Annotated in this window: 27 protein-coding genes; 11 read left to right on the top strand and 16 right to left on the bottom strand. The window is 73.2% G+C overall.

Translation table 11 applies throughout. From position 1 onward, the window contains the following. Positions 1-418 precede the first annotated feature (418 nt). Complete coding sequence (locus H300_RS0123560) at positions 419-2,074, top strand: glycine/sarcosine N-methyltransferase (protein ID WP_028429350.1); 1,656 nt, start codon at positions 419-421, stop codon at positions 2,072-2,074. Positions 2,075-2,156: 82 nt separating this feature from the next. Here H300_RS0123560 and H300_RS0123555 read toward each other — a convergent pair whose 3' ends face one another. Further along, positions 2,157-2,885 carry a ribonuclease H family protein gene (locus tag H300_RS0123555; RefSeq protein WP_028429349.1) on the bottom strand — a complete coding sequence of 243 codons (729 nt, stop codon included), beginning with the start codon at positions 2,883-2,885 and terminating at the stop codon, positions 2,157-2,159. A 388-nt stretch (positions 2,886-3,273) separates the two neighbouring features. On the opposite strand from H300_RS0123555, the gene H300_RS0123550 reads away from it, so the two are divergent. Both H300_RS0123550 and H300_RS0123545 read left to right on the top strand, forming a co-directional pair. Continuing rightward, positions 3,274-4,887 (top strand): sigma-70 family RNA polymerase sigma factor, encoded by a 1,614-nt coding sequence (locus tag H300_RS0123550; RefSeq protein WP_028429348.1) that lies wholly within the window; start codon positions 3,274-3,276, stop codon positions 4,885-4,887. Positions 4,888-5,056: 169 nt separating this feature from the next. After that, entirely contained in the window at positions 5,057-5,452 is a 396-nt protein-coding gene (locus tag H300_RS0123545) for a hypothetical protein (RefSeq protein WP_028429347.1), read from the top strand. Between the two features lie 114 nt (positions 5,453-5,566). Here H300_RS0123545 and H300_RS0123540 read toward each other — a convergent pair whose 3' ends face one another. From H300_RS0123540 to eccD, 14 genes are all read right to left on the bottom strand, one after another. Further along, positions 5,567-6,277: a YqjF family protein gene (locus H300_RS0123540; RefSeq protein ID WP_051270310.1), complete on the bottom strand. Its 711-nt coding sequence runs from the start codon at positions 6,275-6,277 to the stop codon at positions 5,567-5,569. Positions 6,278-6,530: 253 nt separating this feature from the next. After that, positions 6,531-7,619: an RICIN domain-containing protein gene (locus H300_RS0123535; RefSeq protein ID WP_028429345.1), complete on the bottom strand. Its 1,089-nt coding sequence runs from the start codon at positions 7,617-7,619 to the stop codon at positions 6,531-6,533. Positions 7,620-7,828: 209 nt separating this feature from the next. Next, positions 7,829-11,131, bottom strand: a complete 3,303-nt coding sequence (locus H300_RS0123530) for a hypothetical protein (protein WP_028429344.1) — start codon at positions 11,129-11,131, stop codon at positions 7,829-7,831. Then, positions 11,128-11,919, bottom strand: coding sequence for a type VII secretion system-associated protein (locus H300_RS28910; protein WP_078516246.1), 792 nt, complete (start codon positions 11,917-11,919; stop codon positions 11,128-11,130). Before H300_RS28910 ends, H300_RS0123530 begins: the two co-directional genes overlap by 4 nt. 580 nt (positions 11,920-12,499) lie before the next feature. Beyond that, positions 12,500-13,294 (bottom strand): type VII secretion system-associated protein, encoded by a 795-nt coding sequence (locus H300_RS28905; RefSeq protein ID WP_106966907.1) that lies wholly within the window; start codon positions 13,292-13,294, stop codon positions 12,500-12,502. A gap of 86 nt (positions 13,295-13,380) precedes the next feature. Beyond that, positions 13,381-32,931 carry a lonely Cys domain-containing protein gene (locus tag H300_RS0123515; RefSeq protein ID WP_158678437.1) on the bottom strand — a complete coding sequence of 6,517 codons (19,551 nt, stop codon included), beginning with the start codon at positions 32,929-32,931 and terminating at the stop codon, positions 13,381-13,383. 11 nt (positions 32,932-32,942) lie between these two features. Continuing rightward, positions 32,943-33,287, bottom strand: coding sequence for a hypothetical protein (locus tag H300_RS0123510; protein ID WP_028429342.1), 345 nt, complete (start codon positions 33,285-33,287; stop codon positions 32,943-32,945). Further along, positions 33,280-33,780 carry a YbaB/EbfC family nucleoid-associated protein gene (locus H300_RS28900; RefSeq protein WP_486584021.1) on the bottom strand — a complete coding sequence of 167 codons (501 nt, stop codon included), beginning with the start codon at positions 33,778-33,780 and terminating at the stop codon, positions 33,280-33,282. The genes H300_RS0123510 and H300_RS28900 overlap by 8 nt, the downstream gene beginning before the upstream one ends. Positions 33,781-33,859: 79 nt before the next feature. Next, complete coding sequence (locus H300_RS29600; protein ID WP_028429341.1) at positions 33,860-37,120, bottom strand: AAWKG family protein; 3,261 nt, start codon at positions 37,118-37,120, stop codon at positions 33,860-33,862. 86 nt (positions 37,121-37,206) lie between these two features. Continuing rightward, positions 37,207-37,650 (bottom strand): type VII secretion system-associated protein, encoded by a 444-nt coding sequence (locus tag H300_RS0123495; protein ID WP_158678436.1) that lies wholly within the window; start codon positions 37,648-37,650, stop codon positions 37,207-37,209. Between the two features lie 186 nt (positions 37,651-37,836). Further along, entirely contained in the window at positions 37,837-38,157 is a 321-nt protein-coding gene (locus H300_RS0123490; RefSeq protein ID WP_028429339.1) for a WXG100 family type VII secretion target, read from the bottom strand. Positions 38,158-38,349: 192 nt separating this feature from the next. Next, complete coding sequence (locus H300_RS0123485) at positions 38,350-38,700, bottom strand: hypothetical protein (RefSeq protein WP_028429338.1); 351 nt, start codon at positions 38,698-38,700, stop codon at positions 38,350-38,352. Positions 38,701-39,093: 393 nt separating this feature from the next. After that, entirely contained in the window at positions 39,094-40,614 is a 1,521-nt protein-coding gene (gene eccB, locus H300_RS0123480; RefSeq protein ID WP_028429337.1) for a type VII secretion protein EccB, read from the bottom strand. A gap of 16 nt (positions 40,615-40,630) precedes the next feature. Further along, complete coding sequence (gene eccD, locus H300_RS0123475; RefSeq protein WP_028429336.1) at positions 40,631-42,028, bottom strand: type VII secretion integral membrane protein EccD; 1,398 nt, start codon at positions 42,026-42,028, stop codon at positions 40,631-40,633. Positions 42,029-42,441: 413 nt separating this feature from the next. Between eccD and H300_RS0123470 the strand changes: the two genes are divergently transcribed. Next, positions 42,442-46,419, top strand: a complete 3,978-nt coding sequence (locus tag H300_RS0123470) for a type VII secretion protein EccC (RefSeq protein WP_028429335.1) — start codon at positions 42,442-42,444, stop codon at positions 46,417-46,419. 116 nt (positions 46,420-46,535) lie between these two features. Here the strand turns inward: H300_RS0123470 and H300_RS28890 are convergent, their stop codons facing one another. Next, a complete protein-coding gene (locus H300_RS28890) occupies positions 46,536-47,795 on the bottom strand; it encodes a S8 family serine peptidase (RefSeq protein ID WP_486584020.1) in 1,260 nt (419 codons plus the stop codon). A 281-nt stretch (positions 47,796-48,076) separates the two neighbouring features. Between H300_RS28890 and H300_RS0123460 the strand changes: the two genes are divergently transcribed. The 7 genes from H300_RS0123460 (at position 48,077) to H300_RS0123430 (ending at position 57,471) form a co-directional block, all read left to right on the top strand. After that, positions 48,077-51,406, top strand: a complete 3,330-nt coding sequence (locus H300_RS0123460; RefSeq protein ID WP_028429334.1) for a right-handed parallel beta-helix repeat-containing protein — start codon at positions 48,077-48,079, stop codon at positions 51,404-51,406. A 126-nt stretch (positions 51,407-51,532) separates the two neighbouring features. Next, positions 51,533-52,180 carry a hypothetical protein gene (locus tag H300_RS28885; protein ID WP_051270309.1) on the top strand — a complete coding sequence of 216 codons (648 nt, stop codon included), beginning with the start codon at positions 51,533-51,535 and terminating at the stop codon, positions 52,178-52,180. Positions 52,181-52,245: 65 nt separating this feature from the next. Further along, positions 52,246-52,746 (top strand): hypothetical protein, encoded by a 501-nt coding sequence (locus H300_RS0123450; protein ID WP_486584019.1) that lies wholly within the window; start codon positions 52,246-52,248, stop codon positions 52,744-52,746. Between the two features lie 58 nt (positions 52,747-52,804). Beyond that, the gene (locus H300_RS28880) at positions 52,805-53,950 is read left to right on the top strand and encodes a sugar-binding transcriptional regulator (protein WP_486584018.1); all 1,146 of its coding nucleotides are present in this window, start codon (positions 52,805-52,807) and stop codon (positions 53,948-53,950) included. A 343-nt stretch (positions 53,951-54,293) separates the two neighbouring features. Further along, entirely contained in the window at positions 54,294-55,763 is a 1,470-nt protein-coding gene (locus H300_RS0123440; protein WP_028429332.1) for an aldehyde dehydrogenase family protein, read from the top strand. A 184-nt stretch (positions 55,764-55,947) separates the two neighbouring features. After that, positions 55,948-56,772, top strand: a complete 825-nt coding sequence (locus H300_RS0123435; protein WP_028429331.1) for an aldo/keto reductase — start codon at positions 55,948-55,950, stop codon at positions 56,770-56,772. 108 nt (positions 56,773-56,880) lie between these two features. Further along, a complete protein-coding gene (locus H300_RS0123430; RefSeq protein ID WP_028429330.1) occupies positions 56,881-57,471 on the top strand; it encodes a helix-turn-helix domain-containing protein in 591 nt (196 codons plus the stop codon). The last annotated feature ends 200 nt before the right edge of the window (positions 57,472-57,671 follow it).

The raw sequence follows: 57,671 nt of genomic DNA, 5'->3' as shown, positions 1-57,671 counted from the left end.
CCGCAGCAGTCCCGGAGAGTACCGCGGAAGCGAATTTCCCCACTCGCCGGAGAGGCAGCCGAACCGGTGCCGCAGGCGCCGCGGGGAGCGCCGCACAGCGGCACCGGGAGGGCGTTCCGCACCGGGCGGCGGCGGGATCGTCGCGGCGTACGGCGCGGGGGTGGCCCACCCGGGGCACGTGGGCCGGATGTCCGGCACGCCCGGCGTCAGTGCCCCTTACCCCGCTCGGGAATCTCAGATCGAGACGTCACTGGCCAGACCGCTGTTTCGGGTCAAAATCGCCTGTGCGCAGGGAAGTTGCAGGCATAGATCTTTCGAACATGGATAGCGATGTGCTCAGACCGTGCAGCTCCCGAAGCCTGGGGCCTGAGCCGCGGGCAGGGCGTGATCCTCCACAACTGAAGGGTTTCCCATCATCGTGCAACCGGCGCAAGAGTTCGGCGAGAATCCCGTCGAAGTACGAGAGACCGGGCACTACACCGAGGAGTACGTTCCGAGTTTCGTCGAGAAATGGGACTCACTCATAGACTGGGAGAAGAGAGCAGAGAGCGAGGGCGATTTCTTCATCGACCTGCTGCGCAAGTGGGGTGTACGGAGCGTCCTCGACGTCGCCACCGGCACCGGCTTCCACTCCGTGCAGTTGCTGGCGGCGGGGTTCGACACCGTCAGCGCGGACGGCAGCGCGGAGATGCTGTCCCGGGCCTTCGGGAACGGTGTCAAGGACGGCGGGCACATACTCCGGGTCGTTCAGGCCGACTGGCGCTGGCTGAACCGCGACGTGCACGGGGAGTACGACGCGATCGTGTGCCTCGGCAACTCGTTCACCCACCTCTTCTCGGAACGGGACCGGCGCAAGGCGCTGGCCGAGTTCTACGCGATGCTGAAGCACGACGGCATCCTCATCCTGGATCAGCGCAACTACGACTCGATCCTGGACGACGGGTACACCAGCAAGCACACGTACTACTACTGCGGCGAGGACATCACCGTGGAGCCGGAGTACGTCGACGAGGGCCTGTGCCGCATGCGGTACGCCTTCCCCGACGAGTCCGTCTACCACCTCAACATGTTCCCGCTGCGCAAGAACTACACCCGGCGCCTCATGTCGGACGTGGGGTTCCAGCGGGTGGAGACCTACGGCGACTTCCAGCACACCTACCGGGGTGACGAGCCGGACTTCTTCGTGCACGTGGCGGAAAAGGAGTACCGGATGGAGGACGAGCCGGAGCAGCGCTACCAGGGCGCCGTGAGCACCGCCCGCAGGTACTACAACTCGTCCGACGCGGACAACTTCTACGCCACCGTGTGGGGCGGCGAGGACATCCACATCGGCATGTACGAGCAGCAGGGCGAGCCGATCGCCGCGGCCAGCAGGCGCACGGTCGAGCGAATGGCCGAGAGGCTGGAGTTGACGTCCCGGTCCGTGGTGCTCGACCTGGGGGCGGGCTACGGCGGTTCGGCACGGTACCTCGCCGACACGTACGGGTGCCGGGTCGTGGCACTCAACCTCAGCGAGGTCGAGAACCGGCGCCACAAGGAGATGAACGCCGCCCGCGGGCTGGCCGGCAGGATCGAGGTCGTCGACGGTTCCTTCGAGGACGTCCCCTTCCCCGACAACGAGGTCGACGTCGTCTGGTCGCAGGACGCCTTCCTGCACAGCGGCAACCGCGTCCAGGTCATGGAGGAGGTCTCCCGGGTCCTGAGACCGGGCGGCAGCCTGATCTTCACCGATCCGATGGCGACGGACGGCTGTCCCAACGCGGTGCTCCGGCCCATTCTCGACCGCATCCACCTCGATCACATGGGCTCGCCCGCGTTCTACTCCCGGGAACTCTCCAGGCTGGGCTTCCTGCCGGTGGGAGAGGGGTTCGAGGAGCACCGCGCGCATCTGATGACCCACTACGCGCGGGTGCTGGAGGAGACCCGGCGGCAGGAGGCGGAGGGCCTGGTGGGGTCCGTCGGCCAGGAGTACCTGGAGCAGATGAAGAAGGGCCTTCAGCACTGGGTCGACGGCGGCCGCGAGGGCAACCTCACCTGGGGCGTCTTCCACTACACGCTCGCCGACGGCGGCTGAGCAGTCGGATGGGGGCGGGACGGGCTTCCCGCCGGGAAACGGGCCCGCCCACCGCGCGGTGGGCAGCGGCGACCGAGCCGGCTCAGGCCTCCTGGGTCGCGGAGGTGCGGCAGCCCGGGTGTCCCCACCCGTCCGGATTCTTCGCGATGGGCTCCCCCGCCGCGTAGGGGGAGCCGCAGCGGCAGCGTCCGGGGAACTTGGCCTTCAGGGTGCGGGCGGATGCCGTGGCGGAACGTCGCGCGGACGAGGTGCCGCCCGCCGCCGGGGCGGTGCGTCGCCGGGCCCCGCCGGGCTGGACGGCGGGGGTCGGGGAGGGCGGCGGCTCGGGGGAATCCAGCGCGCTGCCCGCCTCCTGCTGGCTCAGCGCGGCCTGGCTGGCGGCCCGGTCGGCGAAGTCGTTGAGCGGGTCGCCGTCGACCTGGTGGGCGGGCACGTAGCGGAACTCCACCGTGCGGCCGGTCAGCAACTCGTCGATCCGCATGACGAGTTCCTGGTTGGCGACGGGTTTGCCCGCAGCGGTCCGCCAGCCCTTGCGCTTCCATCCGGGCAGCCAGGTGGTGACCGCCTTCATCGCGTACTGCGAGTCCATCCGGATCTCCAGCGGGGTGCCGAGATCGGTCGCCGCCAGCAGCCGCTCCAGCGCCGTCAGTTCGGCGACGTTGTTGGTCGCGGTGCCCAGCGGCCCGGCCTCCCAGCGGGCAGGGGCCTCCGACGCGTCCCCGACGACCCACGCCCAGCCCGCGGGGCCGGGATTACCCTTCGACGCCCCGTCGCAGGCGGCGCTCACACGTTCAGCCATGCCCTCGATCATGCCAGGGCGGGGCAGCGCCAGGCCCGTCGGGGCGCGCGGTCTTCCGGGGCGGCGAGAGGCGGGGAGCGGTGCGCGGTCCGGTGGCGCTGAACGGCGGGGGCCGTCCGTACGTATCCGCAGGAGGGGGGCGATCGCCCGAACGCGTGATCATCCGAGCGTGCGCTCCCGGCGGGCCGGGTCCCGTGGGAAACCGCTCCAGGGGCGGCGCGGAGCGGTCCGGCAGGGGGAGCGGGCGTTGTCGCATGACGCAGATCTCGTTGCCGCCGGGAGCGGAACGGGTTCAGGATTTCCGTTATCCGGGCCCACGGCCCCAGGTCTCCCCGGCGTTCGGGGCGTACCGGTGCCCGGAACGGACCAGCGTGGAACCGGCGAAGGAAGTGGACTGGGTGTGAACAGCGAACACGAGACCTCGATGATCGCGGCGGCACAGGCGGGCGACCGGCGGGCGAGGGAGCAACTCGTCGGCGCCTACCTGCCGCTGGTCTACAACATCGCCGGCAGGGCGCTGCACGGCCATGCGGATGTGGACGACGTGGTGCAGGAGACGATGCTCCGTGCGCTGAACGGGCTCGGTGCGCTGCGCGATCCCGGAAGCTTCCGCTCCTGGCTCGTCGCCGTGACCATGAACCAGATACGCACGCACTGGCAGTGGCGCTCCTCCCGGCCCGAGAGCGGCCTCCAGGAGGCCGACGACCCACGAGAGCCCGGTGGGGACTTCGTCGAGCTCACCATCTTGCGACTCGGGTTGAGCGGGCAGCGCCGGGAGGCCGCCGAAGCGACCCGCTGGCTGGACGAGGAGGACCGGGCGCTGCTGTCCCTGTGGTGGCTGGAGGCGGCCGGCGAGTTGAGCCGCAGCGAGGTCGCCCGGGCGATGGAACTCTCGCCGCAGCACACCGCGGTGCGGGTGCAGCGGATGAAGGAGCGGTTGGAGGCCTCCCGCACGGTGGTCCGCGCGCTGGCCGCTGGACGGCGCTGTCCGGCGCTCTCGGCTCAGCTCGCCACCTGGGACGGGCGCCCCACCGCGCTCTGGCGGAAGCGGCTGGCCCGGCACACCCGTGAGTGTGCCGCCTGTGCGCGGCACTCCGACGGACTGATGCCGGCCGAGGGCCTGCTGGCCGGGCTCGCACTCGTTCCGCCCGCGGCCGGTGCGGGTGCGTTCCTGGTCGAGGAGGCCACTCCGGTGGGAGCCGAGGTCGCCGACCTCCCGGGCCCGGAAGCGGCGGCCGGCACGGGACCCCGTGGCCGGCACGGCAGCACCCACCGGCTCCGGCGCCGGCGCCGCACGGTCGTCGCGGTGTCCACGGCGGCGGCACTGGTAGCGGCGGCCGGCACGGGAGCGGTGCTGCTCGACTCGCCGCCCGGGAGCGGCACGGTCGCGCCCGCCGCCGCACCCGCGCCCGAGACACCTGCCACGCAGGAGGCCGAACCGACGGAGTCGGCCGAGGAGTCGGAGTCCCCCTCCCCCAGTCCCAGCGCGTCCGCCTCCGACTCGCCGTCTCCGGAACCGAGCACGAGCAGTTCCTCGGCCGAACCGCCCCCGAGCCCGTCCGAGCCCGCCCCCGCCTCGGCGGCCGAAGAACCGTCCGAGGTGCGCAACGCGGCACCCGACACCGAGGCCGCTGCGGGACCGGCGCAGCAGGTGGTGACCCTCCTCAACCGCGAGCGGGCGGAGAACGGCTGCGGCGCCGTGCGGTCCAACAGCCTCTTGGCCGAGGCCGCGCAGCGCCACTCGGAGGACATGGCAACTCGCGACTACTTCTCGCACACGTCCCCCGACGGCTCCGGACCGGGCGAGCGGATCACCGCAGCCGGGTACCCGTGGAGCACCTACGGCGAGAACATCGCCCGCGGCCAGCAGTCCCCGTCCCAGGTCATGAAGTCCTGGATGGACAGCCCCGGGCACCGCGCCAACATCGTGAACTGCGACTTCGAGGAGGTGGGCATCGGGGTGCGGCAAGGGTCCGGCGGGCCCTGGTGGACGCAGAACTTCGGGGCGCGCTGACCGGCACCGTGCGTGCGTCCGCGCCGGCCCCGGGAGGGGCCGGCCGCAGGCCGACACGGCACCGCCGCACGGGGGGGGGGAAGCGCACACGGGACCGCGTGTGCCCCGCGTGCCACACCTTCCGCCGCCGGTAGGGGTAAGGGCATGCATCCGACACGACGCAACACCCGTGCCCTGGCCACCGCGACCGTACTGGTGGGCGCGCTCGCCGCAGGAATCGCCCCGAGCCGCCGCGGCTCCGTACGACTCCTCCCGCCACATCGCGACCGAACGCGGCTTCGGCGATGTCACGGCCCACTGCCCGGCCGGCCTCCGCGCCACCGGCGGCGGGGTCGACATCGACCACGACGACGAGGTGACGACCTTCCGTTCCCGGCCCACGAGCGACGGCACCGGCGGGGAGGGCGGCGCCTGGGGCGAGGTCGACGCGGAGGCCGAGGCACAGGCGAAGAAGGAGCAGAAGGACGGAGCGAAGCAGGACGGCGAGGAGAAGGGGGAGAAGGAGAAGGAGGACGCCCCGCAGGCCCTGCCGGTCACCGTCTACGCGATCTGCCCGGCCTTCTGAGACCAGCGGTACCGACGAAGGCGGCTCCGGGGCGGCCGGGCGTGGAGGCCCGGCCGCCCCGCGGGCTTCCTCGACGGCGGCCCCGGAAAGCCGGGCGGGACAACGGCCCCGACGTCAGGGCGTCGGGAGACCGCCGGGGCGGGCGGAACGGCCGAAGCGCACCGGCACGCCTGGTGAGTACAGCACGCTCGCCGGTTCACCGTCGGGCGCGGGAAGCCCCGCCGCCCGCACGAGGTTCTCGTCGCAGCGCAACAGTTCGGCCCGGTGCAGCGGCCAGCGCGGGTGGCTGTTGGGCAGGTACATCGACCGGCCGAAGAAGGCGTGGTGCAGGCCCCAGCGCGCGGTCAGGAAGTGCTCCAGCGCGCTCGGTTCGCCGATCCGTTCGCCGATCCGGACGTCGATGGAGCTGTGTGCGCCCCGGGGTCCGGGCATCCGGCGGACGCTGCGGTACGCGACGGTGTCCCCGGCCCGGGTGATCGACATCCTGGCCCACACGTACGGCAGCCGGAAACCGGCGCGGGCCACGAGGGCGGGGATCAGCCGGGAGGCTTCGAGCGAGCGGAAGACCACGCCGCGGCGTCCCTCGGCGTCCACCGAGTACAGCCGGACGTTGGTCTCGGGGAAACTCCCCAGATAGGGGACTCCGGGGAGGCGGAACCACCCGACCCGGTGCATACGGAAGGCGATCAGACCGACGTAGGTGACACCGTCCAGGATGTCGGGGAAGGTGCCGGCGGGCAGCAGCGGAGCGACGTCGGCGGGATCTGCCGCCCAGTGCACGAAGGCCAGGTCGAGCCAGGACTGCGTGAGCAGCGGGGTGGGCATGGCCCACGGCGGGTCGGCCGAGATCGCTTCCGGGTCGGGTGCGGGCGCCACGGTACCGAGTATCGCAGAGGGACGCCCGGACGGGGCGCAGGCCCGCGCGGGGTCGCGCCGGCAGTCGCACGTGCTCGGTGTCCGCCGTGGGCGGGTCCGGAGCACGCGTGCCCGGTGGCAGGTGCCGCCGGGCACGCGCCCCCGGGTGCCGGTCGCCGGGATCAGACACGTCCCCGCGACCGGCGGATCCGGGAAACCCGGATCAGCGGCGGCTCCAGCCCTGGTTGGGCTGTCCGTTGCAGATCCAGGGCGTGACCCTGGTGCCGTTGGTCCTGCCGTGCCAGACGTCGAGGCAGTAGCCCGAGTTCAGGGCGATCAGTTCGTCGTTGGCGTTGAGCCGGAACTTCTGCCCGGCGGTGCCGTTGCAGTGCCAGAGCATGAGGTGGGTCTCAGCCGCGGTCGAACCGTTCAACAGGTCGAGGCACTTGTCCCCGATCCGGACGGAACTGTCGTTGGCGAAGCTCCACTGCTGCTTCTGCGCCCCGTTGCAGTCCCACACCACGACCGGGTCACCGGCCTTGCCCTGCCCCGCGCTGAGGCACTTGCCGGTGTCCGCGCTGCGGACCGTGAAGGTCCGCGTCTCCTTGCGGACGGGCTCGGGCTCCTCCTCCTCCTCCTCCTCGGCAGGATCCTCCTCGACCACCTCGGCCTTCTTCTTCGGCTCCGGCTCCTCGGTCTCGGCAGGCTTCTCCACCACGGGTTCCGGCGGGGGTGCGGCCGGGCGCTCCTCCTCGGGTTCCTCCTTCGGCTCCTCCTTCGGCTCTTCTTCCTCCTCCGGCTCCGCCGGCGCGTAGGGCACCGGTGGCGGCTCCAGGGGGTTCTCGTCGAGCAGCGTGTCCGACTTGGACGTCACCGCCACCGTGTCCGACGTCCGGTCGGAATCGTTGTTGGCCAGGATGAGCAGCGGGACCGCGATGAGCACGACCCCCGCTATCCCTGCTGCGGCCAGCAGCGGCTTCTTGGGGTTCCCGGAAGGCGGGTCCGCGTCCGGGTGGGCGCGGGTGTCCCCGAGGGGACGGCCGGCCGCCGTGGCCGCTGCCGCGGTGGCGGCAGGGGTTGCGGCCTGTGCGGAGCGGTCGGCCCCCGCTGCGGCCTGCTGCTCCTCCGGGGCGGCGGCCGCCTGCCCGGCCGCCCCGGCCGTTGCCGCAGCGGCGGAAGCCGGTGCGGTCCCGGCGCGGGGCGGGACGGCGACGGTGTCCGGCTCGTCGGTGGCATTCGGCTTCCCGGCCGGGGGCGCAGGGGTCGCCGGGGTCAGCGAGGACCCCGGGGCGCTCCCGTTCCCGGCCGGCATCGCCACCGCACGACGGACCGGCGGGCCGCCTGCCGGGGATGCCGAGCCCGTACTGCCTGCGGCTGAACGTGTCCGGGGCGTACCGCCACCGGGTGGTTCGTCACGAGGCACTCTCGTTCTCCTTCGATTGGGTAAGGACTGGTCGGGCGTCCCGACGGACGGGCGCTGCCGCCGCCGGTCGCGTGCGTGGCCCCCTGACGTCACCTCCTCTACTCGGTCGGCCCGACCGGACCGACGCAGCGCTCCGGCCACGACCCGCCGACCTTGGCGGGCAGGCCCGCGCCGAGGAAGGAGTCGAGCCGTTCGAGGGCTGTGCGGTCCAGTCGGCTGAGTTCCTCCGCGCCGTCCATCCAGTCCGCGGCGGTGCCGGGGAGTTCCCGCAGCAGCACCAGTCGCGTGCCGGAGACGTCGCGGGTGTCCAGGACCCGGAAACCGGTACCGGGGGCGAAGACGACCTCGTCGGGCGCACCGCTGCCGGGCCGACCCTGCAACTGGCGGACCTTGCGGCCGGTGACGGACCAGATGGCGTACCGCACCGGTGCGCCGTCGGGGCGCTCGCCGGAATGCGCCACGGCGCTGACCGGTGCCGGATCTCGGAGCAGTGCGCCCGTCCGCGTCCCCACCGGCCCGCCCTGGTCCGCGCCCCGCAGGGCGACGCCCCGGAACGAGGGCAGACGCCGCAGCGCGGACGTGAGGCACGCGGCGTACGGGAGCAAGCGCCCGTCGCCGGCCCGCAGGTCCCGGGTCAGCTCGCGGTGGTGCAGTGCGCCCTCGACCGCCGTCAGGTAGGCGTGGGCGGCCACCAGATCGCTCCGGGCGGCGTCCAGTTCGTGCCCGCGGAGGGCGGGCATCCGGGTGAGCAGCCGGGAGACCGCGGCGACGTGCCGCTCCCAGCTCCCCGAGGCGAGCTCGCGGAAGGCGGCCCGCTCGGCATGGGTGCTGATGTGCCCGGGGACGAACGGGACCGTCGCTTCGGGTGCCGGAGCGTTCCGGGGCGGGTCCTTCGGCCGCTCCTCGCTCCTCCCCTCGGGGGCGGCGGGGCCGGGACCGGCGTCCCACCTGCCCGGCGCCGGAGTGACGGGTTCGGCCAGGGGTGGCGCCGCGCGACCGGCCGGGGGCGTGGAGGAGGTGGTCTCCACACCGTCCGTGGCGGGCGCGGGAGCCGTGTCGGCGCCCCGAGCGGGCGCTGACGCGGACAGGGCCGGGTGCCGCACGCCCTGGGGCTCGGACGGCTCCCCGGGGTCCGGCCGGGCGGCCGAGGGCCGTGGAGTGCCGGGCCCTCGCGGGGCGGTGGTCCCCTGGGGGGCGGCAGGCCGCTGCGGGGTGGCGGTCGGCTGCGGTTCGGTCGAGTCCGCCCCCGGTCCCCGGCCCGAGGTCTCCGCGGATGCGGGGCCGGAGTCCACCGCGGCCGTACCGGACCCCGCGGGACCGGGGCCGGACCCCGCGGTCTCCTCGGACGGAGAGGTGCGCCCGCCGTCCGGCGGACCGGTCGGGGCGGCGGTCCCGGCCGCAGTGGAGGGCCGCTCCTGCTCCGGGGGCGTCGCGCGACCCGAGGGGGGCTGCGGCGAGACGGCCGGCCCGGACGCGGGCGCTTCCGGACGGCGGACGGCGGCAGCGGCCGGCGGGGCGGGCCGGGGCGGGGGCTCGGCCGGCGGCGCGTCGGCCGCCCGCCCACCGTCCACGGCTGCTCCCGGGGAGGAGGCGTGCTCGGTCCGCTCGGCGGGTGCCGACGCCTCGGGCCTGCGGCTGTCGGGAGGGGGAGCGCCGGGCTTCGGGGCTCCGGTGCCGGAGCGCGGTCCGGGGGCCGCCGCCGGCCGGGCCGGGGCGGCTCCCTCGGTGGCGCCGCGGACCGGTTCCGGCCGCCGTGACGGCGCACGTCCGCGGACGCCGGGGCCGGGCGCGCCGAGGCCCGCTCCCGCGGTGTGCTCGCGCGACGGTTGCTCCACCGGCTCACGGGACGGGCGGTCCTTCGCGTCCCGCCGAGGTGGGGCCGCACCGGCCGCCGTGGAGACGGCCGGACCACCGGTGACCGCCGGGCGGGGCGCGGTTCTCCCGCTCTCCCGCTGCCGCAGCCAGGGAGCGGCCTGCGAGACGTGCCCCGCACTGACGTACCTGATCCCCGGCAAGCCGTACTGGGCCGCCAGCTTGCGCAGTTCGGCCTCTCCCGCGGTGAGCCTCCCGCGCACCATCAGGGTCGTCCTGGCGCGCAGCGCGCCGCCCAGTCCGATGAGCAGCCGGGACAGCGCGGGTAGCACCGAGTCGTCCATTGGCTCGCCGGGCGTGCCGAGTTCCAGCGAGAGGGTGGACGGGTCCACCGGGGTGGCGGCGAGCGGGCCGCGAGGGCTCCCCCGCTCCTCCACGACGAGACCCGCACGGGTCACGCTGGCCTGCCAGCGCTCGGTGAGCGGCACCACGCCGGGTTCGGCGGCGTGCGGGACGGGAACCGGCTGGAAGAAGTGAACCGGGCGGGGCTCACGGCGCTCCTCGTCGGCGGTCGCCGGCAGGCAGACCACGGCGGGGACGAACGGCTGCCAGGTCGGTTCCCCGTCCCGGCCGACCAGCGTGGGCCGCACCTCGGCACCGGGCGCAAGGGTCCCGGTGAGCAGCGGCATCCCCGTGAACACCTCCACCTCGCTGCCGAGCATGTCCGCGACGCTCTGGGCGAGCCGCAGCAGGTCGCGTTCGCCGCCGGGCGCCAGCCTGGCCTGCGACCGATGCCCGGCCGGGAGGGCCGCCAGCACCGCCGCGATCTCGTCCGCCGCGACGTCCTGGGCGCGGGGCGCACCGACCAGGACGAGGGGCCGTTCGGTGCTCACCGGAACCGCGAAGCACAAATCGAGCTCCTGCGGGGACGGCGCCTCGGCGGGCCGGATCAGCACACCCGCCGGGACCTGCTCCACCACACAGCCGCCCTCGGTGCGGGCCGGTACACGGCTCAGCGCCTGCTGCCACGAGGGCGCCGGGGTCCGCGGTCCGAGGAGCTGAGGGGACTGGTCGGGGGCGAACCGCCACCAGCCGCGCCCCCCGCCGACCGGGTCGGGACGGACGAACAGGGTGCCGCCCGGTGTGATCAGGACCGGTCCGTCGGGAGCGATGACCTCCATGCGCCACGCGTCGGCGATGTGCCGGGCGACGGACCCGCGCTCGGGCCGGTCGTGGCCGGCGCCGGACATGGCGAGCCGGACGGAGGGGACGCCGCGGTCGCTGAGCGTGTCGAGGAGCTCCGCGAGCCTCGACCACTGCTCGGCGCCGGACGAGCCGTCCGTCCCGACCGAGCCGACCAGGACGGTGACGACGTCCTCCTCCCCCTTCGCCGCGCGGGAGACCTCGGCCAGCTCTTCCAGGCCGGGGAACTCGTCCTCGGCACCACGCAGGAGCAGCATCCCGTCGATGTCCTCGACCGGGGCCCCGGAGCCGTGCCGCTCCTCAGACGGGGACGGGGCGGTGCCGGCGCCCTGCGAGGGGCGGGAACGGCGGCCGGAGCGGGTGAAAACGGAGTTCCAGGGGCTCATTCCGGGGTCTCCCGCCGCATCGGTTCCGGCGTACGGGCGTCCCCGGCGGTGCGGGCTGCCGCCGCGGGCTCGTCCGGTGCGGAGACGGACGAGGCAGTCCCGTCCGGCGCGGCGGCATCCGAAGCGGGCTCCGTCCGGGCCGCGTTCCGCACGGCGGCGGGCTCCAGGGTCATGGAGACGGGGCCGGAGGGGTTGAGGTAGAGCAGTTGCTGCGGTGGGACCAGGTCCACCAGTTCGCCGGTGTTCACCAGCTCGAAGGCCAGGCGGCCCGCCGCGTGCAGGTGGCCGGGCGAGGTGAACACCGGGACGGCGACTGCCCCGTCCGGAGTGAGGGCGGTGAGCGGACCGCCGCCGGGTGCGGCGTAGACCGCCACCTCGCGGTCGGCCAGGGAGGCGGCCACCGCGTCGCCGGACCCGTACCCCGTCGCGGCCAGCTGGACGGCCCTGTCCACCTCGTCGGCGGGCTCGGGCCAGCCCAGGGCGCTCGGGGAGGGCCGGTACTCGGGGTTGTCCTGCCATGCGGCGATCTCGCCGTCCGGCCCCGAGCGCCAGCGGCCCACCAGGGCCCATTCCGGCGGCTCGCCCTCGCCGGACCACGCCGGATCGGCCATTCCGAACCAGTGGTCGGGGGCGAGCCGGGCCGCCGCCCGGATCTCCTCCGGGACGTCCGGTGCTCCCCCGCCCGTCACGGTCGCGGCCGCCGGACCGCCGTTCGCGGTGCCGTCCGCCTCCTCCGGGACGGACCGCACGTCCGACGGAACGTCGTCACCGGTGGTGTTCTTGGTCATGGATGTCCTAACTCAATGTCGAAAAGCCGGTGCCGCCCCAGGGCCCGGTGTGTCGCGGACGCCGGGAGCACCGGGCTTCGCAGAGCCTCGTGCCGAGGCCGTGGATCGGCATGAGAGCAGTGGAGGGTGAAGCGGAGAAGTCGTAGGGACGAACGGCCGATCCAGCCGATCCGGCCGAGCGGCCGGGTGGTCCGAAGACCCTGGAGAAGCCACGTGACCGCGGTGTCACGGAGGCCCGATCACCGCGGGCGAGCAGGCGGGCACCGGTCGGGCCCGCCGCCGTCGACCGCCCACCGGTCCATGACGCCCGGGTGTACCGAAACCGATCCTGCCGCAGCGCGGATCCGCTGCGTTTCCAACCCAGACGTCGACGCCGACTCGCAGGCCGTTCTCCCCGGAGTGCCGTCCGGGAGCGACCTGTTGAGCGGAGCCGGATGCCGCGGCCACGAACGGCCGGGCTCCGCGTCAACGCCCCACTGGAAGGCATCCTAGCGACCCGGCCCGGCCGTTGGGCAAGGGGGCCCGGAAGTACGTAGACCGTCGGGCCGGGACGGTGGTGGGTCGCCGACGGGCCCGGCCGTCAGGCGCCGGCGTTCCCGCCGCCCACCGCGCGCTCCCCGCGCACGCCTGTGGCAGAGGTCTCGTCCGCGGAAGCCTCGTCGGTGGGGGCCTCGTCCGCGGGGACCGTCTCCGCAGGGGCGGGGACGCGTCCGGTGCCCGCGGCCGTCGGCGCGGCGACACCGGGGGCCGTGGCGTTCGCGCTCAGAAGGTCCTCCGGCCGCACGGCGAGCGCCACCGGTGCCGAGCGGCTGAGGAACAGCAACTGGTGCCCCGAAGGCGCTGCCTTGATGAGGGATTCCACGGACACGAGCCGGTGCTCGGGCAGCGGTCCGGGGTCCGCAAGCGGCGCCGACGAGAAGAACGGCACCGCCGCCACGCCGTCCGAAGTCGCGGTGGCGGCGGGGCCGCCGTCCTCGTCGGTGCAGACCGCCACCTCGGTACCGGCCAGTGCGGACCAGACCTGCTCCTCCGTGCCGTATCCCGTGGCCGCCTGCTGGAGGGCCTCGTCCGCCGGGCAGACCGGCGGCTGCCAGCCGAGTGCGGTGGGCGACGGGCGGTAGTCCTCGTTGTCCTCCCACTCGACCACGACACCCTGCTCGTCGCTGCGCCACCGGCCCATCACCGCCCAGGACGGAGGGGGCCCCTCCCCGCGCCAGTGGGGGTCCCCGACCGAGAGCCAGTGGTCGGGGGCGAGCCTGGCAGCGGCGACGATGTCCGGTGGCGGCTCGGGGAGCGGCTGCGTCGGGGCGCTCGCCGTCGGGAGGCGCCCTTCCGCCTGGGTTCCGGCAGGCTCGGCCTCGGGACTGCGCGTCATCTTCCTTCTCCTGTTCGGTGCGTGGGCCTGCTCGGTTGCGTGGTGCGGGGCGGGCCGGAACGGCGGTGGCGGGCCGACCGGGCGATTCAGCTCATGGGGTGGTGGTCCCGCCCGTCGAACCCGAGATGCACCTCGGGCAGGCCGTCGCCGCCGTAGCGGACGACCGTCCCGTCGGCTTCGGTGACGACGAGCGCCCGGCCGAGGTGCCACGCTGTCAGAACGGCCCGCAAGCGGGCCAGCCGCGCCGACTCCTCCGCCCGGAGCACCAGGCGCAGCCGTTGAAGGGAGGTCAACAGCAGTCCGTCGGAGGCGATGTTGCCGCCCGAGAGGGCCGCCTCCAGTTCGTTGCCGGCCGACAGCACGAACCCGACCTCCGCCAGGTCGGCCCTCGCGAGAGTGGGCGGCACGCGCACCAGGTCGGAACGGGACAGCGCGTCCGCGGCTTCGTCGGTCACCTGCGTACCGGCCCAGGTGCCGAGGTCTCCCCCGGCCCCGGCCACCGTCCATGGGGGCGGCGTGACGGGCGCCCCTGGACCGGAGGGCGGTCGGCCGGAGTTCCACAGGGCTGCGGTCAGAACCGCGTCGGCGCTGCGGTCCTCGCTCTCGGACGCCTCGCTCTCGCCTTCGGCCTCCGGGCTCACCTGCGCGGTGCCCGTGTCCGTGCCCGTGCCCGTGCCCGTGCCCGTGCCCGTGCCCGTGCCCGTGTCCGGAACGGTGGCATCCTCGGGCAGGGTCGTCGGGACGGGCTCCGGAGTCGGTGACCGGTCGGAAACAGGCGTGCCCGGAGGCGACGGCGGGACGGACGTCCCGTCCGGCGTGCCGGGATCGGACCCGGCTTCCGCCTCGGCCTCCACGGTGGCCACGGTCGGGGCAGAGGCAGTCGGGGCGGTTGACGGCGACTCGCTGCGGCTGCCCGCCGGTGACGGCACCCGAGGGCGGGCCCCCTGGACCTCCGGGGCCGTCTCCGCGTCCACCTCGGCGAGGGGCGCGGTCGGAGCGGTGCCCCGCGGAGGCCCGGCCGGAGTCGGGTCGACCGTCGGCCCGGCCGGGTACGTCGTTGTCTCGGTAGCGGCCGGGGACGGCGGGGGTGCGGTGAGAGCCTGGCCCGTCGTGCCCTGCTCCCCCGCGGGGTCGCGGGGAGCGGGACGTGCGGCCGGTTCGGGCGGCGTCGCCGGAGCGGTCCACGGCAGCGGCGCCCGCTCGGGTCCGGCCGACGGGTCGACTGTCTGCACAGCGGGCGCGTCCAGGGCGGAGGTGCCGCGGGCCGACTGCGGGCCGGGGTCGGACGCGCCGTCGCGCTCCGCAGGGGACGCCGGCTCCGCGGGGACCGGCGGAACCGAGACATCCGGCACATCGGGACTCTCCAGAAGGCGGTTCGAGGGAACCGACACATCGCCCACCGAGATCGCCGGACTCCCCGGCGGCGTAGAGGCTCCCACGTCACCGGGGCCGCCGCGCTCCAGCGGTTCGGTGCCCGCCGGCGTACGGAGCGGGCCGGCGGAACCGTCGACGGCATCGGTAGCAGGGCCCACCGGAACGGCCGGGGATGCCGGAGCGATCCCGTCCACCGGGTCCGGCAGGTCCGACGGCGCGGGGACCACTGTTGCTGCGGGGTCCGGCGCGGGCTCGGTCGGGAGGTCCGCGTTCACCGGCGCGGCGGGAGCGACCTCGCCCTCCGGGTGCTCCGGGGGGGTGTGCTCGGGAGCGGGGCGCTCCGGGGAGGCGGACCGGCCTCCGGTCGGCGGGGAGGGGGTTGCCGGTGCCACTGTGCCGTCGTCCACCTGCGCCGAGACCTCGGCGGACTCCGCCGACGGCTCCGTCGGGGTGTCCTGGGCGGACCGCCCGGCTGGCACCGGCTCGCCGACCGGGATCGCCGGGCTTCCCGGAGGCGTGACGGCTCCTCCGAGGACCTCGCTGTCGGCCGCCGACGACGCGACGTCCTGCGACGGACGGGGCTGCCCCGAGACGTCGGAGTCGGCACTCGCGCCGAGGTCCGACGCGCGCCGGGAAGGAGGCAGGGCCACGTCGGCCGGATCGGGCGGAGCCACTCCGCTCCCGCGGGCGGTGGGGGCGGTCGGTGGCCCGGCCGGGGCGGGGCCCGGCGGCGTGCCGACCGGTGGCGTCGGGAGGCCGGGCTCCGGCTCCGGGCCGTCCACGGAGCGGCCGTCCGCAGAGCTCTCATCCACGGGGTAGCCGTCCGGAACCACCTCGGCGGGCGGGCTCGCGGGTTCCGCGATCACCGAATCCGGGCGCGAGGGAGGAGCGCCCGCCGGTTGCGGCGGCGCCGCCGGTCGGGCCGGTGCCGTGTCCGTCCCGGCCGGATCGGTGACGGACCCCTGCGACGTCCCCGACGCATCGGGCACTGTACGGCCGTCCCGGTCCCGCGGAGCGGGCTGCGGAGCGGGCGGCGGAGCCGGCTGCGGAGCCGGCGGCGCAGCCGGCGGCGCAGCCGGCACGTCTCCGGGGTCGTGATCCTCGGTCCTGCCGCCCGGGTGGTGGATGATCCAGCCGCCGGGGCTGCCGTCGGGCCCCTCCATCATGTGGAGGTACCCGTGCCCGTCGACGTCCTGCGCGACGGGTGCCACCTGCCAACGCGGCTGGACGAAGGTGAGACCGGTGGCGTCGGACAGGCGCCGGCCCAGGGAGTGCGCCATCGGCCCGGTCCCGCAGATGAGCAGCACGACGACGGTGCCCGGCGGCAGTGTGCGCAGGTGTGCCCAGGAGCTCGCCAGCGCGGTGGCCTCCGCTCCGCCGGTCTCCCTGGCGGTGCCGTCCGCCAGGGCCACGCGGAAGGCGTCGGTCGAGCCCTCCGCGGAGAAGTAGAAGCGGGAGCGGCCCGGGAGCGGCATCGGCCGGATCCTGCTGGTGGGGCTCCCGTTGCCGGGCCGGTGCCACTCGACGTACTCGGTCCGCTGGTCGAGGCGACGGTGCGCCCCCTCCCGCCGCGTCCACTCCTCCCGGGAGAAGGAGGCCTGTCCGACGATGGCGCCGTTCTCGCCCCTGATGTCGTGGACCAGGATGTCGGCGTGCCAGTCGGGCCTGCCGTCCGTACGCGGCTGCGGCCCGGGCTCGGGGGGCGGGGCCGGGAGTCGGTTCCGCGGGTCCGTGAGCGAACCGGCGGCGAGCAGCCGCTGGGCCGACCGCAGCTCCATTCGGACCACTACCGGCTCCAGGAAGGGGACCTCGACGGTCCCGCTGCGGTCCCGGACGCCGAAGGCGCTTCCGACGCGCTGGTGGAGGTCCGCCTCCAGCCGTAGGTCCACGTTGAACTGCACCAGGACGGACGGGCCGTTGATGATGACCGCCGGCGCGTAGCCGGAGGTGTCCGAGACGTCGTGGCCGACGCTCAGGCCCTTGACGAGCCCCCCGCTCCCGCCGTGGTCGTGCAGGTCGTGCTCCCGGTAGCGGATCCAGCCGCCGCCGCCCTGCGGCGGGCCGCCGGCGTCGCTGTGGCCCACGGAGTCCGTGGTGCCGTCCGCCACCAGCCTCGGGGCACCCGGAGTGTCGGCGGCGTCCGGCTGGAAGAGCATCCGGTCGCCGGGGCCGAGGACCCGCCCGCCGGTGAAGCGTGCGTGGGCGCGGATGCCGAGGTCCTCGCCTCCCCACCAATCCGCGACGGACGAGTCGGGGAGTCTGCTGCCCGCTGCCGCGAGTATCGGCAGAGCCGAGGTCAGCCACTCCGTGGAGAGCGCCTCCCCGATCTGGAAGGAGGACGGTGTGCCGTAGGCGCGGAACTCCGCGTCGGTCTCCAGCCCGCGCATGAGCCGGACGAGCCCCGAGCGGGCCTCTTGGGTTCCGAGAAAGGTGTTGACCTGGGCTTCCGGCGGCAGCGCGGTGCCCGTGGCGCGCCACTGGTCCAGTGCCTGGGATGTGGCTGCCGTCCGCCACCCCGGAGGGGCGAGTGCGCGGGCGGGCTGGAGGTTCGCGAGTGCGCGGAGGTCGGATTCGAGCAGCCGGTACTGGAAGTGCCGGTCGTCCGGGCCCTGTGCAGGTGCCGTCAGGACGACGGTGCCGAGGGGAGCGGTGCCCTCCGGACTACCGGGCGGGAACACGTCCACCCGTGCCGTCACGGGGGCGCGGAGCCGCACGGCCTGGGCGTCGGCGGGTGCGGTGATCTGGACGCCACTGGTGTAGCCGGTGCTGCCGCCCCGGTTCGCCGACGCCGACGCGCCGGACTCCACCCCGATGGAGGGAATGGCCGTCATGCCGACGTCCGCCTCCGCCTCGTCGGTGAGGGCGGCGTAGGGGAGGGCCGTGACACTGAACGGCTTGGCCGTCCCGTACCCCTTGACCCGGGTCTCGCCGTAGGTCGCCGTGGTGGTGTAGAGCATGCCGCGCGGTTCGTCGGGACGGCCGTGGAAGACGCCGTCGCCGCGGGTGACGCTGAACCGGAGCACATACGCGGGCTTTCCGCCACGGCGGTACAGGGTGACCGGCACTCCGCCGTCCATCGCTCCGTTCAGCAGTCCGCCACCGGCGCCGTTCAGTACGGTCATCAGCCGCAGGGTGTTGCGCTGCCGGTCCGACACCAGGTGCGGCGGCAGCAGTTCGCGCGCGGAGTCGGCACCGCCGAGAACGGTGAGCCGGTCCCGCAGGCCGGCCAGCAGGCGACTGAAGTCGGGGGCCTCCTCTACGACGCCCAGTCCGATCGGTCCGGTACCGGCGAGCCGGAGCTGCTCCACGGGCGGCGCCGACGGGGGCAGGCGGTCGGCGGCAGGACCGCCGACGGGTGCCGCGAGCAGGGGCCGGGGGACGGGACCGCCGGGGGGACGGGCCTCCGCGGTCGGCCTGTCGCCCGCCGCCCGGGAGGACGCGGCGACCACCGCATCGAACTGCGCCCCCAGGCCGGCCCGGCGGACCTCCTCGGGGGTGAGCCAGACGGAGACCGCGTGGCGCGCCGTCCGGCCACCGCCGGCGACGCTCGGTGCGCGGCCGCGCACCGACACCTCGGCGGCCATCAGGACCCGGAGGTCGGCCTGGACGAGAACCAGGCGGTTGTCGGCCCCGTTGACGGCCGTGCGCTGGATGCTGCCCCCGGTGGCGATAGCCGTCTGCCGGGACCAGGACCAGGCGTAGCCGCTGCCGAGAGCGCCGAACTGCCAGATCGGGCCGCCGCCGGGCACGCCCGCTCCCGCGAGGGTCAGTCCGAGAGCGACTCCCAGGCTCCGGCTGCGGCTTCCGGACGCCTGGTGGCCGCCTGCGGTGCTGCGCCTGATCGGCGGGCCCTGGGTCACGTGCACCACCCGGGGCGCGACGACCTGGAAGCGGACCCCGGCGGCACCGACGAGGCCGGACCACCGGCGGTCGAACCGGAGGTCGTCCACCAGCCACACGCCACGGGTGCCGGACTCGAAACCGGCGGAAACGGCCTCCGGACCGAAGGCGTCCTCGATCCGCATCGCGGATTCCAGGCCCGGCGCCCCGAGCGCGGCGTCCTGCCCGCCTGCGGCCCGCGTGAGGAGGTCGAGGGCAAGGTCCCGGACGACGTTCCCGGCCCCGGTGTCGTCCATGAGGGTCCACCTGGTGACGCGGTGCTCCCCCGCCGCCGGTTGCGCCCAGGCGGCGGAGAACATGGCGCTGATCCCGGTGACCTCCGGAAGGGGCAGCGGTGCGGGCAGCGCCGGGGGACGCATCTCCCGGTGGGCCTCGGGGCCCAGGGTCAGCGCGGTGGGGCCGGTCAGGCGCACCGGCTGGGCAGGGATCGCGAGCGCCCCCTCCCCTGTCGGCCTGACGAGCGTGGTCACCGCGGGGGTGTCCCGGCCGGGCAGCCCCGGGGTGGTCGTCCGGACCCAGCCCCTTGGGCGCCGGACCGAGGTGATCTCGACCTCCAGGGCGAGCACCGTTCCGAAGGCGCTGGTCCCCTCGTGTCCCTCGTTCTCCTCGGCGTAGGAGGCGGTGGGGCCTCCCTGCACGCTGCGGCCGTACGCGAGGCTGCCGGCAGCCGTCCCGACGAGGAGGAAGTGCCCGGGTACGGGCTTGGCCGCGACCCTGCCCCGGATCGCCGCCCCCGTCTGGGCCGTCGCGGACAGCTGGCTGCCGGCGTCCACGCCGCTGCCGTGCACGACGGCCCAGTGGTCGATGTCGCCCTGGAAGTCGAGCGGAGTGGTGAACCTGCCCTTGACCCGGAGGAGTACGTACTCGGTCTCGGTGAAGTGCTTGCGGCGCAGCCGGACGGTGACCCCCGACGTCAGCAGGGCCTTCTTGCGGGTCTGGAGCTTCCCGGCCGAGAGTCCCGCACTCAGCTCCCGCTGGTTGGTGCGCTTGAGCGCCTCGTCGGCCGCGGAGGTGAACAGGCCCACGCCCTCGTTGGCCCGCCCGTACTTCGGGAGGAAACCCTGCAGTTCGGGTGTGTCGTGGAAGCGCTGCTCGATCGCGGACACCAGAGGGGCCGTGTCCAACCCGGTCAGTGTGGTTCCGGCACCCAGTCCGTTCCCGGGAAGGAGCCGTTCGACGCCGGGACGGGTGAGGAACGGCCCGGGGGTGACGCCCTCGGGCAGCGGCAGCCCGAGGTGCGCCGCCTCGTCGGCCCGGAGGTGGAACCAGACCCACACATCGGTCGTGGAGGGGGCGTCCCCCCCCGGGCGGCGCCGCCTGAGCGGGCCGGTGCCCTCGATCTCCACACGCACCCGGGCCCGGTAGCGGATCTTCTCGCCGCTGATCTCCGCGCCCTGCTTGGTGGCCGACTGGACGGACGCCCCGACCGCCCGACTCCGCGCCTGCTGGAGGGCGGGCTGCACGAAGAAGCGCACCTGGGGGCCGCCCGGCATCAGTCCGAGGCCCAGTCCGGGGCCGAACGCCGTGTCCCAGGTGGACCCGGACGCGACCTCGGCGGAGTGGGTGACGGTGGCCTTGCCCGAGGTGCTCAAGGCGGGTGTGGTCTGCTCCGGCGGGTTCGTCATCGGATCCCGGTGGGCCTCCGCGGCGGGCACCGAGCGGGACTCGGGCGTCAGAGCCGTGATCCGGGCCCGCGCCCGGTAGCCGCCGGCGGAACGGCCCTGCGGACTGGACAGTTCGGCGGACGGGACCCAGCCGGCGAGCAGCCGCGGCAGATCGCGCAGGAGGCTGTCCGCGGAGGCGGCACGGAAGGCGACGGTCCGACCGGGTGTTCCGGCACCGATGACCCCGGGGTGCACCTGGCCCGCGATGGCGTCGAAGATGCCGCCGCCGCCCGGGTGCGTGGGGCCCGGCCGCGCGGAGAAGGCCACCAGCGACTGGGCGAGCCGGACGCGGCGGGCGGTCGCCGCGTCCACCGCGGTGAGCGGGGCCTGGGCACCGAACAGTCCGTCGGCCACGAGTTCCTCGACCGGGACCCGGGCGACGGCCGTGCCCTGACCGCGGTACGTGTGCGCGGCGTCCACTCCCGCCTTCTGCACGCGGAGCAGCCAGGTCAGGCGGCGGGGGACGTCCACCGTGCCGGGCTCGCTGGTGAGGGAGCGGCTCTCGGTGACGCCCTCCTGACGGGTGACGGAGACGGTACGCCGGCGCAGCGCGAGGTCGAGGGAGAGCGCGGCGCCCGCCAGGACCCCCGGCTGCGGGGTGGGGAGCAGGAAGCTGAAGGCGCCCTTGAACGCGAGACCCCTGCTGAAGCTGAAGGTGCCCGCGCCCGTGGTGCCGGTGGAGCGGGTGACGAGGGTCTGGTCCCCGGGGTGCGCGAAGGTGTCCGCGACGGTGATCAGCGGCTGCCGCTCCGCGGGGTCGCGCGCGATCTCCAGGGTGACGTCGTACCAGCCGTCGCCGCCGCGGACCTGGAAGGTGTGGCCATGGCCGAGGAAGGTCTCCGGGTGGCCGCGCAGTGCGGTGAGGATCTCGTCGGTGGAGCCGTCCCGGGTGAGGCGGCGGATCTCCCCGTCCACCCAGTCGGTTCCGGTGAGGTGGTGGAGGGTGGACGTTCCCGGAGCCCTCATGGTCGCCAGGTAGGGGGGCAGCCGCCAGCTGCCCGGGGGCAGCGCCGAGGCCGGGTCCTGCCGCCCCGGGACGGGCGGCACGGCGGGCGGGGGAAGGGCCAGGACGGTGGTGACCACGTCCGCGGAGTCCTGGGGCTCCGGGGACGGCCGGTCGGCCGGGGACGGCCGGTCGGCCGGGGACGGCCGGTCGGCGGCGGGAGGGCCGGTGGTCTCCGCGGCGGGGTGCTCGGGGACCGGGGGCAGGAGAGGGCCGGCCGTGGTGGTGGCGGGAGCGGGGCGCAGCGTCTCCAGCGGGTGGGCGGGTCCGGTGGACGGGCCGTCGAGCATCCGCATCGCCTCGGCGTAGTCGGCGACGGTGGCGTCGTCGGGCAGTTCGACGACGCGCGGTGCGGGAGTTCCATGGGCGCGCTCGCGCACGGCGGCCCAGATATCGCCCTCAAGGTCCGGCGGCAGGCCGCGATCGCCCCCGGTGGAAGGGCCACCGGGGGCGTGGGGCAGTTCGGGCAGCACCGGAGCCGCCGAGGGGACCCTGCGCGGCGCAGGAGGCGGGTCGAACAGGTTCCGGAGGCTGTCGTCCAGACCGCCGGCGAGGCTGCCGTCGGGCGCGAGCGGCAGCATGCCGTAGAAGGCGCGCTCCACGCCGACCCGTACCGTGCCGCCCGGACCGCGCAGGACGAGGGTGGCGTCGAACCGGTAGTGACGGTACTGGCGGGCGCCCTCCTTGTTGCTCTCGTCCGTCTCGGCGAGCTTGTGGCTGTGCTTCTCACCCTCCTCCACTGCGACGAGTTCGAACGGCGCGCGCTCGGCGACGCGTCCACCGGGGATGTCCGTGCCGCCCTGCGGGGCCACCTTCAGGTGCCAGCCGGAGGACTTCTCGAAGTCGGTCCGAGGTGCGTGGTCGTCCTGCCGGTAGCGGCGGGCCTTGAACCGGGACCCCCGGTCGGGACCCAACGCGTGCGCCCGGGTCGGTTCGAGGCCGACCATCACGGTGTGGTCCCCCACCGGCAGCGGGTACTCCCCGCGGAGCAGCTTGCCGATGTTGGCCCGCAGCATCGCCTCCTTGCTGAACTGGCGGTAGAGCTGGCCCGCGACGGCGGCGGGGTCGAGTCCGGGCGCCTGCCTGGTCCTCGCGTCGGTGAGGTCGGGGGCCCGCCCCCGCGGGTAGGTCTTGATGGCCAGGCCGGCCCAGCGCTCCACGGCCGTGGCGGCGGGCATCGCCCAGGGGTGCAGCCCGTCGGTCAGGGCGGCGGGCAGCGCCGGAGGCGCGGTCCGGGCCGCCGCGGTACCGCTGTGCTCCCAACGCGGTGCGGTGCCGGCCGAAGGCGTGAGATCGACGTCGTCCCAGACCGCGTCGCCCGGGACGGTGAGGTGGGCGGGGACGAGCAGGCGGACCCACCCGCTGCCGGGGTCGGCCGAAGGCGCCCCCTCGGTGTCGCTGTCGGACTCGTCGACGACGTCGGCGGCGCTGTCCTCGGACCAGGTCCAGGGGCGGTGGGTGTACCAGGACCAGGCCCCTGCGTCGGTGCGGAGCAGGTTGTCGGCCTGGCGCAGGAGGTTCCTGGCAGCGCGCGCCGGCACCTCGACCATCGCCGGGGGCTCGGTGGTCAGTCCCAGCTCCAGCCGGAAGGCCAGCGGGTGGGTCAGCTCATGGGTGCTGTCCTTGTTCGCGACCCGGAAGATGTCCTTGATCTCACGCGTGTCGGCATCTCCGTGGCCGGTCTTCGACTCGTAGCCGCCCATCACGTAGGCCCCGCCGTGCTCGGGGTTCGAGCTGCCGCGGAAGAGGAACTCGAAACCGCCGTGCGTCGTTCCGGCGGTCCGCACCGCGGTCTCGTTCTCGGTGACCGCCTCCCCGCGGAGGGTGAGCGAGGCGTCCGGCCTCGGCCGGTCGGCGTTCGAACGGTCCATGGTCGCCGTGACGTTGACCCAGAGGTAGTCGGTGGCGCCGAGGAGTCCGGGGACAGGGAACCAGCGTCCGACGCCCGAGGTCGTGAGGTCGTAGAACTGGGTCTCCAGGGCGTCGGAGGAGTACGACGCGGTGAGCGCGCGGGTGAGCAGGTTCGGCCGGGCGCCTACGTCGCCGGTCTCCGCCTTCAGCACGCCGCGTCTGCGCAGCCGGGTGAGGAGGGCGGGAAGCACCTGGTCGGCGCGGAGCAGTTCGGGGTGCGCGATCCCGGGCAGCATGGCAGGGTGGGGCACCGAGCGCGGGGCCGACGGTATCGGCGCGGTGACGCCGAAGGACGGGGGGAGGATGTCCTCCAGCCGTCGCTCGGGGACGAGCAGGTCGAGTGCGTTGTCGGCCGTGAGGTAACGCTGCTGCGCCTCCATCTTCTTGCCGCGCCAGCGCAGGGCGGTGACCTCGAACACCGGAGTGGTGCGAACGGTGCGCGTGGTGCCGCCGTAGGTGGCGCGGGTGATGCTGACGTCGCCGAGCTTCTCCTTCTTCTCCCAGCCGCGGCTGTACTCGTGGCCGAGGTTGAGGACGGCGGCGATCCGGCCTCCGGGGCCCTCGTTGCCGGAGTCCTCCGGGTCGCCCCCCTCGGTGTCGCCGAAGTCTCCGGAGGCGTCGGCCTCGGAGCCCCAGCGGAACTGCGGACCGAGATTGGCGGTCATGTCGATGCCGCCGCCGATCTCCGAGCCGGACTGGTGGTGCCCGGCGGCCTGGAGGTAGTGCTCGATCTCCACCGGGCCGGGGGTGGGTCCGAGATCCTCCGGGGCGACGGCCAGCACGCGGAAACGGACGGCCTGCTTCCAACCGTCTCGCTTGGGCAGTTCGATCTCATACCCCGCCGGGCCGACGAGCTTGGCGAAGTGGTTCGCCAGCTCGGAGGGGACGGCGGCGTTGCGCAGCCGCTCCGGCTGGTCGAGCCAGTTCCGGGTGCGGCGCTCGTTCTCCCGTTCGGAGGCTTCGTTGACCCGCTCGTGCAGTTGGGCGGCCAGAAGCGGCAGCTCGGGCAGGTGCAGGAAAGCCGGGTAGAGGCCGGACGTGCCGCCGGTGTCGAACCGCAGCGGGGTGGCGGTCCGGGCGTCGAACGCCCGCCGGACGCGCACTCCCCTCGCCCGCCGGACCTCCCTGCGTGTGAGGGGAGTGGTGGGCACGTGTTCGTGGGGAACCGCCACCGAGGCGACGATGCTCTGCGGCATGTCGATCCACCAGGGGGTGACCGGCCCGCCGACCACCGGGTCGCGGCGCATCGTCAGCTCGTAGACGATCTCGTAGTCGTGCCGGTCGACGTCGCCGGTGGTCTCGGTGCGCCGGTAGTGCTTGACGGTGTCGGCGAGTTCGTGGTCCAGGTCCCGGCCGCCGCTGCCGGTGATCTGGAAACCGCCCAGTTGGAAGCGCGCCCAGTCGCGCATGGTGAAGCGCACGGCGCCGCCCGCTCCCATCGAGCCGGACCAGGCCGTCTTGCGGTGCCCGGAGGCACGGGCCGCCGCCAGGGCACGGGCGTTGACGGTGAGCGGGTAGCTCGATCCGTCGAAGCGCTCGCGGAGGTGGCCGCGGACGGCGAGCTGGTAGACGTTCCCGCCCACCCGGACGGTGCGTGCGATGCCGGCGATGAGCTGGGGGAGGTCCGCCTCCAGCGCGGGCCGGCCGAAGAACAGGGCCAGGACCCGGTCCGCGGTCGACCAGTCGGCCCCGACGGCCCGGTCGCCCAGGTCGTCGACGACGGCGGCCCGCAACTGGTCGTGGACGAGTTCGGAACCGGGAAGCGAGACGAGCATGCCGAAGCCCTGGCCGCGGCGGGTCGCCAGGGCGAGCGTTTCCCTCGGGTGGGGGGACGGCAGGTCGTGATCCAGCCGGGCCGGACGCACGGACGGTCCGGACGGGCGGGCCCCGGACTCCCTGAGCAGGGCCCGTACCCACGGCTGGGCCGCGACGGGCCCAGGCGGTTGCGGGCCGAGGACGAGGGCGGGGGTCTGCACCGCGCCGAAGGTCCGGGCCTCGAAGTCCGCCGCGTCCCGCAGCGGCATCGCGTACTCGGTGCTCACGACCTCTTCCACCACGGGGATGTCGCGGCCGGGCGTGTGGGGAGTGACGGTCACCCGCATGCGGGCGAAGTAGCGGGCCTGGTCGGCCCTGGTGTTGAGGACGGTGTGCAGCAGTCCCTCGGAGTTGACGCCGTATCCGTCGGAGCGGGAGGACTCGCCCTTCGCCCCGAACAGCGGGTACATGCCCTTCCCCGAGGGGTCCGTGGGCGTCGGGCGATGGTCGGCGCCCTCGCCCAGGCCGTCGATGTCGTTGACGAAGTTGAAGCTCCAGCCCAGGTGGGCCTTGCTGCTTCCGTCGCGCTGATCCTCGGAGGACAGCCCGGCGCCCATGTCGTCGCGGACCCCGATACTCGGCGTCGAGCCGAGGTACTGCGCCGTGTCGACCTCGGCGCGGATCGTGAAGTGACCGCGGAACGCCTTGCTGACGATCGAGCTGATGTGCACCGGATTGGTGATGTCGCCGCTGGTCAGCAGCCAACGGCTTCGACTGAGCGCCGACTTCTCGTTCAATGTGGTCTGAACGTCCGCCATGACACGCACGACCGTATCGGCCGGAATGCCGCCCGCCAGCAGGGCTTGCTGGAGGGCGCTGACCACGGGGATGAGGTCGACGGCGTTCAGTGTGGACGCCGCCCGTGACGGCTGCCGGTGCGCTTCGTCCGCGGGGAGGGGGCCGGCTTGCGGGGCGTTCCGGTCCGGTCGCAGGCCGCCGGGCGCGGTGTATTCGGCGGGCAGTTGCACAGCAAGGTTGCGCGGGGTGACGACCTCGTGGGGACGCTCCACTCCGTCGACGAAGACACGGACCTTGAGCTGGGCGTCGAAGGTGTTGGTCCCACCGATGAACAGCTTGCGACCGGCGATGACGTTCCGGTTCCACTTCCCGGTCTGCTTGCGGCTGACCGCCGCGCCGATCTGCGGCAGGCCGAGCAGGAACCATGAACCGGCTTTGGAGGACAGGTCCAGGGCCATCATGAGCGCCGACTCGAAGCCGTGCGAGACGTCCCGGGAGGTCTCGCCGCCCGTCGCCGAGGCGGCGAAGGTCACCGAATACTCGCGCGAGCCGTCGCCCGCCGTCTCGACCTGCGGCTGGGGACGCGCGTCGCGGAGCACGGGCCGCAGCCAGACGAGGCGGCCGTCGACATCGAAGGTCCTGCCCTTGGTGAGCAGGTCCGTCCACGCCTGCTTGCCGGTGGTGAGGAAGAGCGCTTCGAGTGCGGTGCGGATACGCCCGTACAACCCGGCGTCCGGACCGCGGTTTGCGCTTCCCGGACCTGCGGCACCGTCACGGAGCGCGTTCACGATACCGTCCGCCCAGGTGCGGGCCTGATCCGCCGGGGCGGGCGCCGCGGTTGCCGGCGTCGCAGGTCCGGCCGCAGCGGCGGCGGGCACCGCGGGCATGTCCGTGCCGCTCACGAAGGCGTGACCGAGCGCGTCCTCGTCCAGGTACCAGGGTGCCTCGGCGGTGGCGGCGGCGGGATCGGGGGTGTCGAACAGCACGAGGGGGCCGGTGCCCGTCGGCGGCGCCCCAGGGTCCGGGGTCGGATCGGTGACCGGCGGGCCGGAGGACGGCGGTTGGGTGGCCGGTGCCTCGTCGTCGGAGGACTCCTCGTCCGACTCCCCGTCGGTCGAGTCGTCATCGGCGACGTCGTCGTCCGTGGGGTCGCCGTCGTGGGAGCGGGGGTACGGGCCGGTGAACTGCGGCAGGAAGGAAGCCCAGGCGTCCTCCCGGGTCAGCGCCGGCTGCTCGACGCTGCTCGACGTGGAGGAGCTCGGAGCGGGCGAGCCTTCCCGGGGGCGCAACTCGGCGAGCTGGTACTCGTAGACCCGTCCGCCGCGCTCCTCGCGGCGTGTCTCCCGCACCACGAAACGCGACTGGCCGTCTCCGGTTCCCGAAGGCGGCTGCGGGGAGACGGGCCGGCTCGTCCGGCCGACCCGGTCTCCGCCGATTCCGGTGAGCATGGTCACCAGGTCCGTCGCCCAGTCCGACATGCTCTGCGGCTGCGTCGGCGGCTGCGGAGCCGGAGGCGCAGGGGGCGGGGGCCCGGTGGGCGACAGCGGCCCTGCGGGACGACGGTCGGAATCGGCGTTGAACTGGCGGGGGTCGGCGAAGGGGCTGGGGTTGCCGGTGTCTCCCTGCTGCTGCGCGGGGCCCGGCGGACGGAGGAAAGCGTCCAGAGTGGTGGTCGTGGGCGGCAGTGCCGCGGTGGCGCCGAGCATCGCCCCGAGCGCGGCGGCGTACGCCGGCATCGGCAGGTTGCGGCCGCGGTGGAATCCGGCCAGCAGTGCGTCCAGCCGTGCGCCGGTCAGCGGGGCCGTGTCACCGCTGCGGAACCGGAGTCTCTCGAGCACCGCGAAACCACGCAGCATCTGTCCGTACACGTCGGCCCGGTTCTCGATCTGCTCCCCGAACGCCCCGCGCAGGGCACGCGTCCAGCGCCGTACCCGCTCACCCCGGTCCGTGACACCCGCAGGCAGCCCCGAAGCCGTGGCCAGGTGCGGCAGAAACCCTTCGGGAATCTCCGGGAGGAACCGGATCAGGTCCTGGTGCTGTGCGTTGAGGGGACCGTGGACGAGGATCCGGGCCGGACCGTCCTCGTCCGCCACTCCGAAGGAGGCGTCGGCGGCATAACCGAAGCCGGCGACGCCCGTCATGTTCGCCACGTGCTGTGCCGCGGGGACGTGCGACAGCCGATCGTGCCCCCGGGCGGGCAGGATGATCCCGCTGCCGCAGGAATCGACCAGTACCGCGCTCTTGCCCCGGAAGCTCGGGCGCCGCCGGACGAAGCTCCCCATCGCCGGGCCGGTGGCGAACGTCTGCCCGGCAGGAGCCTCCTCCTGCCCGGGAACCAGGTACGGAACCTGGAATCCCGCGTGTTCCGGGATGCCGTGCCCGGAGACCGTGTAGAAGTTCACCAGGTCCGGCGGCAGAGGCCGGAGAGGCCCCTCCTCCTGCGTGTCCGGGTCGAGCCGCGCGTAGTAGCGGACGGCCGGTATCCCCGCGTAGGTGTCCTCCTCCCTCGCCAGTTCGCTGTTCTCGTAGAGTGCGCGCCCTGACGACTCGTGCGTGTCCGGGTGCGTGAGCACGTAGGCGACGAGGTCGCGTTCGCGGGCCGTCCCTCCGGCCTCCGCGTCCACCGTCATGTCCCCGGGCGGCGGGAGCAGACCGGGATCGTCCGACAGGCCTGGCGGGCTCTGGATCCACTTGCCCGTCGGCACCTGCTCGTCCGGGTCCCACACCAGGACCGGCAGCGTGCGACCGGAGTCCTCGGCGAACCGCAACCGCCCGTCCGTCGACCACACCGGCACCCCCAGGCCGTCAGCCAGCGCCCGCACCTGCGGCAGGGTGTGCGCTGCGGCCCGCGGCACCAGGAGCAGCACCGGAACCCCGGCAGGCCGCTCCGGGTCGGCCAACAGCGCCTCGCCGAGGGAGGCGTCCCACGAATCCGCCACCACCGGGTACACCGGCCCACCAGCCCACGGAGCAGCCTCCACCGGCGACTCCAGAGCCGCCTCACCATCCCCGAACACCGACACCACCGACGAATCCAGCCCCGGCAACGGCCGCCCCGACCAATTCCGCCCCGCACCCGCACCACCCAACCGCGTCCCCACATCCAAAAGCCCCGGATGGGGAGAAACGGGACCGGCGCCATTGTCGGCGTTGAACTGGCGGGGGTCGGCGAACGAGGTCGGGACAGGCGGCCGCGGGTCGGGCGAGGTGACGGTCACCGGATCCGGTTCCGTCCTCGCCGGCGGGATGTCCTCGGCGCCCACAGTCGAGGGCCCGACGAGACCCTCTCGGCCCGGGCCCGTCTCCGGGGACGCGGACGGGTCGGGGGAGCCCCGCCCTTTCCACGAGCGGTGGGCGTCGGCGAGCAGTGCGCTCAAACCGGCCCCGGGGTACTGGGCCCGGTAGGCCGTCAGTACGGCGTCGAGAACCGCGGTGGTGAGCGGGCCCGTCTCCGGGCTCGTCGGATTGGCAAGCCGCAGGTTCTCCAGAGCGGCGAACCCGGAGAGGAGTCCCCGGTACTCCTCGTTCCGCGCGGGGTCGGTGCCCAGGTCCGGCCCGAACTCGGCACGCAGCGCGCGTGTCCAGCGCAGGGCTCGCTCCGCGCGGTTGTCGGCGGTCGGGACGAGCCCGGCGTACTCGGCGGCGCCGACGAGTTCCGCTTCCGTCGGCTCGGGGTGGAAGGTGCGGTAGACATGGCGGCGGTCGTCGAGGCTGTCCGCGACGCCCAGCCGTGCCGGCCGGCTCGCGTCCGCCCCGGCCGCGGCGATCTCCCCGGTGTCGGTCCTGGTCACCCGGCGGGTCTCGCTGGCGACGTCCTGGCCGACCGGCACGGTCACGAGCGGGTCGGTGCCCGTCGGTTGCGCACCCGCCGTGCAGGCGAGCAGCGTGATCGGCACCCCCGGACGCAGGCGGGAGAGGCTCGGGCGGCGCCTGAGGTACCCGCCCGCCTGCCTGCCGTCCACGTGAGCGATCCGGCCGCCCTTCGTGGGGATGCTGACCCCTTCGGCGCCCACGTGCACGGCGGCGACGTAGCCCATCTCGCCGGGCAGCGGCTCCAACGGGCCCTCCTGACCGGTCTTCCGGTCGTAGACGACCCGGTGACGCACGTCGGAGAGCTGGGAGTAGTGCGGTTCCCGCAGGGCCATGTCCCCGTCGGACAGCAGGGCCCGGCCGGTAAGCCCTTTGCTGTCGCTGGTCGTCAGGACGTGGGAGGCCAGGTCGGCGTCCGGGATCGTCTCGCCGCTGGTCGTCCGGATCGCTCCGGGGCCGGGCAAGGGGGCCAGGCCGGGGTCGTTCGGGATCCACCGTCCGACCGGCGAGGTGCGCTCCCCGGGGGTGAGGAGCGTGAGCGGGCGGGCATCCCCGGTGCTCGGGCCGTGGGGTGCGAGACGCCCGTCAGTGGCCCAGACGGTCGTGCCGATCGCCTCGGCGACCGTGCGCGGGACGGTCGGCTCGCCGAGGCCCGCCCGCGAGGCCGCGAGCACGACGGGGGCGTCCGTCGGCCGGGCCGGATCGTGCTTGACGAGTTCGGCGAAGACCTCCGGTGTCACCGTCCGGGGCATGCCGGTGCCGTCGACGAGCCGTACGCCTCCCTCGACGAGTTCGGCGGTCACGACGTAGGGGGTGCCCGTCCAGGGCGCCGGTGCGGCGGTCGTGGCGCCGTCCCGCACGACCGCGACGGAAGCGGTGTCGAGCGGCGGCATCGGCGTGCCCTCCCAGTGGCGCCCGGGAACCGGACCGCCCCGCCCGTCCAGCGTTCCCGGTCCGGACAGCAGGCCCTGGGACTGGAGGTGGAAGGCGGCCAGTGCCGCGACGGAGTCCGCCCTGCCGACGGCCGCCGCATCGGCGGCGAGCGACACCAGGTCCTGCGTCACCGTGCGGCCGGGGGGTGCGATGTGGTCGGGCCCGAGGGTCTGCTCGGCCATGCGGTGCAGGTCCGGTGTGCCGTCCGCGCTGTCGGGCCGTCCCGGCGGCGTCTGGTGCACGGTCGTCAGGGCGTCGGCGCCCTGGAGCAGGTGGGGGAACTCGGGCGTGCTCTGCACGTCCGGGCCGAAGACCTGCCGCAGCGTGTCCAGCGACGTCCGGAGGTCGGGCGTGTTCGGCGGAGCGGTGTCGGGCGTGCCGTCCGGGGCTGGTGCGGTGCTTTCGGCGTCCTGCCGTGCGGTGTCCGGGCCGTCCACCGTGCCGTCCCGCCCGTCGGGGACGGGGACGGGGACCGTACGGTCGGGGCCGGAGAGCTGGCCGGGAGCGGGGGCGCCCTTCCCCGTGGGCTGGGCGGCCGGCGGTGCGGCGACCTCGGGGGGCTGCTGCCCCATCACCGGCAGGGCCGGGCCCGGCTGTGCGCGGTCCTGCTGGTCGGGGTTCGCGGTCCGCTGCTGCTCCTGGGCCGGGGGGACTCCGTCTCTGGCGCCGGGCACCCCGTCGGTCGGGAGGGGCGCGCCGTCGGAGACCGTCCGGGGCGTGTCGTCCCGGTCGCTCCCTTCGCTGTCGGGGCGTTCCTCCGGCAGGTCGGTGAAGGCCTCGGCCGCCTCGTCGGGTGCGTATCCCTGCGCGTGGTGCCCTCCCGTGGTGGTGGACGGACTCGGCAGGTTCGGTCCGCCGGCGGACGGTGCGGGAGGGATGTCGGTGGCAGCGGGCAGGCCGGGGGGAACCGTGCCGGGTACCTCGCTCCCCAGCGGACCGTAAGCGGTGTCGACGGGGAGCGGGAGCAGGTAGTCGGCCGCCTGGTCGGGGGTGGTGGACGCGTAGGGCTTGGTGCCTCCGGGTGTCAGGCCGCCCGCCGGTCCCCCGGTCCCCGGGACGCCGCCGGGCAGCGGGGTGGGCGGGGCATACCCGAGGGCGTCGGGACTGTTGAGCGGTCCGTACCGGCCGTTCGCCGACGCGGGGTCGGTCGAGTAGTCGGTGCTGGTGGAGGCGGTGCTCCCGGCGCCGCTGAACGTGCTGTCGTAGCTGTGGCTGTCGTCGCTGTACAGCGAGGAGGTGTCGCCGCCGTACCCCGGGTTCGGCCACACGCCGGCTGTTCCGTCGAGGTCCGCGTAGCCGTAGCGGGGCTGGTCCGGGTAGGGGTTCGGGCCGATCGCGGTGGGGGGGAGCGCCGACGGCCCGAAGAGGTCGCCCGGACTCCGGTACGTGTCCGCGAACGGGCTGTCGCGGTGGGACGGGTCGAGGAGGTAGTTCGCGTTCCCATACTGCGTCGGGTCGGTGGAGGTGAGCGGCGGACGGTAGGTGCCGGGACCGCCCGAGGAGCCGAAACCGTCGCCGCCTCCCTGGAAGTGGTGGGTGTTGTGGGCGGCGAGGTCGGGCCGGTTGAAGACGTTGGAGTGGAACCACTTGCCGCCGCCGCCCACGAGGTCGGACGCCGCCTCGAACAGCAGACCGCTGAGACCGGCCCGCCAGAAGGTGTCGGCCTTGATCTCCCACTTGCCGTCCAGGATTCCCTTGACGAAGGTCTCCGCGAAGGTCTCGGCCTGCCCCTCGTTGACGAACGCCACGGGCAGTTCGAACAGTTCCTTCTGCCAGTCCGGCTTGTTCTTGAAGTAGTTCTTGGTGTATTTGGAGACGATGTCGTTGAACGCTCCGCCGAACAGCCCGGCCAGGGCGCCGAAGAAGGCGCCCCTGCCGATGCTGTCGCCGTCGAAGTGGTGCCGCCGGCGGTCCGGGTTGTCCGGCACGACCATGGAGAGGACCTGTGCCGAGAAGATGATGAAGGCCTCCTGGATCGCTTCCAGGATCATGGAGAGCGGTGTCCCGCCGACCCGGCCCATGCGGTGGAGGATCAGCAGGATGGTCAGCGCGGTCCGCGCTCTCGTCAGGGCGACCTGGGTCGCCGAGGTGCCGCCGGTGAAGATCGCGAGAGCCGCGATGAGCGCCAGCTCGATGTTCATGAAGATGAACTCGAGCAGGATCTCGTACTTTCCCTCCTGCAGCTTCTTGGAGCGGTCGACCTGGCGCTCGGAGATGGTGTCGAGTTCGTCGGCGAAACGTGCCAGGTGGTTGACGCCGTTGTCGTCCACGAACGCCTTCGTGGCGGCGACGAATTCCCTGCCGATGGCCGGCGGGAGGGAGTTCCCGGCATTGGCGATGGCAGCGTTCATCGCGTCCGAGAGGTTGCGGACGTCCCTGGCCAGGTTCTCGTACGAGGACCGGCTGTCGTAGCCCTCGTCCTCGTTCCCTCTGGCGACGCTCGCTCCGACCCAGATCTCGATGAATTCCGCCAGCGCGGGCGGGAACATGATCGCCATGCTCAGCGCCGGGCGTCGCTGCCCGCGGCCTGGTCGTGGATGCTGTCCAGCGCGAAGTCCTGCGGGCTGCGCACCGCCGTCGCCTCGGCGGCGACGGCTTCGACCAGCGCGTTGAAACCCTGCGTGATGGCGCGGACGGTCTCCGTCACCTGCTCCTGTTCCGCGCGGACCTGTGGACCGACCTGGTTGGCAAACGCGTCGTCACCGCCCTCGTCGCCCCACCACCCCGAGTACAGAGCGGTGGAGCGCTCGAAATCGGGCAGCATCCGGTCGCCGTAGCCGACCGCATCCGCGATGTGCCGGGACCCCTTCAGGATCTCCTGCACGTCAGCCGAGTACTCAGCCATGGTTGCCTCCCGTGTGTGTCGTGCCCGCGGGCCCGAGGGTGTCGCCCGGGTCCGCCTCGTCCTCGACGATCTCGTCGCGCAGCCGGCTCATCGCCGTCGGCCGGCGTTCCTGGGATGTCTCCTGTACGAGGGAGCCGAAGATGCTGTCCCAGTCGACTCCCGGGTGCTCGGCCGTGCGGCCGTTCGGCAGTGCCCTGGTGATCGGCTCGAACATCTCGACCACCCGGCGCGCCATGCCGCCGCGTGCCGCGTTCGCGGCCTCCAGGACAGCGGCCGAGAGCTGCGAGGCAGCCATCGTGCGGTACTTGCCGTCCAGGAACTCCAGGGCCGTCAGTTCCCCCCTGGCGCCGACGGTGACCCGCACCGAGCGGTCGGTCGACCGGGCCGTCTCCGTGGACTGCTCCAGCTCCCCCTGGGCTCTGGCCACCGCTTCCTCGGTGGACTTCAGATGGGCCATCGCCTCCGCGACGCGGTCCTCCATCGGCTGGTTCAACGCCGTCTCCTCACGTCCGCCGCTTCGCGCGGCCGTTCCGTCGGGTGCTCACGTACCCGCACTGCCGGCTCCGTCCGACTCACCGCCCGAGCGCCTGCGGTGCTCCCCCCTCGTCGGTTCCCCAGACGTCCTCGTCCTCGGCCAGCCAGGTGCTGCGCTCGCGGTCGCCGCTCTCGGTCTGCTGCTGGCCGCCGCCCGGCGCGCCCCCGCCGCCCATGGGCGGCATGAAGGGCGTACCGCTGGAGGTCTGGGTACCGCCCCGGGTCGTCACCTGGTGTTCTTCCCCGTCGACCTGCGCCGAGGGTACGGGCCGGGTGCTCTGCCGGGTGACTCCGGGTTCGAGCACGCTCCGGGTGCGCTCCGAATTCGATCCGGCGTCCCCGCCACCGCCGCCCATGCCGCGCATCTGCGGCGGGTACATCGGCGGTGCGCCGCCCGTACCCTGGGAGTCCCCCGCGTCCGCAGCGGCGCCGGCGCCGTCGGAGCCCCGCCCGAGCGCGTACGACAGGTCCTCCTCGTTGTAGAGGTTGTCGTTGAAGGCGGAGGAGTACTCCGGGTACCCGTTGGCACCGGGGTCGCCCTGCGAGAGGTCGGGGGGAGCGGGCAGGTCGGCGATCCGCTGCTGGATCAGCTCGTCGATGTTGCGGTTGCCGGACTCGTTGGCCCGGTCCACGTCGGCCTGGATCTCCCCCATCCGGCGGTCGTACTCCGCCCGGGCGTCCCGGCGGGCTTGGTCGGCGTCCGCCCGGGCCTCCTCGCGGGCTTCCCGGACGGATTCCTGCTGGGCGTCGTACTCGGTCCGGGCCGCCTCCTCGGCGGCGTCGGCCTGCTCGACGGCCTCGCGTTCGGCGGCGTCGATCTCTCCAAGCCGGCGGTCGTACTCCGCGCGGGCGGTGTCCGGGTCCTCTCCGTCGGCGATCTGGCGGTCGAACTCGCTCCAAGCCTCCTGCCGGTCCGCCTCGGCCTGCTGCCGGGACTCCTCGCGCTGCTCCTGCGCCTCCTGCTTGGCCTGGTCGAACTCCTGCTTGGCCTCGGCCTCCTCGCGGTCGGCCTGCTGTTCGGCCTCCTCGCGCTCCGCCCTGGCCTCGGCCTTGTCCTGATCGAAATCCTGCTGAGCCTGCTCCTTGGCCTGCTCGGCCTCGAACCTGGCCTGCGTCCGCTCCTGAACGGCCTCCTGCCGGGCCTGCTCCCCGGCGTCCTCGGCCTCCTGCCGGGCCTCTTCCTGAAGGTTCTGGGCCTCTTCGCGATCGGCCTCGTTCCGGGCCAGTGCCTCCTCGCGGTCCTTTTCCGCCTCGGCCTGAGCCTGCTGCTGTTCGGCCCGGACCTGTGCCTGCTCCTCCTCGGCCTCGGCCTTGGCCTGTTCCTGCTCCTCCTTGGCGGCAGCCTTCTCCGCATCCGCCTCCGCCTTGGCCGCCTCCTTCTCCGCATCCGCCTCGGCCTTGGCCTGTTCCTGCTCCTCCTTGGCGGCAGCCTTCTCCGCATCCGCCTCCGCCTTGGCCTCGTCGCTATCCCGCTTGGCCTCGGCCCGCTGCTGGTCCGCGATCCTCAGTGCCGCGGCCTGCTGGGCAGCGGCCTCCTGCTTCGCCTCTTCCTTCTCCTCGTCGGCGGCGGCCTTCTCCTCCTCGCGGATCTGCTCCTGCTCGGCGCGGACCGCGTCCTGCTCCGCTTTCTGCTCCTCGCGGATCGCCTCCTGCTCGGCTTTCTCCTCTGCGTACCTCTCCTCGGCCGCGGCCTTCTCCGCGTCCGCCTCGGCCTCCGCCTCGGCCTTCTCACGGTCGTACTTCTCCTCCGCCGCGGCCTTCTCCGCGTCCGCCTCGGCCTTGTCCCGCTCGTACTTCTCCTCCGCCGCGGCCTTCTCCGCGTCCGCCTCCGCCTTGTCCCGCTCGTACCTCTCCTCGGCCGCGGCCTTCTCCGCGTCCGCCTCGGCCTCCGCCTCGGCCTTCTCGCGCTCGTACTTCTCCTCCGCCGCGGCCTTCTCCGCGTCCGCCTCCGCCTTCTCGCGCTCGTACCTCTCCTCGGCCGCGGCCTTCTCCGCGTCCGCCTCGGCCTTGTCCTTCTTCGCCTCTTCCTCCAGGGCGATTTCGGAGAGGGACTTCTTGTCCTTGTCCGTCAGGTTCTCGTCGAAGGTCTTCTCCGCCTCGCTCATCGCCTTCTGGATCCGGACGATGGCCTCGGCACCGGCTTCGGAGAGCCAGTCCTGCACCGACTTGTCCCAGCGGCGAACAGCTTCGTCGCCGATGGCCTTCCACGTCGTCATCTGGGTCGGAGGACCGTAGTCCTTGCCCTCGATCTCGATCGTCTGACGGAATCCCTCAGTCGCCACGACCCACATGCGGGAGTAGTAGGCGCTGTACGAGAACTTGATGTCGGTCTTGTCGTACTGGTTGTCGAAGAGGGTGAGCCGGGCCTCCTGCAGCATGTCGTACAGCCAGCGCAGCGGGTTGCTCTCCGCCTTCCACGCCTGCCAGGCGTTGTAGAGATTGACCGCCTCCTCGTGGATGATGTACTGCGTGTCGCCGAGTTCCCGTGCGGGCTTGGTGTAGAGGACGGTCCCGTCGATCGTCACCTGGGGGAACGATCCTTCGCCGCCCTCGACCTGCTCGGCGTACCACTCGTAGTTCCGGGCGAGTTTGTGCACGAGCGCCTTGAAGATGTTGGCGCCGGTGCCGTCCCAGGACTCGCTTCCCTCACCGAGGTTCTCGTTGTCCCAGGTCCCGATGGTCTCGGCACTGTCCTTGAAGAACGCCACAGCCCGGTCGAACGCCCGCGCCACCTCGGTGAAAGACAGCAGGTCCACGTAGTTGGAGTCGGACACGTCGATGCCGCGCTCGGAGAAGCCGTGGGTGCTGTGCGGATAGTCGACGATCTTCGACAGCGCGGCCAGCGAGCCGTGGACGTACTGGGTGAGGGGCTCGGTGCTCCACTCGACCTTCTCGCCGTCCTTGTTCCAGCCGCCTCCGTCCTTGAGCACCGAGCTGGTCTTGGTGACGCCCATGAGGACGTCGTCACCGCTCGGCGGCCCGTCCTTGCCTCCGGCGGTTCCCAGCATGGTGATGAACGCCTTGTAGTGGGACAGCGATGTCCCGGCGCTCTCGGACTCGGAGTCGCCGCCCGAGGCGTAGAACGGCATGACGTAGTCGGTGTTGTCCTTGCGCCATCCCCCGGCGGAGACGAAGCCCGACTGGTAGGTCGAGCTGTCCTTCTCCAGGCGCACGTGCATGAGAGGGATGTCCTCGTTGCCCTTGAGATCATCGAACAATCTGCTCCGGTCCGGCAGTTCGTAGCCGGTGAGCATGTCAACTGCACGTTTCCAGTTGTCGTCGTTGTTGTCACTGGCCATCACGGGGCTCCGAGAAAGGGAAGGTCAGGAATGTAACGACGGGCCGTGCAGGAACAGCTCGCCATGTCTCTCACGTGTGGAGAGGGTCAGTCGTCCTCGCCGCCGGCCAGGTCGCTCTCCACGTCTTCGAAGATGTCCGTGAACTCCTCGGGGGTGATGCTCTCCAGGTTGGCGTCCTGGTTCTTCTTCAACTCCTCGATGGTCGCCCAGAGCGCGTCCTCGATGTCCTCGAAGAGGACCTCCTGTTCCTCCAGGACCCGGTCGATCTCGGACGCGGCGGACTGAATCCTCTGGTTGAGTGCCCCCGCTCCCACCAGGTCGGACGCACCGGAAGCCATCAGTCCCAGCACCAGGGGCTTGGTCGAGACGAGCTCGTCGACGGAGAGGTCGCCTTCCGCGATGTACGTCACGGCCTTGCCAGCCACCGGGTCGTCCTTGCGGATCTTGGCCAGCCCGTCCCTGAACTCCTCGATGTGGTCACGTATGAAATTCTTGAGGAACTCCTGGTCGAGTACCGTTCTTTCGGCCACCACGGCCCCCTTCCCGTCGCCGGACGTCTTCCGCCGCCGGACACCCCGGCGACGCATCGGTGCCGCCGGCCCCGCCCGGCACGGCTGAGGACGGCGGCACCCGATCGCTGCACTGCGGTCTCGCGCCCCGGCCACGGGTCGGTGGTGCAGTGGCGACAAGGGCGCGCGTCGCGCGAGGAGCCGGGGTCAGCGGCTCCCGATCCGGATGTCGCCCCACCGGTCGGAGAGGCTCTTCTCCGTGAAACGATAGTTGCTGGAGATGTCGGTCAGCAGGTTCGAGTGGTTGGCGAGGAGGCTCTTGATGTTCTCCACGGCCTGGTTCCAGTTCGCCTGGACCTCGCTGTAGACGTCCTTGTCGTCACCGATCCAGGTGTTCCTGAGTTCGGTGAGCTCCATCTCCAGGTTCGTGATGATGCTCATGATCGCCTGCGACTGGAAGACCATGTCCTCCGCCGCGTTCTCGGCGCTGTTGTAGTCGACATAGATGAAGCCGTCGCTCAGGTCCATGGAGTTCCTCGTTTCGCCGCGGAGGTGTTGGGGGCCGGCCACCACCTGTGGGCGGGGCGGCGACCGGTGACTGCGGTGGACGGTGGCGGTGTGGAATGCGCCCGGCAGGGCTGCGGGCCGGGGGTTCGGGCAGAGGCGCGGACGCGTCCGGCACGTGCGGGCACCCGCTCGTGCCGGTGCGGCGGCCACCGCTCAGTTGCCGGAGAGGTTCGTTCCGTTGAGCGCGTCGAAGACCTGGGTGGACCGGTTGTACTCCGCGTTGATCGACTCGCTGGACGAGCCCTGGGCCTCACCATGGGCCCGCAGTGTCTCGTTGAGCTCGTCGACCATGCGGTCCAGGTTCACCAGGATGGTGTCGACGTGGCCGTCCCACTGGTCGAGGAGCTTGCCGTAGCCGCCACCGTCCGAACCCTGGTATGCGGTGCCGAGGTTGGACCGGGTGTTCTGGACGTCCTGCTGACATTTCAGTACACCGTTGAACGCCTGCTCCAGCGCCATGATGCCGTTTCGTGTTGCGCCCTCTTCGGACTGCTGCATAGCCATGAAAGAATTCCTTTCGGCACAATTCACCGTCGGTTGGGGGTGGCGTCACCGGAGTGCCCACTGGGCAGCCTGAGGCCCTGCGGCCACCGACAAGGGTGACACATAGCAGGAGTTCGCAGATCGTAAGCAAGCCGCGATCAGTTTGGCAACGACTGCCCTGACGAATGGGAGGACGAACTCAACCTTCCGGGTCGCTCACCTGAGCACCACCCGGAACAATGCCCCGCTCATGTGAGACCAGAGCGAATTCGAGTCGGACAGAAGCGACATTCCCGCCCTGCAAGTAGCCGCGCCGGACGGTGTTGTGACGTTCCGTCATGCGCCAACAGTGGCCGATTTTTTACTCGTCTTGCTCTCCGATCCGGCCCCGGCCACCGGTCCGTGCTCGCTCCGCTACCCGTCCTCGCGCGCCGCGGCGGGTTCTGCCGCGTCACCGCCTGCCCGCGCACACCGCAGGGTCACCCGGGCTTCACCGGAGGAGGCCGCCTCGGGGGTGAGGTCGGGCCCGCTCGGCAGCATCGCCAGCAACTGCGCGGGCAGCGTGCGAGGGTCCGCTCCGCCGTATCCGAGGGCCTCGACTGCCTCCTTCGAGAGCAGGCGGTGCTTCACTCCGGTGTCGGTGACCAGGAACGTCGTGTCACCCATCGGGCTGCCGCTCGCGCTCAGCGCCCGGACGAGTGCGCCCTTCCCCGGGCGCACCGAGATCGCGTCGACCTTCGTGCAGGCCGGCTCGATCTCCGGTGCCGGGACGGGTACGGGGTCGCCCAGATCCTCCTCGGGCAGGGTCGAGGCCCCGACCCTGGTGCTGCCCCCGGTGGTGTCGATACCGGCGCAGGCCGCGGAGCCCGGGGCGACGTCAACGAGCTCGGGAGGCGAGGCGGGACGGCTGTCGTCGGACCCCTCGTCGGCGTCACGGGCGCGGGGCGCGAGATGCTCGGCCAGCGCGTCGGCGCCGAGTGCGGCCACGGTGGCCGCACCTCCGCCGTAGGCCTTCTCGCGGGTCTGCGGGTCGCCCAGCACGAGGGCGGCCCCGGTGGCCGTGAGCGGCACGAGGCCCTCCTCGGTCAACAGGTGGAAACGCGGCTCGGAGCCGGGGACGTCGACCCGGAACACCTGGCCGATCCGCGTCTCCGCGCCGCCGAGCTCGGGCCCGTCGTCACCGCGTCCGGGGACCTCCGGCGGAGCGAGGTCGGGGCCCTGCGGGAACGCGTCGACGAAGGCCGCGGAGACGGGCCTGGGCGTGGCGTCCCCGTAGCCGAGCGACTCGACGGCGTTGGCCTTCGCGTCCAGGCGCAGTCGGCTGCCCTGCCACACCAGGTGGGTCTCGCCGGCCGGGTCCTGGAGCAGGAGGCCGTCGCCCCGTCCGAGCTTGCGGCCTTCCGGCACCTCCGCGGTGTCCGTTCCGATGGCCAGACGGGTGGTCACCTCGGGGTCCCCGGTGGCGGACGGGCTGAGGCCGGAGCACACCAGCCACGGGTCGGACTCCAGCTCGCCGCTGTCCGGCAGCGCTTCGGGCGCGCCGGGGATGCCCACCGGGGTGCCGTGCGGGGTGTCGCCGAGCGAGGAGGTGCGCACCGAGGTCGCGCCCAGCTCGCCGCCGGCCAGCAGACGTGCCGAGGCGTAGTTGCGCACCGGGCGCAGCCGTCCGTCGAGGTACAGGTAGCGGGCGCTGGTCTCCTTGTCGACCACCAGATCGCCCGAGGTCCGCCAGGAGTCGTTGCCACCCGGCAGGATAAGGCCGAACACGAAGGCGCCGGCGCACACCAGCAGCGCCAGGATGAGGCCGATCGCCGCTCCGCGGTTGGTCCGACCCGAGGGGCTCTCCGGATCGTCGGGTTCGGCGCGGAGCATCGCCGAGGCGAGCCGGCCCATGACGAAGAGGTGCGCCTGGACCTGGTCCTTCTTGCTGTGCATCTGCCTGTCCTCCGGCTCAGCCGTTGATGGCGCGCAGGGCGCCGTAGACGCCGACCGACCAGAGCATCAGCGGCAGCATGCTGATCGCCGCGAGCGAGTGCAGCAGCTCCGCGGCACGTCCCCAGTACGGCACCAGGCGGCGTCCGGGGACCGTCCAGGAGGCGATGGCGATGGTGGCCGTCAGCCCGAGCAGTCCCGCGACGAGTGTCAGCCGGTCGCCACCGCCCAGGCCGTGGGCGAGGGCGAAGAGCAGCAGCGCGGCCCCCCAGGCGCCGGCGGCGGTGAGGGCCAGCCGCTGCCAGACGTTCCCCAGCCCCCGGCTGTGCAGCAGGAGCAGGAGCGAGAGGGCGAACACGACGAACACCTCGGCCAGTTCCGCGTCCACCGTGAGTGCCACCAGACAGGGCAGGCAGATGAGGCCGATCGCGCCGTAGAAGGCCGTCATCCAGCCGTCGGCCAGGACGGAGCGGAGCGCGACGTCGTCGTTCGGGTAGGGGTCGATGCCCTCCTGCAGCTGCTGGACGTTGGTCGGGAGCGGGGGCATCCGCATGCCGGAGAGACGGAAGGACAGCGAAGGCACGAAGCCGCCGAAGAGGACGACCACCACGGCGACCACGCTGGCCGCCTGCTCGGGCGAGAGGTCCCAGATCATCAGTGCCGCACCCAGCGCTCCAGCCACCGCGACGGTCGCGGCGCCCAGGAAGAGCGCGGGGTACATACCGACGGCGGCGAGGGCGAGGACCGCGCCGCCGGCCGCCGCCGCGGACGCGGCAAGCAGCCGGGCGCCCAGCACCGCGCGGGCGTCGCCGCCGCCGAGGTCGCCGCCGGGGAGCAGCCAGCCGGCCAGGGCCAGGTACGGGGGCACCATGAGGCCGAGCACGGTCCCGGCGCCGGAGTCGCCGACGGCCCGGGTCGCCGAGCCGGCCCCGGCGACCAGCAGCAGGCCGGTGACGGCGGCGGCCAGGGCGCGCAGCCAGCCTGCCGGGCCCGGCAGGGCCAGCACCAGCAGGCCCAGGCCCAGGGTGGCGACGGCGAGACCGTGCAGCAAGCGGCGGCTGGCATCCGGGCTCCACCCGTGCGGGCGTCCACGCATGGTGGTGGATATCCCGTCCACCAGGTCGTCCAGGTGGACTTCGGGCAACGCCTCGGTGCGGGCCCGGAGGTGGAGGGCCTCGCCGTCGCGCAGGCCGAGAGAGTCCAGGGTACTCTCTGGGTCGAGCGGTGGACCGCCCAGGCGTTGGAGTACCCAGCCCTCGTGTTCGAGGCCGGTTTCCTCCAGGTTCTCCCCTCCGTAGCCGACCACTGTGGGCAGCAGGTCGGCCACGGGGACGTCGGTCGGCACGGCCAGGTCAACGATCCTGGTCGGGGTGCGTACGGTGAGGCGGCACAGGTGGGCCGTCTGAGTGTCGGTCATGGGTTCGTTTCGCGCTTCCTGGCAGACCGCGGGGTCGCGGTGGCTGGAACGTGGGATGCGGCACGTCGAAGGTTCGCCTGCGGCCGGGCGGTTCCGGGTGGAGCGCCACCGCGGCACCCGGTGGTACGGGCGGTTGAACGGACCGTACTGCACGGGTCGGTGGCAAGGGTACTTCCGTTCTTCGCCGCCGGATTCGCCGCCCCATTGCCGGCGGCAGCCGGAGCGGTGTCCCCGGTCTCCGTACCGCCGAAATACGCTCGCCCACCCCGCCGGAACCAGTCGGGCCGCGGCGCCGGCCGATCCGGCGGCACGGCGTTCCGGACTTTTCCCACGTGTTCGCGCTTTCGCGTTCCCGCATCATCGCTTTCGAGTAAGTCGGCATCAGGAAAGACCAAGGAGGCCTTTCGTTGAGCGTGACCCTCTTCCGCAGACCGGCCCGCCGCCGGGGGCCGGAATTGCCTTCGGGAGAACTGAACCTCCAGGAACCGCCGTCCCTTCCGGAAGTGGTCCCGGACAGTTCGGCGGTGTGGACGTATCTTCCGATGGCCCTGATGTCGGTGTCGATGATGCTGATGTTCATGCGGCCCGGAATGAGCGGTACCAGCGGCAGCTTCATGTACATCGCCATGGGCCTGATGCTGGTCGCGTCGGTCGCGATGATCCTGGGCCAGTTCATGCGGCGCAGCGCCGAGCGCAAGCAGCGGGTCAAGGGTGAACGCCGCGACTACCTGCGGTACCTGAGCCAGACGCGGCGCAAGGTGCGGGCCTCGATCAGCGCCCAGCAGCGGGCGCTGGCCTGGCGCCACCCCGCTCCGGACGCGCTGTCGTCCTTCGCGCGCAGCACCCGCCTGTGGGAGCGCCGCGCCACTGACGAGGACTTCATGGAAGTGCGGATCGGGGTGGGCGAGCAGCGGATGGCCATGAAGCTCAACCCGCTGTCCACCAAACCGGTCGAGGACCTGGAGCCGCTGTCCGCACACGCGCTGCGCAGCTTCACGCGCGCCTACTCGACCGTGCCCGACCAGCCGATCGCGATCTATCTGCGTGCCTGGTCGAAGGTGCTCTTCCGGGGGGACGAGGAGCAGATCCGCAGTGCCGCACGCAGCCTGCTGGCCCAGCTGGCCGTCTTCCACGCACCCGACGACCTGTGGGTGGCGCTCTGCGTGGCGGACGAGCGGCGGTCCGAGTGGGAGTGGGTGAAATGGCTGCCGCATGGGCTGCACCGGCACGACCAGGACGGCGCGGGGCCGACGCGGATGGTCACCTCGGCCTTCAACGAGCTGGAGAACCTGCTCGGGGCCGAGTTCCAGGAGCGTCCACCCGCGGACCCGGACGCCGTCCCGGGCCGGGAGGAGCCGTTCACCGTCATCGTCATGGACGGGTGCAGCATGCCGGCCGGCCACCGGTTCGACGGGCTGGGCTTCCGCAACGCCGTGGTGCTGGACCTCACCGGGGCCCTGACCTGGAAGCCCGGGCGCACCACGCTGCGCCTGGAGGTGGCGGACGAGTCGGTGGCGCTGGTGCGCACCGACCGGGACCGCAAGGAGGAGACGACACCGCTGGGCCGCCCCGACCGGATGGGCCCGGTGGGGGCCGAGGCACTGGCCCGGCTGCTCGCGCCGTTCCGGCTGAGCCTGGGCAGCGACGTGGCGCAGCCGTTCTCCAGCGACACGGAGCTGACCGCGCTGCTGGGCATCAACGACCTGCACCGGCACGAACCGTCCGCGCTGTGGGAGCGGCACACCGGCAGTTCCCGGCTGCGGGTGCCGATCGCGGTCGGCGGTGACGGGACGCCGATCGAGCTGGACATCAAGGAGTCGGCGCAGGGCGGCACCGGTCCGCACGGGATGCTCATCGGGGCGACCGGTTCGGGCAAGAGCGAGCTGCTGCGCACCCTGGTGCTGGGGCTCGCGCTCACCAACTCCTCGGAGACGCTGAACTTCATCCTGGTCGACTTCAAGGGCGGCGCCACCTTCCTGGGACTCGACGAACTGCCGCACACCTCAGCGGTGATCACCAACCTGGCCGACGAGGTGGCCCTGGTCTCCCGCATGCAGGACGCGCTGCACGGCGAGCTGATGCGGCGCCAGGAGCTGCTGCGGGCGGCGGGCAACTACACCTCGGCGCTGGAGTACGAGAAGGCGCGGCAGTCCGGGGTGCCGCTGCAGCCGCTGCCGAGCCTGTTCGTGGTGGTCGACGAGTTCAGCGAGCTGCTGGCCGCGCACCGCGACTTCATGGAGCTGTTCGTGATGATCGGCCGGCTCGGGCGCAGCCTGGGCGTGCATCTGCTGCTGGCGTCCCAGCGGTTGGACGAGGGCCGGATGCACCACCTGGAGAGCCACCTGTCGTACCGCATCGGCCTGCGGACCTTCTCGGCGATGGAGAGCCGCGGCGTGCTGGGCGTCCCGGACGCGTACGAGCTGCCCGCGCAGCCGGGCAGCGGCTTCCTCAAGAGCGGGGTGAACGCGCTGACCCGGTTCCGGGCGGCGTACGTGTCGGGGCCCTACGCGCGGCGGCGGGGGCCCGTGGTGCAGGCCCAGGTGGCGCGGCAGGTGGTGCCCTGGACCTCGGACTGGGTGGTGCCGAGGACGCCGACGGAGCCTGACGGTCCGGCCGCGGAGGAGGAGCCGGAGCCCGCGGTGGAGACCTCCGAGACGCTGCTGTCGGTGGCGCTGGACCGGTTGCGCGACTCGGGGCCGCCCGCCCACCAGGTCTGGTTGCCGCCGCTGGAGACGCCGTCCACGCTCGACCAGATCCTGCCGCCGCTCACGCCCGACCCGGCGTACGGCCTCACCACCACGGGGTGGCACCTGCGGGGACGTCTGACGGTGCCGGTGGGCATCGTCGACCGGCCGTTCGAGCAGATCCGCGACCTGCTGACGGTGGACCTGTCGGCGTCCGGCGGCCATGTGGCGATCGCGGGCGGTCCGCAGAGCGGCAAGAGCACCCTGCTGCGGACCCTGATCACCGCCCTGGCGCTCACCCACACTCCCCGCGAGGTGCAGTTCTACTGCCTGGACTTCGGGGGCGGCACGCTGGCCTCACTGCGGGGTCTGCCGCACGTCAGCGGTGTCGCGGCGCGGGTGGACTCCGAACGGGTCGGCCGGACGATCTCCGAGGTGACCTCGCTGCTGAGCAGGCGGGAGCGGTTCTTCCTGGAGCAGGGGATCGACTCGATGCCGACCTACCGCAAGCTGCGCGCGGCGGGCGAGTTCCCGGACGAGCCGCACGGCGACGTCTTCCTGGTCATCGACGGCTGGTCGACCGTCCGGCAGGACTTCGACCGACACATCGCCACCTTCAACGCGCTCGCCGCCCGCGGCCTGAACTACGGTGTGCACCTGCTGGTGGCCACGGCCCGCTGGGTGGAGCTGTCGGCCGCCGTGCGCGACCAGGCCGGCACCCGGCTGGAGTTGCGGATGGGTGATCCGATGGACTCCCAGATCGACACCCGCCGGGCGGTCACCGTCCCGCGCAGCCCGGGCCGGGGCATGACGGCGGAGAAGCTGCACTACCTCGCGGCGCTGCCGCGGATCGACGGTGCGGAGGACGCGGACGACCTGGCCGACGGCACCGCAGGCCTGATCGCGGCGGTCAACGAGAACTGGGCCGGGCCGCCGGCGCCGCGGGTGCGGATGCTGCCGACCGAGCTGCCGTTCGGCGAACTCCCGGCTCCCGACCGGGAGGGGCCGCTGCGCATCCCGCTCGGTCTGGAGGAGAACGAACTGTCACCGGTGTGGCACGATTTCTCCGAGTCGCCACACCTGGTCGTGGTGGGCGACAACGAGTGCGGCAAGACCAACCTCCTCCGGGTGATCGCGAAGGGGATCACCGACCGCTACACGCCCGCGGAGGCCCGGATCATGACCGTGGACTACCGGCGGGAGCTGGTGGAGGCGGTGCCGGAGGAGTACCGGCTGGGCCACGCCTTCTCGATGGACGTGCTGAAGGACCTCGTGGACGGGGCGGCGAAGGCCGTCCGGCAGCGGGTGCCCGGCGAAAACGTCGCGCCGTCCCGGATGAAGTCGTGCGACTGGTGGACGGGGCCGCGCCTGTTCATCCTGGTCGACGACTACGACATGGTCGGCGGCAACGTGGCGACGCAGCCGTTCATGCCGCTACTGGACCACCTGGCGCTGGGCCACGAGGTGGGCCTGCACCTGGTGGTGGCGCGCGCCTCCGCGGGGGCCGGGCGCGGACTGAACGAGACGCTGATGCGGCGTCTCCAGGAGGTCAACACCCCCGGCCTGCTGATGTCCTGCCCGCCAAGTGAGGGCTACCTGTTCGGGAGTGTCAAGGGCCGGGAGCTCATCCCGGGCCGGGCGGTGCGGATCGCCCGCCGCAAGACCCTCCAGATCCAGACACCGCTGCTGCCGGGCGAGGACGGGTGACGGGGCGGCGGGCGCGGGGGCGCTGCCATACGGCGGCGCCCCCGCCGGACCGCGCCCGGGGGCTCGGAGGGCACAGGCGCGCGGACCCGCTCACGGCGCCGCGGGACGGCGGGGACTCACCGGCCGGTGCCGGCGCCCGTCGCGCCGGACGACGGGCCGGAGGGGAGCCGGCCGGGCGGCTCCCATCCGCGGGCCCGGCCCCGCGGGATGACCGCGGCTGCGGCACCGATCAGCAGCACGACGGCCAGTCCGGCACCGGAGATGGCCATCGCCCGCACGTGCGGCGTCCGGTCGGCGGGCGGGGGCAGGTGGGCGGGGGCGGGAGCGGCCGGCTCGCCCTCCTCCTGCGCACCGGCCGCGGTGAGCGACAGCGCCGCGTAGGGGTCCAGTCGCGGGATGTCGGCCGGGTAGGCGGTGCGCAGCAGCTGACGGGACACCTCCTCGGCCGTCAGGTCGGGCCGGTGGTCGCGTACGAGTGCGGCGGCCCCGGCGACACAGGCGGCAGCCAGCGAGGCCCCGGAGCCGATGTAGTGGCCCGCGCCGCTGGGACCGGTGCCCACCATCGCACTGCCGGGTGCCGCGAGATCCGGCTCGTGGGCAGGGGGCGCCTCCTGCTGCCTGGCACCGTCCGGACCGAAGTCGACGACGGCCAGCACACCGGGCACGGCGGCCGGCCAGTACGGGCCGGTGGGCTGCTCCCCGTCCGGGCCGCGTTCCTCCTGCGGGACGACGTCGGGGGCGGCCGGGGCCACGACAAGTGCGTCCCGCTCGGTGGCGTACGCGACGGCCTCGGTCAGCTCCGCCCTTCCGGTGCGCAGCGCGTGACCGACGTAGACCACGTCCGCCTCCCGGTCCGCGGCCGCCCGGATGCCGTCCGCGACGAGGGCGGCGTCGGGCACGCCGCGGTCGTCGGTGCCCGGCAGCGCCGTGATCCCCGCCTCGGGTGCGACGCCGATGAACCCGCTGTCCTCGGTCGCGCCGGCGGCGATCAGGCCGGCGGCGAAACTGCCGTGGCCCACGCAGTCCTCATCGGCGCCGCCCTCCGCGCTGACACGTCCGTCCAACGCGGGTATCTCCGTGCCGACACCGGTGTCCACGACGGCGACGGACACCGACGCGCCCCGTGCCAGCCGGTGCGCCCGGGACAGGCCGAGCACGGAGCGCGCCCAGGACGTCCCGGCGGCGGTCTCCTCGGAGGGACCGGTGCACGGGTTGTCCTCGCCGAGGCGCAGCGGCAGCGGGGGCAGCAGGGCGGCCTCCGGCTCGTCCGACGACGGCGAGGAGGCGGCCTGCGCGACGGGACCGGCAGTGATCGGCAGGACGAGGGCAGCCGCTGCTGCCAGCAGCACGGGACCGTGCATCGCGGGACGTCGCATGGCGCGCATGATAGGCACACCGGACCGGCGTCCGCCTCAACCGGCCCCGCCCGGGGCCGGTTCGGGGCCGGCGGTGGCACCCGGTTTCACCACCCGGGGCCCTTCGGGAGAGAGTTGGACCTGCACGAGCGGCCGGGACGACGGGTGACGCCTCGCACCGCCCCCGGCATGATGGTCCCCTCAGCAGACCGGACGGCAGCTTCGGCGTCCGGTCGTCCCGGTGCTGGACACCGCCCCCGGCGTGGGGCTTCGGCGATATTCTTCGAGGAGGTTCGAGGCGCGTGTCACGGCAGTTGCTCACGGTCTGCCCGGAGCGGCCAGACAGTTTTCCGACGATCAGTGACGCACTGGCCCAGGCGCGCACCGGGGCGGTGATCAAGGTCCGGCCCGGCCGCTACCCGGAGAACCTGGTCATCAGAACCCGGGTGACGCTGCTGGCCGAGGGGGAGCGCGGAGCCGTCGAGGTGTGCCCGCGGCGGGGCAGTGCCCTCACCCTGATGGCGGACGCGGTGATGCTCAGCGGTCTCGCGCTGCGCGGCTTCGACAAGGAGACCGCGGTCGTCGACGTCCCGGCGGGCCAGGCTGCGCTGGACGGCTGCACGGTGACCGGCGCGGGCTGGACGGCACTGCTGGTGCGCGGCAAGGGGTCGCTGGCCGCACGCGAGTGCCGGATCAGCAATCCCGGCGGTGCCGGGCTGGTGGACTCCTCCGAGGCCGGGAGCACCGTCGAGGACTGCGCCTTCGAGAACTTCGGCACCTCGGCGGTGGTCATCGGGGAGCACGGCCGCCCCGTGGTGCGGGGGTGCCGGATGCGCAGCGCCCGCGGCAACGGGGTCCTCGCCAGCGGCGAGGCCATGGGCACGGTGGAGAACTGCGACATCTCCGGGACGGACAAGCCTGCCATCGCGCTGGAGGGACACAGTTCCACCCGGGTGCTGGGCGGGACCGTGCACCACACCTCGGTCGGCCTGTACGTGACGAGCGTCTCCCGGCCGGTGATCGAGGGAACGGCGTTCGAGGCGATAGCGGAGAGCGCCGTGGTGATATCCGGCGGCGCCGACCCGCTGCTGCGCAACTGCACCACCCATCGCACGAAGAACAGCGGTCTACTGGTCCTCGACCGCTCGCGCGGGACGATCGAGCACTGCGAGTTCTCGACCTCCACGGAGCCCGCGGTACGGGTGACGGAGGGCAGTTCGCCGACGCTGACGGACACCGTGGTGCGGGACTGCGCCAGCCAGTCCGGTGCGGTGCTGCTGGCGGACGACTCCACCCCGGAGTTCGACCGCATCGAGGTGCTCGACGCGGCCGGGACGGGGATCACCGTCCGGGCCCTGGCCGACCCCGTGCTGCGGCGCGCGAGGATCGTCCGCTCGGGCGGCCACGGCATCGAGATCACCGACGACGGGAGCGGCCGGCTCGAACACTGCGAGATCGTCTCCCCCGGGGGCTGCGGGCTGGTCGTGTCCGACGAGGCCCGGCCCGAGATCTACGACAGCGTCGTCGAGTCGGCCGCCGAGTCCGGTGTCGAGGTGGGCGAGCGGGGGCTCGCGACCCTGCGCGACTGCGCCCTCATCGACAGCGGTGACTCCGGGGTGAACGTCCGCGACGGCGGCGAGGCCGTGCTGGAGCGGGTGCGGATCAGCGGCGCGCAGGTGCACGGCGTGCACGTGCGTCAGGGCGGCAAGGCCTCCCTGACGGCCTGCGAGGCGACGAGCGGCGCCGGGGACGGCGTACGGGTCGACAGCACCGCCACGGTGTCGGTCAATCGGTGCGTGGTCCGGGACAACCGCGGGGCAGGTCTGAAGCAGAGCCGTCCCGGGGACCGGCTCACCGTGGAGTCGCTGACCAGCGCCGACAACGGCTCCCCCGACGTGTGGGGTGCGGACGCCGGGGACGCGTCCGGTTCCGGCGGCGAGGACGGGCCGGAGGAGCCCCAGGGGCCGCTCGCTCTGCTGGAGACGCTGATCGGGCTGGACAACGTCAAGCACCAGGTGCACACCCTGGTGAACCTCAACCAGCTCGCCGAACGCCGCAAGCGGCTGGGCATGCCGGTGCCGCCGATGAGTCGCCACCTGGTCTTCGCCGGCCCGCCCGGTACGGGCAAGACGACCGTGGCCCGGCTGTACGGCGCCATCCTGACCGAGCTGGGCGTGCTGCGCAGCGGCCACCTCGTCGAGGTGGCCCGCGCCGACCTGGTGGCCCAGGTCATCGGCGGCACCGCGATCAAGACGACCGAGGCGTTCAACAGCGCCCTGGGCGGGGTGCTGTTCGTGGACGAGGCGTACACCCTGACCCCGGACGGCGGTTCCTCCAACGACTTCGGCAAGGAGGCCGTCGACACGCTCCTCAAGCTGATGGAGGACCACCGCGACGACGTCGTGGTGGTGGCGGCGGGCTACTCGGAGCAGATGGACTCCTTCCTCTCCGCCAACCCGGGGCTGGCCTCCCGGTTCACCCGCACGATCGAGTTCAGCAACTACACGGTCGAGGAACTGGTCACCATCACCGAGAGCATGTGCGCCCAGCACCAGTACGAGTTGGGCCCGATGACGCGGGAGGCGCTGGCCGAGCACTTCGAGCAGATGACGCGGGACGCGAGCTTCGGCAACGGCCGCGCGGCCCGCGGGGTGTTCGAGGAGATGGTGGACCGGCAGGCGTTCCGGCTCTCGGCCACCGCGGAGCCGGGCGAGAACGAGCTGTCGCTGCTCCTCCCCCAGGACGTCGGGGAGACGGCGGCCGCGGCGGTGGACGGGACCGCGGCGGACGCCGAGGACGCCGACGACCCGATGACCGAACTGGAGGCCATGGTGGGCCTCGGTGCAGTGAAGCGCGAGGTCACCGACCTGGTGAGTCTGCTGACGAACGCCCGGCAGCGGGCAGCCGCCGGCCTGCCCGCTCCGCGGATCAGCAACCATCTGGTCTTCACGGGTCCGCCGGGTACCGGCAAGACGACGGTGGCCCGGCTGTACGCCAAGCTGCTGCACTCGCTGGGGGTGCTGCCCCGGCCCCGGCTGGTGGAGGTGGCCCGTGCCGACCTGGTGGGGCAGTACGTCGGACACACCGCGCAGCGCACCAAGGACGTCTTCGAGAGCGCGCTGGGCGGGGTGCTGTTCATCGACGAGGCGTACACCCTGACCCCGGACGGCGGTTCCTCCAACGACTTCGGGCGGGAGGCGGTGGACACCCTGCTCAAGCTGATGGAGGACCACCGTGACGAGGTCGTGGTCATCGTGGCCGGGTACACGGACGAGATGGGGCGCTTCCTGGCGTCGAACCCCGGCCTCGCGTCCCGGTTCTCGCGGTTCGTGGAGTTCGAGGACTACAGCACGGACGAGCTGGTCACCATCGTCGACCGGCACGCCGCGGCCGCCGGGTACGAGTGCTCCCCCGACACCTTGGAGCTGCTCCGGGCGCATGTGGACGCGCTCCCGCGGGACCGCTCGTTCGGCAACGCCCGGCTCGCCCGCCAACTGCTGGAGTCGATGATGACCCGCCAGGCCCGGCGCCTGGGGGGTCTGCAGATGCCCAGCGTGGCCGACCTCCGGTCGCTGCAGCCCGGCGACCTGCCGGTGGGGAACCAGCAGGCGGGCGAGCGGGCGGTGCGCTGACCAGGCGCGGACGGCCGCCGGCCGTCCGCGCACCAGAGATCTCGGGGACGGGTGAACCGGGCGGCTTCGGCCGCCCTTCCCCGAGGGGAGACGGACCGCCGGACCGCCGGCAGGAAGGACTCGACCTTGACCGCTCGACGCGCCACGGAGAACCGCCGCAGCGGGCTCCGGGACCGCGCGGAGACCCGCTGCCGCCGCGGTGCGCGGCACGTCACCGGTGCGGATTTCGTCCGGATCGCGCGCACGCTCGCGCCCGAGCCGTGGCATTTCACCGAGTCATCACCGGCGGCCGCCGACGAGCCGACGGACGTACTGCTGGACGGCGGCCGGCGCCGGGCCGGGCTGCGGTTGGCGAACGGCCCCAACGGGTGCGGGTTCCTGGTGCGCACCGCCGGCGGGTTCGGCCGGTGCGGACTGGGGCAACTGGCGCCGGTCGCCGGCCGGCTGTACCCCCGGGATCTCAGCCGGTCGACGCCGGTGGCGGCCGGGCCGGCGTCGGGTCCGGACACCGCCGGGCCTTCGGGGGACCCTCGGCCCGGGGCGGCGGGTGCCGACACGGAGGCAGCGGGGGCACGTGGCGAGGCCGGGGACGTCGGGCTGCAGGAGCAGTGGCGGCGGGATCGGGATCACTGGTTCGAGGTGGTCGCACGGTGGAACGCGCTGCCGCGCACGGAGGAGGACGCCGGCGGCGCGCCGGACTTTCTGCGCTACCTGCTGGAGGCACAGGCGTCCCGGGAGGTCGGCGCACCGTGGCCCGAGGGGGCGGGGGCGTGAGCGCGGGCGCGGGATGCACGGGTCAGTGCTGCCGGACGTACAGGGTCGCGCTCACCGCCTCGGACATGCGGCGGCTGGCGTCCGGAACGGCCCTGCCGCCCTCGGAGTTCGTCACCCTGCTGGAGCACCGGTCCGGCTTCCGGCCGGAAACCGGCGGCCCGACGCTGGACCTGTACCCGCAACGGCGGTCCGGCGGCCGGGGCTGCGTCTTCCCGAGGGAGATAGCGAAGGGGCACGCCCGGGGCGGTGCGTACGCCCACCGCCCCCTGGTGTGCAGCAGCTTCCCGCTCGCGCTGGGGGGCGGCACGGTGGCGGCGCGGCAGGACACGGTCTGCGGTCCCGGCTCCTGGAACCTCGCGGCGATGGACCTGGTCGGCTGCCGCGGGGACCTGCTGCGCGGCCGGGCGGTCTGGTCGGACCACTTCACCCTGCTCGAGCAGCGGACGCGGAAGGTCGACGCCGGAGGCCGCAAGAAGTCGCCGCGGCAGCTCTACGGCTACCTGATGCGGCAGGAGACGGCCTGGAGTCGGCAGCGGGACACCGCGGAGAAGATTGCCGGTCCGTGAGCGGCCGTTGGAGGAGCACGTTTCCGCAGGCAGCGCATCCGGACATCGGGGAACAGACGTGAACGATTCGCAGCAGGACGACGACCTTCGGGGCGGCCCCCGGCCGCAGCACGCAGCCCGCGGGGAGGCCGCACCGGTGGGCGCCACGGGGGCGGGCGCCTCCCAAGGCTCCGCGGCGGTGAGCGATCCGCTGCTCGTGGCCTCGGTCGCGAGGCGCTTCTACCTGGGGAACCGCTCGAAGGTCGAGATCGGCCGGGAGTTCGGCATCAGCCGGTTCAAGGTGGCCCGGCTGCTGGAGGAGGGGGTCGCCCGGGGCATCGTACGCATCGACATCACCGTGCCGGCCGAGATCGACGTGGCGCTGTCCGAGGAGCTCGCGGAGTGCTTCGGTCTCCGGCACGCCGTGGTCGTGGCCGGCAGCGGGAACGGAGCGGACCCGCTGGACAGCGGTCGGGTCACCCCCTGGCTCGGCACCGCGGCCACGCAGCTCATGTCGAGGATCATCGGCGAGGACGACGTGCTGGGCCTGGCCTGGAGCCGCTCGGTCAACCACCTGGGTGACACCTGGACCCGGCTGCCACCGTGCGACGTCGTCCAGCTCACCGGCGTGCACCCGGACCGGCCGCTCGACGCCGCGGCCGTCGCCGCGGTGCACGACGCGGCCGCCGTCTCCGGCGGCCGGGCGTTCCCCCTCTACGCACCGCTCGTGCTGCCGAACGCGCTGACTGCCTCGGTGCTCCGCAGCCAGCCGCTGATCGCCGAGACCCTGAGCCACATCGGCCGGGTCACGAAAGCGGTCGTGGCCATCGGCTCCTGGCACGCCGGGCAGTCGACGGTGTACGACGTATTGGACGAGGAGGGGCGCCGGTACCACCGCTCACTCGGGGTGTGTGCGGAGCTGGCCGGACACCTCCTCACCGCGGACGGCCGCCTGGTGGAGACGGAGTTGGCCGAGCGGGTGATCTCGGTGGGGCACGAGCAGTTGCGCGCCGTACCGGAGGTCGTGGGAGTCGCGGGCGGCGAGGCCAAGGCGGAGGCGATCGCGGCGGTGCTCCGCTCGGGTCTCCTCACCGGGCTGGTCACCGACACGGCCGCCGCCCGCCGCATCCTGCTCGCGGACCGTCCACGGGGCGGGGCGGGAGCGCGCGGACCGGGCAGCCGCGAACGGCACCCGGCGGACACCGGTACACCGCCGCGGCACTGACGCCCGCCGGGCCTCGCGGAGGAGGCCGGCGGGTGGAGGACGGCGACCGCCCGCGCGTGGGGGTCTCCGGACGCCGTCGCGCCACCGCGACGGGAGATCCAGCCACACTTCCTGCGCACCGGGGCAGTCCCCGGAGCAGGCGGGCAGGTCGCACGGGGTCAGGGCACGGGCGTCCCCCGTCCCGGCGCGCGGGCGCACGGAACACCGGTCTTCGCCGCGGCCGCATGTTTTCGCCGCACCGGGGCACCCCCTAACCGGACACACTCCATCGAATGGGGTGATATGCAGTGGAAGATCCAGGTGCAACCGGAACGCCGCACCCGTGACGAGGAGGAACCCCACCATGGCAAGCGCGCCGACCCCGTACGAGGGCTTCACCACCATGCCGCTCGCCGGCACCTGGCGGGCCGGCTGCGCCGGCCCGTCCCGCGAGGTGCTCGACCCCTGGAGCGGGGAGGTGCTGCTGGAGATCCCGCAGGCGGGCACCGCGGACGTGGACCCGAGCATGGAGTCCGCCCGGTCCGCGCAGCGGGAGTGGGCGGCACGTCTCCCCCGCGAGCGCGCGGCGGTGATGAGCGCCGCCGTCGAGGTGCTCACCCGGCGCAAGGACGAGGTGATCGGGTGGCTCGTCCGCGAGGGCGGCAGCACCCTCGCGAAAGCTGAGGCCGAGTGGGCGGCGACCCGTGCCGACTTCACGGAAGCCGCCTCGCTGCCGCACCGGGTGGCCGGGCGCATCCTGCCTGCCGACGTGCCCGGCAAGGAGAGCCGGGTCTACCGGCAGCCGCTCGGTGTGGCACTGGTCATCAGCCCGTGGAACTGGCCACTGCACCTCTCCTGCCGCTCGATCGCCCCGGCGCTGGCGCTGGGCAACGCCGTGGTGCTCAAACCGGCCGGGGACACCCCGGTGACCGGGGGCCTGCTCATCGCCAAGGTGCTCCAGGAGGCCGGTCTGCCGCAGGAGCTGCTGAGCGTACTGGTCGGGCCGGGCGGCGAACTCGGCGACGCGCTCGTGGAGCACCCCGTCCCCCGGCTCGTCTCCTTCACCGGCTCGACCCCGGTCGGGCGCGGGATCGCGCAGAAGGCGGGGATCAAGAAGCTCGCGCTCGAACTGGGCGGGAACGCACCGCTCGTGGTGCTCGACGACGCGGACCTCGACCGGGCGGTGGACGCCGCCGTGTTCGGCTCCTTCTTTCACCAGGGGCAGATCTGCATCCGCACCAACCGGGTGATCGTGGAGTCCGGCCGGTACGACACCTTCGTGGAGCGTTTCGCCGAGCGTGCCCGGGGGCTGCGGGCGGGCGACCCGTCCGACCCCGCGACCCACCTCGGCCCGATCGTGAACCGCAAGCAGCTGGACGGCATCCGGGACCTGGTGCGCCGGTCGGTCGAGCAGGGTGCGGAACTGCTGGTGGGCGGCGACCCGGGCGGGCCCTCCGGACTGCTGCTGCCGCCGCACGTGCTGCTGGCCGAACCGGACACGCCGACCGCCGTGGAAGAGGTCTTCGGCCCTGTCGCCACGGTGCTGCGGGCCAGGGACGAGGAGCACGCCCTGGAACTCGCCAACGACACCCAGTACGGACTGTCGAGCGCCGTCTTCAGCGGCGACGCCGAGCGCGGTGTCCGCTTCGCCCTGCGGGTGCACGCGGGGATGACGCACGTCAACGACCAGACCGTCAACGACCAGGCCAACACCGCGTTCGGCGGTGAGAAGAACTCCGGTCTCGGCCGCTTCGGCGGGGACTGGGCGCTGGAGGAGTTCACCACCGACCACTGGGTGAGCGTGCAGCACACCCCGCGGCAGTACCCGTTCTGAGCGGCGGCGCCGCCGAGGCCCGGGCGACCACCGGCCCTCGGCGACCCGCTCTCCGGCGCGGCGGCGGACGCCGTGCCGGGGACGCGCCGAGAGCGGAGGGCACCGGTACGGTTGGCGCCGGGTCCGCACGCAGGTCCGGTCGCCCGCAGGCGACCGGAACACCCACTCATGGGAGGACGACGCCATGACCACTGTTCCCGAGGTCACGCTCAACAACGGAGTGCAGATCCCGCAGTTGGGCTTCGGGGTGTTCCAGATCCCCGACGACGAGACGGCCGAGGCCGTCTCCACCGCGCTGGAGGCGGGCTACCGCAGCGTCGACACCGCGTCGCTGTACGGCAACGAGCGCGGCGTGGGCAAGGCGCTCGCCGCCGCGGGGCTGCCCCGCGAGGAGCTGTTCGTCACCACCAAGCTGTGGAACGACGACCACGGCTACGACGCGGCGCTGCGGGCGTTCGACGCCTCGCTGTCGCGTCTCGGCCTCGACTTCGTCGACCTCTACCTCATCCACTGGCCGATGCCGGGGCAGGGACTGTACCCGGAGACGTGGCGTGCACTGGAGCGCATCCAGGCCGACGGCCGGGCGCGGGCGATCGGTGTGTCGAACTTCCAGCCCGACCACCTGGACCGGCTCGTAGAAAGCTCCGGGGTCACCCCGGTCGTCAACCAGATCGAACTCCACCCGCAGTTGCAGCAGGCCGGTCTGCGGGCCCACCACGCGGAGCACAGTATCGCCACCGAGGCGTGGAGCCCCCTCGCCAAGGGCGGGCTGCTCAAGGACCCCGTGCTCACCGGGATCGCCGAGCGGCACGGCCGGACCCCGGCCCAGGTCACCCTCCGGTGGCATCTACAGCTCGGCAACATCGTCATCCCCAAGTCCGCGACGCCCGAACGGATTCGGCAGAACCTCGACGTCTTCGACTTCACCCTCACGGACGAGGACATGGGGGACATCGCCACGCTCGACAGCGGCACCCGCATCGGTCCGCACCCGGACTCGATGGGCTGAAGCCACCGCGGCCGGCAGGGCCGCGGCCGGGGGCTCGGGGCGGTGCGCCTCCCCGAGCCCGCCCCCGGCCGTTTGACAAACGTCCTTGCCGCATCAGCACATGGGGGCATGGCAGACGAAGAACTCACGACCGTGCTCACCGCTGTCGGCCCCCGGCTGCGCGCCCTGCGGGGCAACCGCGGCCTCACGCTGACGCAGCTCAGCGAGAAGACGGACATCTCGCTGAGCACTCTGTCGCGCCTGGAGTCCGGGCAGCGCCGGCCGACGCTGGAACTGCTGCTGCCACTGGCCAAGGCGTACGGGGTCCAGCTCGACGAGCTGGTGGGAGCGCCGGAGACGGGCGACCCGCGTGTCCACTCCCGCCCGTTCAACCGCTTCGGCATGACCTTCGTGCCGCTCACCCGCAACCTGGGCGGCCTGCACGCGTACAAGCAGATCATGCCGCCCGGCTACGGCGGCTCCGGTGAGCTGGAGCAGCGGGTCCACGAGGGCTACGAGTGGCTCTACGTACTCTCCGGACGGTTGCGCCTGGCCCTGGGGGAGCACGACCTCGTCCTCGGCCCCGGGGAGGTGGCCGAGTTCGACACCCGGACCCCGCATGCCTGGGCCTGCCCGGGGCCCGAACCGGTCGAGTTCCTCAGCCTCTTCGGGGCGCAGGGCGAGCGGCTGCACGTCCGTGCCCGGCCCACCTCCGGCTGACCGGACACGGAGCGGACGTGGGCCGGGCACGGAGCGGCCCGAAGGGAACCTTCCGTCCGGCCCGCGCGTCCAGACCGATGAGCGGGGGCAGCACCGACAGGCCGGTACGGGGCCGGGTGGCGACTGCGCCGCCGGGCCGGGCAGCCGGCGCGGGGGCCCCATGGGCAGTGACGGCACCGGCCCCTCACCTCGCGGCCCCG

The organism is Streptomyces sp. TAA040 (genome assembly GCF_000424845.1).
This window is presented reverse-complemented; position numbering and strand designations above follow the sequence as displayed.

Bases quoted from the DNA above. Each gene is read 5' to 3' on its own strand.
- H300_RS0123510 (WP_028429342.1), bottom strand. From the start codon at position 33,287: ATGGCTGAGTACTCGGCTGACGTGCAGGAGATCCTGAAGGGGTCCCGG.
- eccB (WP_028429337.1), bottom strand. From the start codon at position 40,614: ATGCACAGCAAGAAGGACCAGGTCCAGGCGCACCTCTTCGTCATGGGC.
- eccD (WP_028429336.1), bottom strand. From the start codon at position 42,028: ATGACCGACACTCAGACGGCCCACCTGTGCCGCCTCACCGTACGCACC.
- H300_RS28890 (WP_486584020.1), bottom strand. From the start codon at position 47,795: ATGCGACGTCCCGCGATGCACGGTCCCGTGCTGCTGGCAGCAGCGGCT.
- H300_RS0123540 (WP_051270310.1), bottom strand. From the start codon at position 6,277: ATGCCCACCCCGCTGCTCACGCAGTCCTGGCTCGACCTGGCCTTCGTG.
- H300_RS0123435 (WP_028429331.1), top strand. From the start codon at position 55,948: ATGACCACTGTTCCCGAGGTCACGCTCAACAACGGAGTGCAGATCCCG.
- H300_RS0123515 (WP_158678437.1), bottom strand. From the start codon at position 32,931: ATGTTCCCGCCCGCGCTGGCGGAATTCATCGAGATCTGGGTCGGAGCG.
- H300_RS0123430 (WP_028429330.1), top strand. From the start codon at position 56,881: ATGGCAGACGAAGAACTCACGACCGTGCTCACCGCTGTCGGCCCCCGG.
- H300_RS0123490 (WP_028429339.1), bottom strand. From the start codon at position 38,157: ATGGACCTGAGCGACGGCTTCATCTATGTCGACTACAACAGCGCCGAG.
- H300_RS28910 (WP_078516246.1), bottom strand. From the start codon at position 11,919: ATGACCAAGAACACCACCGGTGACGACGTTCCGTCGGACGTGCGGTCC.
- H300_RS0123485 (WP_028429338.1), bottom strand. From the start codon at position 38,700: ATGGCTATGCAGCAGTCCGAAGAGGGCGCAACACGAAACGGCATCATG.
- H300_RS29600 (WP_028429341.1), bottom strand. From the start codon at position 37,120: ATGGCCAGTGACAACAACGACGACAACTGGAAACGTGCAGTTGACATG.
- H300_RS28905 (WP_106966907.1), bottom strand. From the start codon at position 13,294: ATGACGCGCAGTCCCGAGGCCGAGCCTGCCGGAACCCAGGCGGAAGGG.
- H300_RS0123440 (WP_028429332.1), top strand. From the start codon at position 54,294: ATGGCAAGCGCGCCGACCCCGTACGAGGGCTTCACCACCATGCCGCTC.
- H300_RS0123555 (WP_028429349.1), bottom strand. From the start codon at position 2,885: ATGATCGAGGGCATGGCTGAACGTGTGAGCGCCGCCTGCGACGGGGCG.
- H300_RS0123535 (WP_028429345.1), bottom strand. From the start codon at position 7,619: ATGCCGGCCGGGAACGGGAGCGCCCCGGGGTCCTCGCTGACCCCGGCG.
- H300_RS0123530 (WP_028429344.1), bottom strand. From the start codon at position 11,131: ATGAGCCCCTGGAACTCCGTTTTCACCCGCTCCGGCCGCCGTTCCCGC.
- H300_RS0123450 (WP_486584019.1), top strand. From the start codon at position 52,246: ATGCGGCGGCTGGCGTCCGGAACGGCCCTGCCGCCCTCGGAGTTCGTC.